We start from the raw sequence: 47,334 nt of genomic DNA on the forward strand, positions 1-47,334 counted from the left end.
CGCCCTCCTCCGCCTTGCAGCTCGACGCGCCAGACCCCGCTCACCAGTACAGAAATGCGCGGGCGGACCGGGCTGCGACCTGATCCGCCGGACAGGCCCTAGCCCCGCACGCGCAGCAGCAGCACCGTCCGCGCCCCCACCGTCACCGTGCCGCCCGCCGGGTGCCGCACGCCCGGTGCCGCCTCCTGGGACTCCTGGCCGGTGTCGACGACGACCTCGTAGGCACGGGCCCACGGTTCGCCGGGCAGCACGAAGCTCTCCGCGCGGTCGCCCGCGTGCAGCACCGCGAGGAAGCTGTCGTCCTCGACCGGTTCACCGCGCGCGTCCCGGCCCGGGATGTCCCGGCCGGAGAGATACATGCCGAGCGTCGGCGCCGGCGCGTACCAGTCCCGCTCCGTCATCTCCGTGCCGCGAGAGGTGAACCAGGCCAGGTCGCGCAGCCCGTCCGCCGAGTGCGCGCGCCCCGAGAAGAACGCCCGGCGGCGCAGCACCGGGTGCGCGTGGCGCAGCGCGATCAGCCGGGACGCCAGGTCGAACAGCGCGCGCCAGCCCGGCTCCGCGAGCAGCTCCCAGTCCACCCAGCTGATCTCGTTGTCCTGGCAGTAGGCGTTGTTGTTGCCGCGCTGCGTGCGCCCGAACTCGTCGCCCGCGACCAGCATCGGCACCCCCGTCGACAGCAGCAGCGTCGTCAGCAGGTTCCGCAGCTGGCGCCTGCGCAGGGCCGCCACCGACGGCTCGGCCGACTCGCCCTCGACGCCGCAGTTCCACGACCGGTTGTCGTTCGTCCCGTCCCGGTTGCCCTCGCCGTTCGCCTCGTTGTGCTTGTGCTCGTAGCTCACCAGGTCGCGCAGGGTGAACCCGTCGTGCGCGGTGATGAAGTTGACCGACGCGTACGGCCTGCGCCCGCCCCACGCGTACAGGTCGCTCGACCCCGACAGGCGGTAGCCCAGATCCCGTACGTCGGGCAGCGCGCCGCGCCAGAAGTCCCGTACGGCATTGCGGTAGCGGTCGTTCCACTCCGTCCACAGGGGCGGGAAGGCGCCCACCTGATAGCCGCCCGAGCCCACGTCCCACGGCTCGGCTATCAGCTTCACGCGCCGCAGCACGGGATCCTGCGCGATGACGGCGAGGAACGGGGAGAGCATGTCGACGTCGTGCATGGAGCGGGCGAGGGCCGCCGCCAGGTCGAAGCGGAAGCCGTCGACTCCCATCTCCGTCACCCAGTAGCGCAGCGAGTCGGTGATCAGGCGCAGCACGTGCGGCTGGACGACGTGCAGGGTGTTGCCGCAGCCGGTGTAGTCGGCGTAGCGGCGGGTGTCGCCCTGGAGGCGGTAGTAGCCGCGGTTGTCGATGCCCTTGAGGGACAGCGTCGGCCCCAGCTCACCGGCCTCCGCCGTGTGGTTGTAGACGACGTCGAGGATGACCTCGATCCCGGCGTCGTGCAGCGCCCGCACCATCCGCTTGAACTCGCCGACCTGCTGCCCGGCGGTGCCGGAGGCCGCGTACGCCGCGTGCGGGGCGAAGTAGCCGATCGAGTTGTAGCCCCAGTAGTTCTTCAGGCCCCGGCGCAGCAGATGGTCCTCGTGCGCGAACTGGTGCACCGGCAGCAGCTCGACCGCCGTCACTCCCAGCTTCACCAGGTGCTCGATCGCCGCCGGATGCGCGAGACCCGCGTACGTGCCCCGCAACTCCTCCGGAATCCCTGGGTGTTGCCGGGTGAAGCCGCGCACGTGCAGCTCATAGATGACCGAGTCCGCCCACGGGGTCTTCGGGCGCCGGTCGTCCGCCCACTCGTCGTCCGGCGCGTCGTCGTGCACCACGACACCCTTGGGGACGTACGGCGCCGAGTCCCGGTCGTCGCGCACGGTGTCCGCCACCTGCTGCTCCGGCCAGTCCCGTACGTGGCCGTAGACCTCCGGCGGCAGACTGAACTCGCCGTCCACGGCGCGCGCGTACGGGTCGAGGAGCAGCTTCGCCGGGTTCCAGCGGGCGCCCGTCCACGGGTCCCAGCGGCCGTGCACCCGGAAGCCGTAGCGCTGCCCCGGACGCACCCCGGGCACGAACCCGTGCCAGATCTCGTGCGTCAACTCGGTCAGCGGCGAACGGCTTTCGCGGCCCTCCTCGTCGAACAGACACAGCTCCACCCGCTCCGCGCCGCCCGCCCACAGCGCGAAGTTGGTGCCCGCGACGCCGTCGGGGCCGACCCGGAAGCGGGCCCCGAGCGGCATCGGCGTCCCCGGCCACACCGGACCCACCGGGGGCGTGAACTCCCGCTCCCGGCCCCGCCCGATCAGCGCGGACGGCACCGGCCGCCCCTGACCCGCCACACCGTCCGGCACGGCTGTCCCCGTGCCGGACTGCACGGCCTCCTGCTCGGGTGCGCTCGACACCTGTCAGCCTCCCGCGGCTCCACGACTGGCGGGCCGGAGCGGGGCGCGCGCGGCGTCCCGGCCGCGCTCCCCTCAAGCCCTCCCCACTGTTCTGCCCAGAGCTTGCCTCGCACTCACGTTTCCCCAGCGGGGTGCCCGTCGTTGGCCTGGCGTGAAAACTGCTGTGAGGCGCGCGCGGCGCGCAGGGGCGACACTGGGCGCCGTACTGACAGGGGCAGGACTGGTCGGCGCACTCGCCGGCTGCGACTCGCACGAGGTGCTCGGCAAGCCGCGCGCGCCCGAGGACATGATCCGGGTGACCCCGGACGACGCGAGCAAGAACGTGAAGGGCGACGGCACACTCCGGGTCGAGGTCCCCGAGGGCAGGCTGCAGTCGGTCAAGGTCGTCCGGATCCAGGACGCGCAGGAGGAGACCGTGCCCGGCCGGCTCGACGAGGACGGTACGCGGTGGCGGCCGACCGGGCGGGACGCCGAGGGGCTCGCGCTCGCCGCGCAGTACACGGTCGACGCGGTGGCGGTCGACGAGGACGGGCGGCGGATGGCCCGGCACACCACCTTCACCACCGCCGTGCCCGACGAGCGCTTCATCGGCTACGTCACGCCGGAGAACCGGGCCACGGTCGGCACCGGCATGATCGTGAAGCTGGCCTTCAACCGGGAGATCGAGAACCGGGCCGCGGTCGAACGCGCCGTCCGCATCACCGCCGAGCCCGCCGTGCCCGTCGCCCCGCACTGGTTCGGCAAGGAACGGCTCGACTTCCGGCCGCAGAAGTACTGGAAGCCCGGCACCCGGGTCACCGTCGACCTGAACCTGCGCGACGTGGAGGGCGCCCCGGGCGTCTACGGCCTCCAGCGCAAGACGTTCACCTTCACCATCGGGCGCGGCCAGGTGTCCACCGTCGACGCGGCCGCGCACACCATGCGGGTCGTCCGGGACGGCGAGCTGCTCGACACCCTGCCGATCACGGCGGGGGCGCCCAGCTCGACCACGTACAACGGGAAGATGGTGGTGACCGAGATGCACGAGGTCACCCGCATGAACAGCCGCACCGTCGGGTTCGGCGGGGAGTACGACATCCCGGACGTGCCGCACGCGATCCGGCTCACCGACTCCGGCACCTTCCTGCACGGCAACTACTGGTCGGGCGGGGCCTTCGGCTCGGCCAACGTCAGCCACGGCTGCGTCGGGCTGCGCGACGTCAAGGGCGGCAGCTCCCTCACCCCCGCCGGCTGGTTCTTCGACCACACGCTGATCGGGGACGTCGTCGAGGTCCGCAACAGCGCCGACAAGAAAGTGGCTGCCGACAACGGGCTCGGCGGTTGGAACATGGACTGGAGGACGTGGAAGGCCGGGGGCGCCGCACATTCCTAGCCACTGACGCGCAGGGCCGGTGCCCCGGAAAGGGACGGACGACGGTCCGAAAGGGGGGTGGGGCACCGGCGGTTGGGACTAAACGGTGACATAGTTCGGGGCTCCGTTTTCCCAGGTCGTGTGGTTATCTTTCGCAGTGCGCGCGCGGACGCGCAGGGGTGCAGGCCCTGGACCCGGGCCTGGCGAGGGGAGAGACATCTTGAACGGGCGACGGCCGATATCGGCGGCTCTGCTGGGCTCGGCACTGCTGTTGGTCACCGCGTGCGGTGGCGGGGGCGGTTCGGACACGGGGAACGACGGCAAGGGGAAATCCGACAAGGCGGGTGAGGACACCAAGGCGTCGGCCGCCGTGGTGACCGTGGCACCCAAGGACGGCGCGGACGGCGTGGCGACCAGCGGGGCGCTCAAAGTCACGTCCGCCAAGGGCAGGTTGACCGCGGTCGAGGTCGCGGACAGCAAGGGCAACAAGGTCGACGGCAAGATCACGGGGACCGGCACCTCCTGGGCCCCCGACCACCACCTGGCCGCCTCCACCACGTACAAGGTGCACGCGGTGGCCAAGGACAAGGACGGCCGGGAGTCGGCCAAGGACACCAGCTTCACCACCCTCACGCCGAAGAACACCTTCATCGGTACCTTCACTCCGGAGGACGGCTCGAAGGTCGGCGTGGGCATGCCGTTCTCGGTCCGCTTCACGCGGGGCATCACGCACCCCGAGGACGTCGAGAAGGCCATCTCGATCACGACCGAACCCGCCGTCGACGTCGAGGGCCACTGGTTCGGCAACGACCGCCTGGACTTCCGTCCCGAGGAGTACTGGGCGGCCGGCACCAAGGTCACCGTCAAGCTCGACCTCGACGGGGTCGAGGGCCGCGACGGCGTCTACGGCAAGCAGGTCCGCACGGTGAAGTTCACCATCGGGCGCAGCCAGGTCTCCACGGTCGACGTGAAGACGAAGACGATGACCGTCAAGCGCGACGGCAAGACCATCAAGAAGATCCCGGTGACCACCGGCAAGCCCGGCTACGACACCTGGAACGGCCAGATGGTCATCAGCGAGCGCCTCAAGGTGACCCGCATGAACGGCGAGACGGTCGGCTACGGCGGCGAGTACGACATCAAGGACGTCCCGCACGCCCAGCGCCTGACCACCTCCGGCACCTTCATCCACGGCAACTACTGGGGCGGCGACGCCTTCGGCAACTACAACGCCAGCCACGGGTGCATCGGGCTGCGCGACGTGCGGGGCGGGTACGACGGCAAGGTCGCGGCCGCCTGGTTCTTCGACCAGTCGATCACCGGTGACGTGGTGGTCGTGAAGCACTCCAAGGACAAGACGGTCTCCCCGGACAACGGCCTGAACGGCTGGAACATGTCCTGGGCGGACTGGAAGAAGTAGACAGGGGCCCGCGCCCCGCAAGGGGCGCGGGGAACTGCGCGAGAAGCCCCGCCGGCGGGACGGCCACGTGACGAACCGCACCACCCCCCACGGGGTGAACGCCCGCTAACCTGCGGAGCATGACCGCAACCCTCGAAATCGCCGACGGCGTAGGCACCGTCACCCTGACCCGCCCCCCGATGAACGCCCTGGACATCGCCACCCAGGACCGCATCAAGGAACTCGCGGAAGAAGCCACGGCCCGGGACGACATCCGGGCCGTGGTCGTGCGCGGCAGCGACAAGGTGTTCGCGGCCGGCGCCGACATCAAGGAGATGCAGGCCATGGACCACGCGGCCATGGTCGTACGGTCCCGGGCCCTCCAGGACTCGTTCACCGCGGTGGCCCGCATCCCCAAGCCCGTGGTCGCCGCGATCACCGGCTACGCCCTGGGCGGCGGCTGCGAACTGGCCCTGTGCGCCGACTACCGGATCGCGGGCGAGAACGCCAAGCTGGGCCAGCCCGAGATCCTGCTCGGCCTGATCCCGGGCGCGGGCGGCACCCAGCGCCTGGCCCGCCTGATCGGCCCGTCGAAGGCCAAGGACCTGATCTTCACGGGCCGCCATGTGCGGGCCGACGAGGCGCTGCGGATCGGCCTGGTCGACCAGGTCGTCCCGGCGGACGAGGTGTTCACCGCCGCCCACGCCTGGGCCGCGAAGCTGGCACAGGGCCCGGCGATCGCGCTGCGCGCCGCGAAGGAGTCCATCGACGCGGGCCTCGAGACGGACCTGGAGACCGGCCTCGCGCTCGAACGGAACTGGTTCGCGGGCCTGTTCGCCACCGCCGACCGGGAGACCGGAATGCGCAGCTTCGTGGAGGAAGGTCCGGGCAAGGCGAAGTTCGCCTGACGGCCTCGCGGACGGTGCGTCAAATCCCTTGCGGGCAAGCAGAGTTGATCATGTCCCCCGTTGGAGCGCATTATCCCCGCCTTAAGAGAACCTTAAGCGATTCGGGTCAGTGACGATCATCGACCGTTCTCGTGTGGTTAATCATCGCAGGTCAGGAGGGCTGTAGCGACCCTCTATCTGCCGCTGGCATATGCCAAAAGAGCCCTCCGGAATGAGGCGTTCCGGGGGGCTTATTCAGCCGGAACGGTCCCACGGGCCCCTCTGTGCAGCCATCATGGTGGGCATGGCGGGGCTTGAGGGTGTCGAACAGCCGCGGAGGCACGGCGGTGCGACCGCGGCGCGCTGGTCTCCCGCGGTGGAGGACGAACACGCGCTGCGGGCGCTGGAGATGTTCGGCAATCCGACCGAGGCGGAGGTGCGGCTGCCGTCGCGCCCCGAATCGGCGGCGACCGCGCGGCGGCTCGCCCAGGTCGTCATCCTGCGGCACTGGGGCCTCTCCCCGAAGATGACCGAGGACGCGGTCCTGCTCGTCTCCGAACTCGTCGGCAACGCGGTGCGGCACACCGGCGCCCGCGTCTTCGGCCTGCGCATGCTGCGCCGCCGCGGCTGGATCCGGGTCGAGGTCCGCGATCCGTCCCGCGGCCTGCCCTGCCTCATGCCGGTCCACGACCTCGACGTCTCCGGGCGCGGCCTCTTCCTCGTCGACAAGATCTCCGACCGCTGGGGCGTGGACCTGCTGCCGCGCGGCAAGACGACCTGGTTCGAGATGCGCGTCGCCGACCGCTGACCCCGCCCGCCCCCGAGACGCACGAAAGCCCCCGTTCTCGCCGTTGTACGGCGCCGCGGGGGCTTTCGTGTGGTGCGCCGCGGACATGGGGGGTGAGTTCCGCGACGGCTGTGGACGACCTGGCCCGGGTCAATGGAGGTCGTGGCACCGATCATGGCAGATGGGACCGCAAAGGGCCAAATGAATCATTGGTGACAAGGGTCATCAGCCTCGCAAATGAAGGAAATGTACAAGCAGTGTTCAGCAATCATTAAGGCCCCCGGGTCGGTAGGAGGCTTTCGCCCCGGATCACCCTTAAATAAGGCGGGTGACTCAGGCAGAACCGATCCGACGCCGCTCGGCCCTGCGCGCGGGAGCCGGACTCACCGCCGCTCTCGCCGCCGGCTGTGCCCCCGCCGAGCAGACCGACCCCGCCACCAGCGCGCCCGCCCCGAAGGCGCACCGCACGGCCCTCACGACCCGCGCCGCCCCCGGCCCCCGCCGCTTCCCCGGGCAGCCGGCCCAGATCGCCCACGGCCCCCGCTCCGGCGACCAGGTGGCCCTCACCTTCCACGGACAGGGCGACCCGGACGTCGCCCACGCGCTCCTGAAGCAGGTGGAGCGGGCCCGCGCCCACATCACCGTCCTCGCCGTCGGCACCTGGCTCGACAAACACCCCGACCTGGCCCGGCGCGTCGTCGACGGCGGCCACGACCTCGGCAACCACACCATGCGCCACATCGGCATCAGCGAGCTGCCCGAGGCCGAGGCCCGCGCCGAGATCACCGACTGCGCCGACCGTATCCGCCGGCTGACCGGCTCCATCGGCACCTGGTTCCGGCCCTCGCGTACCCGGACCGCCACCCCGCTCGTCGCCCGCCTCGCCCGCGGCGCCGGGTACCCGCACGTCCTCTCCTACGACGTCGACTCGCTCGACTACACCTCGCCGGGCCAGGAGGCCGTCGTCCAGAACGTCGTCTCGGCCGTGCGCCCCGGCTCGATCATCAGCCTGCACTTCGGCTACGCGGACACGGTCAAGGCCCTGCCGTCGCTCCTCGACCACCTCGACCGCCGCGGCCTGTCCGCGGTGACCTGTACGGAGCTGCTCTCGTGAACCTCACCCGCCGTACCGGCCTCCTGCTGACCGCGGCCGTCCTCACCGCGCTGACCGGCTGCGGCACCGAGACCGCCGGCACCGGGCACACCACCCAGGGCGCGATCAAGCCGGTCAAGCCGGCCGCGCCGCAGCGGCAGGCGGTGTACGGGCTGCCCGGGATGCCGCCCGTCCTCGACACCAAGGACGTCTACGCCGCCGACCGCCCGAACAAGCTCTCGCCGGTGGTCAAGGACTTCCCGTCCCGGATCTACGTCCCCAACACCGAGTCCGACACCGTCAGCGTCATCGACCCCGCGACCTTCAAGGTGACCGAGACGATCCGGGTCGGCCGCCAGCCCCAGCACGTCGTCCCCTCCTGGGACCTGAAGACGCTCTGGGTCAACAACGACAAGGGCAACACCCTCACCCCCATCGACCCGAGAACCGGGAAGGCGGGCACCCCGGTCGACGTCCACGACCCGTACAACCTCTACTTCACCCCCGACGGCAAGCACGCCGTCGTGATGGCCTCGCTCGACCGCGAACTGGTCTTCCGCGATCCGCACACCATGAAGATCCAGCACACCGAGCCGGTCTCCTGCTACGGCGTCAACCACGCCGACTTCTCCCTCGACGGCCGCTACTTCATCGTGAGCTGCGAGTTCAGCGGCGAGCTGCTGAAGGTCGACACCGCGAGGATGAAGGTGGTCGCCCACCAGAAGCTGCCGTTCGACGGGGCGATGCCGCAGGACGTCAAGATCTCCCCGGACGGCAAGCGGTTCTACATCGCCGACATGATGGCCAACGGCATGTGGGTGCTCGACGGCGACACCTTCACCACCCCCAGGCTGCTGCCCACCGGCAAGGGCACCCACGGCCTCTACGTCAGCCGCGACTCCAGGGAGATGTACGTCTCCAACCGCGGCGAGGGCACGGTCTCCGTCTTCGACTTCCCGCAGAACAAGCTGACGAAGAAGTGGAAGCTCCCGCAGGGCGGCAGCCCCGACATGGGCGGCGTCTCCGCGGACGGCAACACGCTCTGGCTGTCCGGCCGCTACGACTCCGAGGTCTACGCGATCGACACCCGCACCGGCGTCCAGGTGGCCCGCATCCCGGTCGGCAACGGCCCGCACGGCCTCGCGGTGTACCCGCAACCGGGCCGCTACTCACTGGGTCACACCGGCATCTTCCGGTAGGAAACGCCTCTCCCCGGCGCTGTGTGCGCGCCGCACTTGAGTCTCCAGCCGCTGGAGGGCCCAGACTCCCCGGCATGACCGACGACAGCCCGGAACTGCTCACCATCGGAGAGCTGGCCCGCCGCACCGGCCTCACGGTGCGCACCATCCGCTACTGGTCCGACGAGGGTGTGCTGCACCCCGTGACCCGCAGCGACGGCGGATACCGGCTCTACGACGCCGAGTCCGTGGCCCGCCTGGAGCTGATCCGCACCCTGCGCGAGCTGGGCCTCGGCCTGGACGACGTCCGCACCGTCCTGGCCGGGGAGCGGGACGTCGCCTCGGTGGCCGCCGCCCACGTGGTGGCCCTCGACGCGCAGATCCGGGTGCTGCGGCTGAGCCGCGCGGTGCTGTCGACGGTCGCCCAGCGGAGATCGAGCGCCGAGGAGATGGCCCTGATGAACAGACTGGCACGGCAGTCCACCGCCGAACGCAAGCGCATCATGGACGAGTTCGCCGAGGAGATGCTGCACGGCCTGGACACCGTCGACCCGGCGATCCGGGAGCGGGTGCGCGGCATGAGCGAGGGTCTGCCGGACGACCCGACCCCCGAACAGGTCGATGCCTGGGTGGAGCTGGTTGAGCTGTACCAGGACCCGGACTTCAAGGCCCGGATGCGACGGGCCTACGCGTACAACGCCGCCGACCGCTCCCGCGAGGACGTCGCGGGAGCCTCCATGGAGTTCCTGCGCAGACTGATCGGCGTGGCCGGTGCCGCCGTGCGCGACGGCGTCCCGCCGGACGGCCCCGAGGCGGACGCGGTCCTGCGCGAACTGCTCGGCGAGGAAGCCCACCGCCCGACGGTCCTGGACCGGCTGACGGCCACGATGGACGACAAGGTCAACCGGTCCCGCGAGCTGCTCCGCGTCCTCAAGGGCGGTCGGGCACCGTCCGCGTACCGGCCGGAGTTCGCGTGGGTGGTCGCCGCACTGCGCGCTCACCCGGCCGGTTAATCTGACCTCCGTCAGTACGGCAACACGAGCAGTACGTAAACGAGGGGTGGTCCCGGTGGCGAGCATCGAGGAAGCACGCAAGGCGTTCGACCGGTTCGACGCGGACGGCGACGGCTTCATCACGGCGGCCGAGTACAAGAGCGCCATGGCGCAGATGGGCGACTTCAACGTCACCGAGTCGGTGGCCGAGGTCCTCATCGCCGGGCAGGACACCAACGGCGACAAGGTGCTGTCCTTCGACGAGTTCTGGGCCAACCTGAACAAGGCCTGAGCGCGGGACGGGGCCGTTGCGAGGACCGGCTCAACCCGTTCGCACGGCGGCCCGGTTCACCGCGGACAGCACCGCCCCCACGGAGGCGGCGAGCACCGAGGTGTCCCGGGCCGCGCCCCAGGCACGCGAGCGCCCCACGCGGCAGCGCGCGTAGGCGACGGCCTCGCCGCCCGAGCCCCCGCTGAGCCCGTGCTGGGCGAAGGACTCGATGTCGACGTCCACCCCCGCGGCGCGCAGCGCGTCACCGAAGGCGGCCAGCGGGCCGTTGCCCTTGCCCTCCAGCCGCAGGCGCTCACCGTCCACGTCCACGGTGCACGTGAAGCGATGCGCCTCGGTCCCCTCCTGCCGGGTCGCCCAGTCGACCAGGCGGACCGGCCCGCGGGCATCCAGATAGACGTCCCGGAACAGCGCGTACAGCTCGTCCGGACTCGCCTCGCGCCCGCTCGCGTCGGTCGCCTCCTGGACCGTGCGCGCGTACTCGGGCCGCAGGTCCCGCGGCAGGTCGATGCCGTGGTGCTCCCTCAGCAGATACGCCATTCCGCCCTTGCCCGACTGCGAGTTGACGCGGATGACGGCCTCGTACGACCGCCCGAGATCGGCCGGGTCGATCGGCAGGTACGGCACCTCCCACGGACCGTCCGGGTGCGCGGCACGGTGCGCGAACCCCTTGCTGATCGCGTCCTGGTGGGTGCCGGAGAAGGCCGTGTGGACGAGATCGCCCGCGTACGGGTGGCGCGGGTGCACGGGCAGTTGGTTGCAGTGCTCGACCGTCTCGCGCACCGCGTCGATGTCGGAGAGGTCCAGCTTCGGGTCGACGCCCTGCGTGTACAGGTTCAGGGCCAGGGTGACCAGGTCGACGTTGCCGGTGCGCTCGCCGTTGCCGAACAGGCAGCCCTCGACCCGCTGCGCTCCGGCGAGGAGGGCCAGTTCGGCGCAGGCGACCCCGGTGCCGCGGTCGTTGTGCGGGTGCACGGAGAGGATCACTGAGTCGCGCCGGGCCAGGTGCCGGTGCATGTACTCGATCTGATCCGCGTAGACGTCCGGGGTCGCGGTCTCGACCGTCGTCGGCAGATTGAGCGTGACCGGCCGGTCGGGGCTCGCGTCCCACAGCCCGGTCAGCTCGTCGCAGAGCTCCAGGGCGAAGTCCGGCTCGGTCAGGTTGAAGGTCTCCGGCGCGAACTGGAAACGGATGTGCGCGTCGCCGCGGGCGTCCGCCAGCCGGGCCATGTGCGTGCCGGCCTCCCGCACCATGGCCAGGATCTCGGCGCGGGTCCTGCCCAGCACCACGTCCCGCCAGACCGGCGACGTCGCGATGTACAGATGGACGACCGCGCGCGGCAGGCCCTCGACGGCGGCGAGGGTGCGCTCGATCAGGTCCGGCCTGGCGGGCGTGAAGACGACCGGGGTCACGTCGTCCGGGACGCCGCCGCTCGTGACGAGACGGCGCACGAAGTCGAAGTCCGTCCGGCTGGCGGACGGATAGCCGACCTCGATCTCCTTGAAGCCGGTCCGCACCAGCAGCTCGAAGAAGCGCTGCTTGCGCGCGCCGTCCATCGGCTCGGCCAGCGCCTGGTTGCCGTCGCGCAGATCGACCGGCACCCAGAGCGGGGCCTCGGTGATCCGCCGCCCCGGCCAGCTCCGCTCCCGCACCGGAGCGGCGTCGACGCGCTCGTGGTGGGGGCGGTAGCGGTGGAACGGCATGGGGGAGGGGGTCTGGGGATTCCAGCGGTACATCGGTCGGGTCCTTCGCGGTCGACGGGGACGACCGGCAGCACGGCACCCCGCGGCGGGGTGCCGGTCGCGTCAGGCCCCGCCGCGGCTGCCGAGAAGAAGGAGTCCGCGCATCGTGAACACAGTCGGTACACTAGCCACACCTCAGCTCCTCAGACAAGTACTCCTCAGACAAGTTGGTGCCATCCGTGTCGTCCGTGGGCCCGCTCCGCCCCAGCCCCCTCGTCGAACAGGCCGCCGAGCGGCTGCGCGCCCGGATCGCCGACGGCACCTGGCCCGTCGGCACCCGGCTGCCCGGCGAGACCACCCTCGCCAAGGACCTCGGAGTCGGCCGCTCCACGGTCCGCGAGGCGCTGCGCGCGCTCGCCGGGGCCGGGATGGTGCGGCCCCGGCAGGGTGCCGGCGTCTTCGTGACGGCCACCCGCCCGGCGGAGGACTTCCCGGCCCGGCTGCGCAGGGCGGCCGTCGCCGACGTGTACGAGGTGCGCACGCTCCTGGAGGTCCAGGCGGCGCGGCTCGCGGCCGGGCGGCGCACCGACGACGACGTCGCCGCGATGCGCGCGGCCCTCGACGCGCGGCGGGCGGCCGCCGGCGGCCCCGGCGACGCCTTCGTGGACGCCGACATCGCGCTGCACGCCACGGTCGTCGCCGCCGCCCACAACCCCGTACTGACCGATCTGTTCGCGGAGTTCGCACCGGCCCTGCGCGAGGCCCTGATCGACCTGCTCGCCCTCGTCGACGTCCCCCGCGCCGAGCGCGACCACGGCGACGCGGCGCACGCGGACCTGGTGTCGGCGGTCGCGGCGGGCGACGCCGAGGCCGCCGGGCGGGTGGTACAGGCCGAACTGGCGGCCGTTCAGGCGAAGCTGGGCGCCTGAGGAATAGCCTGTCCGCCCGCCGGGTTCACACTCGATGCACATGCATGAATCTCCGGAAGGGCGAGACATGAAGATCGGCATCATCGGCGCGGGCAACATCGGCGGCAACCTGACCCGGCGCCTCACCGCTGTCGGGCACGACGTCCACGTGGCGAACTCGCGCGGCCCGCACACCCTCACCGGCCTCGCCGAGGAGACCGGCGCGACCCCCGCGACCATCGAGGACGCGGTGCGCGACGCGCAGGTCGTCGTGGTCACCATCCCGCTGAAGGCGGTCCCGAACCTGCCGAAGGGGCTGCTGGACACGGCGGCGCCCGACGTCACCGTCATCGACACCGGCAACTACTACCCGCAGCAGCGCGACGGGAAGATCGCCGGGATCGAGGACGAGGGACTGACCGAGAGCCGCTGGACGGAGCGCCAGATCGGCCACGAGGTCGTGAAGGCGTTCAACGGCACGTACGCGGCCGACATCGTCGACAAGGCCCGCCCCGCCGGCGACCCGGCCCGCGTCGCCCTGCCGATCGCCGGTGACGACGCGGCGGCGAAGCGCGCGGCCACGGCCCTCCTCGACGAGATCGGCTTCGACACCGTCGACGCGGGCGGCCAGGACGAGTCCTGGCGCCAGCAGCCCGGTACCCCGGTCTACGGCCTCGCCGCCGACACCGCGGCCGTCCGCAAGGCACTGGACGCGGCCTCCCCGGAGCGCACCGCGGAGTGGCGCGCCTGAGGAGACGCGCCCGTACCTCCCGTCAGGGCGTGGCCCAGTCGCGCAGCGTGTTCTCGCTCGTGAACACGGCCACGTCCTTGTCGTGCGGTGACGACGTGTACTGATGGATCGTCCACTTCGCCTTGATGCGGGGCTTCCCGGCCGTCACGTAGTCGGCGATCCACAGGCCGTCACCCGCGTACGACGTGGTGTCGTGGTTCAGCCAGAAATCGCGGTTGCAGTAGAGCAGGACTCTGTTGTTCGGCCGCAGGCGCTTCACCTCGCGGATGAAGTGGTCCTTGTCGGCGTTGCTCGCCCGGGTGCCGTCGCCTGTCGTCTCCCAGTCGACCGCGAGCAGGTCGCCGGCCTTCTCGGGGGCCTTGCTCACGAAGTACGCGGCCTGGGCGGCGACGTTCCCCGGCCACAGGAAGTGGTAGAAGCCGACGACGCACTCGCCGTCCCGGGCCAGCTTCGTCTGGTGGGTCAGGCGCGGATTGACGTAACTGCGCCCCTCTGTGGCCTTGATGAAGACGAACGACTGGCCGTCCGTGTCGAACGTGGACTGGTACGAGCTGACGTCGATGCCGTGGAGCATGCGGGACCTCCTGGTCGGTGGGGGCGACGGCGACGAGGTTGAACTGTCATGGTCCCCGCATGCTTACCGGTCCGAACCTTGCCGCGGACGGCTTTGCGGGGAAGGCTCCGGTGGTGCGGGTGCGCGGTGTAGGTGCCCGCAATCTTGGAACACGCTTTACGTGGCCACATGCAACTGAGCCCACCCGAACAGGGGTCTGACAGAAGGCCGGGCCCCGTATCGGGAGGGCACGGACCGAGGAGAGTGGGACAGGACGTGGGACGGCGCAAGGGCGGCGGAATAGGGATCGCACTCGTGACGGTCGCGGTGCTCGTGGGGACGAGCGCCTGCGGCGGAGGCGGCGGCAATGACCAGGCGGACGGGAAGAACGGCAAACCGGGGAAGCCCAGCGCGACCGCGAAGCCGTCCCCGACGAAGCCCAAGGGCCCGCCGATGCTGCTGGAGACGATCATGCCCCAGACCGGCGCCACGGTCGGCGTGGCGATGCCCGTCTCGGTGGTGTTCACCGACCCGGTCGCCGCGAAGGCCCGCGCCTCGGTCGAGAAGCACATGAAGGTCAGCGCCTCGCAGCCGGTGGAGGGCGCCTGGCACTGGTTCGGCGACAAGCGCGCCGACTGGCGCCCGAAGGAGTACTGGCCCTCGGGGACGAAGGTGAAGGTCGTCGCCGACATGGAGGGCGTCAGCAACGGCAACGGGCGCTACGGCACGCACAGCTACACCCACACCTTCAAGGTCGGCGACGACGTCCGCGCGGACGTCTCCGTCAGCGGCCACACCATGAAGGTCAGGAAGAACGGGTCGACGCTGCGCACCCTGTCCATCAACGCGGGCAGCGCCGAATACCCGACCTGGAACGGGACGATGGCCGTCATCGACAAGCAGAAGGAGGTCCACATGACCTCCTGCAGCGTCGGCATCAGCTGCGACAAGGGCAACCCGAACTACTACGACCTGACGCTGCCCTGGGACGTCCACCTCACCCAGTCCGGTACGTACGTGCACTACTCGACCGGTGACCCGAACCCGGGCAGCGGCAGCGCCCGCGGCTCGCACGGCTGCGTCCACCTGTCGATGTCGGACGCCAAGTGGTTCTACGGCCAGGTCAAGCAGGGCGACCCGGTGACGATCACCGGCTCGCCGCGCGCCAAGGCCCCGGCCGACAACGGCTACGCGGCCTTCAACCTGAGCTGGGACCAGTGGCTCCAGGGCAGCGGGTCCGGCGAGGGGACGACGGCCACCCTGTGACCGCCGTCCCGCACCCGCCGCTCAGCACTCGATGATGTTGACGGCGAGGCCGCCCCTCGCCGTCTCCTTGTACTTCACCGACATGTCCGCACCGGTGTCCCGCATGGTCTTGATGACCTTGTCCAGGGACACCTTGTGCGAGCCGTCGCCGCGCATCGCCATCTTGGCCGCGGTGACCGCTTTCACGGCCGCCATGCCGTTGCGCTCGATGCACGGGATCTGGACCAGGCCGCCGACCGGGTCGCAGGTCAGGCCGAGGTTGTGCTCCATGCCGATCTCCGCCGCGTTCTCCACCTGCTCCGGGGAGCCGCCGAGCACCTCGGCGAGCGCGCCCGCCGCCATCGAGCAGGCCGAGCCGACCTCGCCCTGGCAGCCGACCTCGGCGCCGGAGATCGAGGCGTTCTCCTTGAAGAGCATGCCGATGGCACCCGCCGAGAGGAGGAAGCGGACCACGCCCTCCTCGTCGGCGCCGGGCACGAAGTTGACGTAGTAGTGCAGGACCGCGGGGATGATGCCCGCCGCGCCATTGGTCGGAGCGGTCACCACGCGCCCGCCCGCCGCGTTCTCCTCGTTCACCGCCATCGCGTACAGGGTGATCCACTCCATGGCGTGGGCCAGCGGATCGCCCTCGGCGCGCAGCTTGCGGGCCGAACTCGCGGCCCGGCGGCGGACCTTGAGGCCGCCCGGCAGGATGCCCTCGCGGGCCATGCCGCGCGAGGTGCACGCCTGCATGACCCGCCAGATCTCCAGCAGGCCCGCCCGGATCTCGTCCTCGGTGCGCCAGGCCTTCTCGTTCTCCAGCATCAGCGCCGGGATGGACAGGCCGGTCTCGTGGGTGAGGCGGAGCAGTTCGTCGCCGGTGCGGAAGGGGTACTTCAGGACCGTGTCGTCCGGGACGATCGGGTTCTCGCCGGCGACAGCGTCTTCATCGACGACGAAGCCACCGCCCACCGAGTAGTACGTCTTGGTGAGCAGCTCCGCGCCGTCGGCGTCGAAGGCCCACAGGCTCATGCCGTTCGCGTGGTACGGCAGGGCCTTGCGGCGGTGCAGGATCAGGTCCTCGTCGAAGTCGAAGCCGATCTCGTGCGCGCCGAGCAGCTGGAGACGCCCGGACTCCTTGATCGCCTCGACGCGCTGGTCGGCGTGCTCGACGTCGACGGTGCGCGGGGAGTCGCCCTCCAGGCCGAGCAGCACCGCCTTCGGGGTGCCGTGCCCGTGGCCGGTCGCGCCCAGGGAGCCGTACAGCTCGGCGCGTATCGAGGCGGTGTGGGCCAGCAGGCCCTCGTTCTTCAGGCGGCGCGCGAACATCCGGGCCGCGCGCATCGGGCCGACCGTGTGGGAGCTGGACGGGCCGATGCCGATCGAGAACAGGTCGAAGACCGAGATGGCCACGGTGGGACTCCAATGGTGGTGGCGGACGACGCTGTCCGCCGGTGTTCGGGACTGACGGTGAGGACGTGACACGGGGCACCCTGCTCACTGTCCAGTGTGCGGGGTGCCCCGAGATTTCGTACGCCGCAAAGCGTACGGAACGGCTACAGGCCGGGGTACAGCGGGTGCTTCTCCGCGAGAGCGGTCACCCGCGCCTTCAGCGCCTCGGCGTCGTAGGACGGCTTGAGGGTCTCGGCGATGATGTCGGCGACCTCGCGGAAGTCGTCGGCGCCGAAGCCGCGGGTGGCCAGGGCCGGCGTGCCGATGCGCAGGCCGGAGGTGACCATCGGCGGGCGCGGGTCGTTCGGGACCGCGTTGCGGTTGACCGTGATGCCGACCTCGTGGAGCCGGTCCTCGGCCTGCTGACCGTCCAGCTCGGAGTCGCGCAGGTCGACCAGGACCAGGTGCACGTCGGTGCCGCCGGAGGCCACGTTCACGCCGTGGGCGCGGGAGTCCTCCGAGGTCAGCCGCTCGGCGAGGATCTGGGCGCCCTCGATCGTGCGCTGCTGGCGCTCCTTGAAGTCCTCGCTCGCCGCGACCTTGAAGGAGACGGCCTTGGCCGCGATCACGTGCTCCAGGGGGCCGCCCTGGAAGCCCGGGAAGACCGCGGAGTTCAGCTTCTTCGCGAAGTCCTTGTTGCGGGCGAGGATGATGCCGCCGCGCGGGCCGCCGAGCGTCTTGTGCGTCGTGGAGGTGACGACGTCCGCGTACGGCACCGGGTTGGGGTGCAGCCCCGCGGCGACCAGGCCGGCGAAGTGCGCCATGTCGACCCAGAGGTACGCCTCGACCTCGTCGGCGATGCGGCGGAACTCGGCGAAGTCCAGCTGGCGCGGGTACGCCGACCAGCCCGCGATGATGACCTTCGGGCGGTGCTCCTTGGCGAGGCGCTCGACCTCGGCCATGTCGACCAGGCCGGCGTCGTCCACGTGGTACGCGACCACGTTGAACTGCTTGCCGGAGAAGTTCAGGCGCATGCCGTGCGTGAGGTGGCCGCCGTGCGCCAGGTCCAGGCCGAGGATCGTGTCGCCGGGCTGGGCGATGGCGAACAGGGCGGCCTGGTTGGCGGAGGCGCCCGAGTGCGGCTGCACGTTGGCGTACTCGGCGCCGAAGAGCGCCTTGACCCGGTCGATCGCGATCTGCTCGGTGACGTCGACGTGCTCGCAGCCGCCGTAGTAGCGGCGGCCGGGGTAGCCCTCGGCGTACTTGTTGGTGAGGACCGAGCCCTGGGCCTCCATGACGGCGACCGGGGCGAAGTTCTCCGACGCGATCATCTCGAGCGTCGACTGCTGGCGCTTCAGCTCGGCGTCGACCGCGACCGCGACCTCGGGGTCGAGCTCGTGCAGGGATTCGTTCAGTACGGACTTCTTCTCAGTCATGAGGGGGGTCAGCTCCCGGAGAACTCGGTGTACTCGTCGGCGGTGAGCAGGTCGGCCGGCTCCTCGGAGAGGCGGACCTTGAACAGCCAGCCGCCCTCGAAGGGGGCCGAGTTCACGAGCGCCGGGTCGTCCACGACGTCCTGGTTGATCTCGGTCACCTCGCCCGTCACCGGGGAGTACAGGTCGGAAACGGACTTGGTCGACTCCAGTTCGCCGCAGGTCTCGCCCGCGGTGGCGGTGTCGCCGACCTCGGGGAGCTGGACGAACACGATGTCACCGAGCGCGTTGGCCGCGTGCTCCGTGATGCCGACCGTGGCGACGCCGTCCTCGGTGGCCGACAGCCACTCGTGTTCCTTGCTGTAGCGCAGCTGCTGGGGGTTGCTCATGAGGCGAATTCTCCTGTACGGGGGAGGGTGCCGGTGACGGCGGGGCTGGTGAGGGTCACTTCTGGCGCTTGTAGAACGGCAGCGCCACGACCTCGTAGGGCTCGTGCGTGCCGCGGATGTCGACGCCGACGCCGGACGTGCCCGGCGCGGCGTGGGACGCGTCGACGTAGGCGATGGCGATCGGCTTGCCGAGCGTCGGCGACGGGGCGCCGGAGGTGATCTCGCCGATCACCTCGCCGTCGGCGACCACGGACATCCCGGCGCGCGGGACGCGGCGGCCCTCGGCGATCAGGCCGACCAGCTTGCGGGGCGGGGCGGTCTCGGCGCGCTCGGCGGCTGCCCTGAGCGCGTCGTGACCGACGAAGTCCTCCCCGTGGGACGTCTTCTCGAACTTCACGACGCGGCCGAGCCCGGCGTCGAACGGGGTCAGCTCCGTGGTCAGCTCGTGCCCGTACAGCGGCATGCCCGCCTCCAGGCGCAGCGTGTCCCGGCAGGACAGGCCGCAGGGGACCAGGCCGTACTCGGCGCCGGCCTCGGTCAGCGCCTGCCACAGCTTCTCGGCGTCGGCCGGGGCGACGAACAGCTCGAAGCCGTCCTCGCCGGTGTAGCCGGTGCGGGCGATGAGCGCCTCGACGCCCGCGACGGTGCCGGGCAGTCCCGCGTAGTACTTCAGGCCGTCCAGGTCGGCGTCCGTGACGGACTTCACGATGGCGGGGGAGTGCGGGCCCTGCACGGCGATCAGCGCGTACGCGTCCCGGTCGTCGCGGACCTCGGCGTCGAAGCCCGCGGCGCGCTCGGTCAGCGCGTCAAGGACGACCTGGGCGTTGCCCGCGTTGGCGACCACCAGATATTCGGGGGCCTCGGTCTCGCCGAGCCGGTAGACGATCAGGTCGTCGAGGATGCCGCCGTCCGCGCGGCAGATCATCGTGTAGCGGGCGCGGCCGACGCCGACGGAGCCGATGTTGCCGACGAGCGCGTGGTTGAGCAGGTCCACGGCCCCGGGGCCGGTGACGGTGATCTCGCCCATGTGGGAGAGGTCGAAGAGGCCGGCCTTCGTGCGCACGGCGGTGTGCTCGTCACGCTCGCTGCCGTAGCGCAGCGGCATGTCCCAGCCGGCGAAATCGGTCATCGTGGCGCCGAGCGCACGGTGCAGGGCATCGAGTGCGGTCAGGCGGGAAGGCGTAGGGGTCATTGCTGGTGCTCCAGGGCATGACGGCGAGGGCGAAGTGTCCTCCCCATCTGTCATCGGAACCTGAGAGGTTCGCCCCGAGGGGCTTGCACCTTGGGTGGGGCCGCCGTACGAGACGGTCGGCCCGCTTTTCAGATGTGCCTCGCCCGCGCGGTTCGGGGCCTGAGAGATTCAAGGGAGGGACTTGCTCCTTCGGCGCCCAGGCCCTCACGTGCCTGGAACTCTCCCGCGCGGATTCAAGCGGCCTGTATGCAGTTGGCGCGCACATCATTGCATGCCCGGGGAACGGGAAAACAGATCGGAGGGCATTACCTACTCTTTACACTTGGTGGGGAGAAGTGGCGTGACCGGAACGGGGAGGACGATCACGGTGCACAAGGAGTTGGCGGGGGCGTACGCGACCACGGCGGGGGCGGTGGCGGGGGTGCGCATCCCCCGCCAGCGCTCGGTGCGGGACCTGCGCGGGCGCGGCGGCCGCACCCCGCGCCGGATCGGGTTCGCGGCGGGTGACCTGGTCGTGCTGTCGGGGCTGCCGGGCAGCGGGAAGTCCACGCTGATGCGGCGCGTGGTCACGGTGGTGCGGATCGACTCCCAGGACACCCGGGACCGCTGGGCGGCCCGGATGCCGCGCTGGGTGCCGTACGCGCTCTACCGGCCGCTGGTCCGCGTCGCGCACTACGCGGGCCTGCGCCGCGCCATGCGCTCCGGCGCCAGCCTCGTGGTGCACGACTGCGGCACCCAGGCCTGGGTGCGCCGCTGGGTGACGCGGTCGGCGGGGCGGCGCGGCGCGGCCGTCCACCTGATCCTGCTCGACGTGCCGCCGGACCTGGCGCTCGAGGGCCAGCGCGACCGCGGCCGCGGCGTCTCGCGCTATGCCTTCGCCCGGCACCGCAGGGCGGTCACCGCGCTCGTCACGTCGACGGAGTCCGGGGACCTCCCGGCCGGCATCGAGTCGGCGGTGCTCCTGGACCGCGCGGCGTCGGACGCACTCGGCGGAATCACGTTCCTGGAGCGCTGAGCGCGTGGGGGAGTCCCTCCGGCGGTACCGCCGAACGGGTTATCGTCGGCGCGGACCGTATGGCAGGGCCGGAGCAGAGGTTGAAGGCAGCTATGGAGACGCCGGGCATCCCGGAACAGGGGCACGAGCACTACGCGCAGGGTGAGGGTGGTGCGCACGCCCACCCGCAGCCGCAGCACACCTGGCCGGCGAACGAGCTGGAGGAGGTCCTCTCCGCGGCGCTCGGCCGTCCCGAGGGCGGCGGCCGCATCGTCGAGGTGCTGGGCCGCAGCCACCTGTGGATCCCGCTGCCCAAGGGCGGCGGCCCGGCCAGCCGCGACCTCGACCTGCCCACCCTGGAGCTGGAGGGCCAGGCCTACGTCCCCGTCTTCAGCTCCGAGCACGAGTTCATGCGGGTCACCGGCGGCCGGATGGACTGCACGGTGGCCCCGGCGGTGGAGTTCGCCCGCGGTCTGCCGCCGCAGGTCGGCCTCGCCGTGAACCCGGACGGCACCATCGGCGTCCCGCTCCCGCCCCCGGCCGTCGCCGAGCTGGCCCGCGGCGGCCGCACCCCGCTGGACGGTCCCGCGACCGGCGGCCGGGTCGTGCTCTCCGAGCCGGACTGGCAGGACGACCCGGTCGACTTCCTGACCGCGGTGCGCGAGGAGTTCGACGCGGCCGGCACCGTCCGCACGGCCCGCCGCTGTCTGGCGGTGGTCGAGGACGGCGACCCGTCGCTGTTCATCGGCGTGGAGCTGACCGCGTGGGAGGGCCCGGCGCGGGACGTCCCGCTGGACGCGCTAGGCCGTGCGCTGGGCCGGACGCCGGTCGCCTGGCCGGTGAATCTCGTCTTTCTCGACGTCACTCAGGACCCGGTCGCCGACTGGCTGCGGACCCATGTTCGTCCGTTCTACGCACGAGAGGTGTGACACCGTCCGTCAAGTCGGTGTCAGTAACGCCGCTTAAGCTGGTTTCATGACCTGACCGGGCGGTGTCACACCGCCCGGCGCGGGGCGATCGGGCGATCCGCAGACGGGCAGAAGTACACGAAGGGGCGGTTACGGGTGAGTGCGTCGGGCACGGCCGCGGCCGGACAGGTCGAGCAGATGCTGCGCCAGGTGACTCCCGGGCGCTACGACGCGTACGAGGCGCTGCTCCAGGCACTCGCCGATCCCGCGGCGGGCCAGGTGTGGATGCTGCTCTGGCACGGCCAGGCCGGCTCCCCCGACGCCCAGTACGGGAACATGGAGGTCGACGGCTTCGGCTACGCCCCCTGCGTCACCTCCGCCCAGGAGCTCTCCGCGTCCGGCTGGTCGCGCGCGTACGAGGTGGTCGGCGGTGTCGACGCGGCCCGCACGCTCTACCCCGACCACTACGGCCTCTGGCTCAACCCGCACGCGCCGGGCGGCGGCGTCGGCATCCCCTGGCTCGACCTGCGCCGGATCGCGGGCGGCCTCGACCGGCAGCCGGCCGGTCCGCTGCGGCTGTCCGAGCCCACGATCGACCTCCCGCAGTTCTACGCGGTCCTGGCGCAGAACGCGCACCGTACGACCGCCGTACGGGCGCTGCGCCGCGCCTGGGTGCAGCCCGCGCTCGGCGCCCCGTACCTCGCCATCGGCCTCGATGTGTACGACACGTCGCCCGCGTCGGTGGACTCGGTGCGCGCGATGATGCAGCAGTCCGTCACGGCGGTGCCGGACGGTCTGCCGGTGTCCACGGTCGCGATGTCCGACGAGTACGACCCGGTGGCGATGTGGCTGCGGGCGAACGCCCGGCCGTTCTACGACCGCGAGGCGCATGCCGCTCCTGCCGGTCAGGCCGGTGGTGGCTACGGGTATCCCCCGCCGTACGGTGCGTCGTACTGACCGCTTTTGTCCTCAAACGCCGGACGGGCCGGGATTACCACCTGAACCTCAAGTCCTCCTCAACTCCGCGTGTGCAGCGGTCATTTCGGGAAGAGGCTGGTTGGGGGAGAGAAACTCCCTCGTGGGCCCAATGTCCGACTCGTCGCCCCTTCAGCCCCAACTGCCCAGTGTTCGCACGCCGTTGACCGTCGTCCGGATAACGGAACCCCCCAGACAGCATCACGTTTAGGCATCCTTTCCCCGTCAAGTCTGGCAACAGATCGCACACAGGTTGAAGACTCCCGCTCCAAGGGGTTCGACCTCGTGTACGAGCCCCCCGAGAACGACGGACTGAACCACGCCGCCACCAGCGGCAAGTGCGGGCCGGTCACCGCCGGTTGAGAGGGGTCCCTGCCACGATGACGGCACCATTGCACGACACGACTGCGGAGGCGGAGCCGGTCGCGTCGGCCGACGCTGCCGCGAGCCAGTCAGGCGGCAAGGTCGAAGGGCGGTCGCTCAAGCAGATCGCCTGGAACCGCCTCAAGCGGGACAAGGTCGCCCTGGCCGGTGGCATCGTTGTCGTCCTCCTGATCCTGGTCGCGGTCTTCGCCCCGCTCATCGTCGGTCTGCTGGGCCACCCGCCCAACGACTTCCACCAGGACAAGCTCGACCCGCTGACGAACCTGCCCACCGGTTCGCTGGGCGGCGTCAGCAGCGACTACCTGTTCGGCGTCGAGCCCAACAAGGGCCGCGACGTCTTCAGCCGGGTCGTCTACGGCGCCCGGATCTCGCTGCTCGTCGCGTTCCTCGCGGCGATCGTCGCCGTCGTGCTCGGCACGGTCTTCGGCGTCGTCGCGGGCTACTTCGGCGGCTGGATCGACTCGGTCATCAGCCGGGTCATGGACGTGCTGCTCGCCTTCCCGCAGCTGCTCTTCATCATCTCGCTGGTCTCCGTGCTCCCCGACGACATGCTCGGGCTGACCGGAACGGGCGTCCGCGTCGCCATCCTCGTCCTGGTCATCGGCTTCTTCGGCTGGCCCTACGTCGGCCGGATCGTCCGGGGCCAGACCCTGTCGCTGCGCGAGCGCGAGTACGTGGAGGCGGCCCGCTCGCTGGGCGGCGGCAGCCGCCACATCCTGCTGCGCGAGCTGCTGCCCAACCTGGTGGCCCCGATCGTCGTCTACATGACGCTGATGATCCCCACCAACATCCTCACCGAGGCCGCCCTCAGCTTCCTCGGCGCGGGTGTGCGCCCGCCGACCGCGTCCTGGGGCGGCATGCTCCGGGACGCGCTCGCGACGTACGAGCACGACCCGATGTTCATGGTCTTCCCCGGTGTCACGATCTTCATCACCGTCCTCGCGTTCAACCTCTTCGGGGACGGGCTGCGCGACGCACTCGACCCCAAGGGCACCCGCTAGGCCCTCAACAGCCCTCTTTCCACAGGCCCCTGTCGCATCGTCAGGCGGCGCACCCGACTGGTTCATCGGCGACTTGCCCGGACCGCGATCTCGGAGGATACGAGAAAATGCCCACAGGTATTCCCAAGCGACGGCTCGCTGCGTGCGCTGCCCTCGTCGTCGGGGCGCTGGCGGCCACTACGGCGTGCGGCGGCGGTGACGGCGACAGCAAGGACGGAGCCAAGGCGCCCGGCTTCAACGCCGCGCTGAACAAGGTCGTCAACGCGTCCACCAAGAAGGGCGGGACGCTGAAGTTCGTCGGCAAGCAGGACTTCGACTCCCTGGACCCGCAGCGGACGTACTACGGCATGACCTGGGACTTCATGCGGTACTACACCCGCACCCTGGTCACCTACGACACCAAGCCGGGCAACGGCTCCAACAAGCTGGTCGGCGACCTGGCCACCGCGCCCGCCACCGTCTCGGACGACGGCAAGACCTACACGTACAAGCTGCGTGACGGCCTGACCTGGGAGGACGGCTCCAAGCTGACCTCCAAGGACATCAAGTACGGCATCGAGCGCATCTGGGCCACCGACGTCATCACCGGCGGCCCCGGCTACCTGCGCTCCACCCTCGACCCCAAGGGCGCGTACAAGGGCCCGTACAAGGACAAGTCGAAGGACAAGCTGGGCCTGAAGGCGATCGAGACGCCCGACGACCAGACCATCGTCTTCCACCTGCCCAAGGCCAACGGCGACTTCGAGCAGATGCTCGCCATGCCGACCGGCGCCCCGGTGCCGCAGGCCAAGGACACGGCCGCGAAGTACACCCAGAAGCCGGTCTCGTCCGGCCCGTACAAGATCCAGAGCTACAACGCGGGCAAGAGCCTGACGCTGGTGCGCAACACGGCCTGGAAGAAGTCGTCCGACCCGATCCGCCCGGCCCTGCCGGAGAGGATCACGGTCACCATCTCCTCGAACCTGGAGGAGAACGACAAGCGCCTGATGGCCGGCGACTACGACGTCGACGTCAACGGCACCGGCATGACCCAGAACGGCCGCGTCTCGGCCGTCGAGAAGTACCGGGGCAACGTCGACAACGTCCAGACGTCCTTCGTGCGCTACGTGGCCCTGATCACCGCCACCAAGCCGCTGGACAACGTCGAGTGCCGCAAGGCCGTCTTCTACGGTACCGACTTCGCCAGCATCCAGCAGTCGCGCGGCGGCAAGGTGGCCGGTGGCGAGATCGCCAACTCCACCTTCCCGAAGTCCATCCCGGGCTACAGCGACTACGACCCGTACGGCATCGTCGCCCGCAAGGGCAAGCCGGACGTGGCCAAGGCCAAGGACGCGCTGAAGCAGTGCGGCAAGCCGAACGGCTTCTCCACCAAGATCTCCGCCCGCAGCAACAACCCGGGTGAGGTCGACGCGGCCGAGGCGCTCCAGGCGTCGCTCGGCAAGGTCGGCATCAAGCTGACGATCGACTCGATCGACGGCGCCCAGTCGTCCTCGATCACCGGCTCGCCGAAGGTCGTCAAGTCCCGTGGCTACGGCATGACGATGAGCGGCTGGGGCCCCGACTTCAACTCCGGCCAGGGCTACGCGCAGCCGCTGTTCGACAGCCGCTTCATCTTCCCGACCGGTAACTACAACGAGTCGCAGATCAAGGACAAGAAGGTCGACAAGCTCTTCGACGACGCGATCGGCACCACCGACCTGAACAAGGCCAAGCAGCTCTACACCGACCTGGACCACGAGATCCTGGACCAGGCGTACTGGATGCCGTTCATCTACGAGAAGAACATCTCGTGGCGCAGCAGCCGTCTGACCAACGTGTACTCGTCCGCGGCCTACAGCGGTCGCTACGACTACGTGATGCTCGGCGTCGGCAACAAGTAGTCGTAGTCCTTCCGGTCGTTGAGCTGATCCCGCTCATGCCGTCGAAACCCGCCAGTCCGAAGGGCAGGTGATGGCCTCGGCGGCGGGGACCCCGAACGGGTCCCCGCCGCCGGGCCGCGCACAGTGCTTGCTTATCTCATCCGGCGCCTGTTCGCCGTCGTCATCATGGTGCTGATCGTGTTGTTCGCGACCTTCACCATCTTCTTCATGCTGCCCAAATGGGCGGGCCAGGACGTCGCCGTCCTCTTCGCCGGCAAGGCCACCAGCCCCGAGGCGCTGGACGGCATCCGCATCAAGCTGGGCCTCAACGACCCGCTGCTCGTGCAGTTCTGGGACTTCGTGAAGGGCATCCCGCTCGGCCGCGACTACACCAACGGCGCCGACATCACCCACTGCCCCGCCCCCTGCTTCGGGTACTCCTTCCGCACGGAAGTGCCCGTATGGACCACCCTCAAGCAGGACGCGCCCATCACCGGCGCCCTGGCGCTCGGCGCGTGCGTCCTGTGGCTCCTCGGCGGTGTCGCCACCGGCGTCACCTCCGCCCTCAAGCGCGGCACCTTCTGGGACCGCGCCGCGATGACCACCGCCCTCGGCGGCGTCTCGCTCCCCGTCTTCTTCACCGGCATGGTCGCGATGGGCATCTTCGTCCACAGCCTGGGCTGGGTGCACATCGCCGACTCGCTGTCCACGGACGACTCGATCGGTACGTGGCTGCAGACGCTGATCCTGCCGTGGATCGTGCTCGCCTTCCTCAACGCCGCGATGTACGCGAGACTCACCCGCGCCACCATGCTGGAGATTCTCGGCGAGGACTACATCCGCACCGCGCGCGCCAAGGGACTCGGCGAGTCCGCCGTCATCACCCGGCACGCGCTGCGCTCGGCGATGACCCCGATCCTCACCGTCTTCGGACTCGACCTCGGTGTGCTGCTCGGCGGCGCCGTGCTCACCGAGTCCACGTTCAACCTGCCGGGTCTCGGTCTCGAAGCGGTCCAGGCCATCAGCAACAAGGACCTGCCCGTGATCCTCGGCGTGACGCTGTTCGCGGCTCTCGCGATCGCCGTCGCCAACCTCGTCGTGGACCTTCTGTACGCCGTCATCGACCCGCGAGTGAGGCTGGGATGACCGACCTGCACAAGACCGGAGCGGCGGTCGGCGAACCCGTCACCGCCTCCGGTGCCCCCAGCGCCTTCCTGGAGGTCCGCGACCTCAAGGTGCACTTCCCGACCGACGACGGCCTGGTCAAGTCCGTCGACGGCCTCTCCTTCACCCTGGAGAAGGGCCGCACCCTCGGCATCGTCGGCGAGTCCGGATCGGGCAAGTCCGTCACGTCGCTCGGCATCATGGGCCTGCACACCGCGGGCCAGTACGGCCGGCGCAAGGCGCAGATCAGCGGCGAGATCTGGCTGGACGGCACCGAGCTGCTCTCCGGCGACCAGGACGCCGTCCGCCGGCTGCGCGGCCGCGACATGGCGATGATCTTCCAGGACCCGCTCTCGGCGCTCCACCCGTACTACACGATCGGCAAGCAGATCGTGGAGGCGTACCGGGTCCACCACAAGGTGGACAAGAAGACCGCGCGCAAGCGGGCGATCGAGATGCTCGACCGGGTCGGCATCCCGCAGCCCGACAAGCGGGTCGACGCCTACCCGCACGAGTTCTCCGGCGGTATGCGCCAGCGCGCGATGATCGCGATGGCGCTGGTGAACAACCCCGAGCTGCTGATCGCCGACGAGCCGACCACGGCCCTCGACGTGACCGTGCAGGCGCAGATCCTGGACCTGATCCGCGATCTGCAGAAGGAGTTCGGCTCCGCCGTCATCATGATCACGCACGACCTCGGGGTCGTCGCGGAGATGGCCGACGAGCTGCTCGTCATGTACGGCGGCCGGTGCGTGGAGCGCGGCAGCGCCACCGAGGTCTTCACCGAACCCCGGCACCCCTACACCTGGGGCCTGCTGGGCTCGATGCCGCGCATCGACCGGGAGCAGACCGAGCGCCTCATCCCGGTCAAGGGCTCCCCGCCCAGCCTGATCAACCTGCCGAGCGGCTGCGCCTTCAACCCGCGCTGCCCGTACGCGGACGTCCCCAAGGACAACATCACCCGTACCGAGCGCCCCGAACTGCGCGAGGTCGGCTCCGGTCACTTCTCCGCCTGCCACATGTCGGGCGAGGAGCGGGAGCGGATCTGGACCGAAGAGATTGCGCCGAAGCTGTGACGGACGCCAAAGGACCCGAGACCGAGATGACGATCCCCCAGCAGGCGGCCGACTCTCCCCAGACCTCCGCCGACGCGGCGCCGGGCGAGCCGCTGCTCAAGGTCGAGAACCTGGTCAAGCACTTCCCGATCAAGAAGGGCCTGCTCAAGCGGCAGGTCGCCGCCGTGCAGGCGGTCGACGGGCTGACCTTCGACGTCCGCGCGGGGGAGACCCTGGGCGTCGTCGGCGAGTCCGGCTGCGGCAAGTCGACGATGGGCCGGCTCATCACGCGGCTGCTCGAACCGACCGCGGGCCGCGTCGAGTTCGAGGGCCGGGACATCACGCACCTGGGCACGGGCGGCATGCGTCCGCTGCGCCGCGACGTGCAGATGATCTTCCAGGACCCGTACTCCTCGCTGAACCCGCGCCACAACATCGGCACGATCGTCGGCGCCCCGTTCAAGCTCCAGGGCGTCAAGCCCGAGGGCGGCGTGAAGAAGGCGGTACAGGATCTCCTGGAGCGGGTCGGGCTCAACCCCGAGCACTACAACCGCTACCCGCACGAGTTCTCCGGCGGCCAGCGCCAGCGCATCGGCATCGCCCGGGCGCTCGCCCTGCGGCCGAAGCTGGTCGTGGCGGACGAGCCGGTCTCGGCGCTCGACGTGTCGATCCAGGCCCAGGTCGTGAACCTCCTGGAGGACCTCCAGGACGAGTTCGGCCTGACGTACGTGATCATCGCGCACGACCTCTCGGTCATCCGGCACGTCTCGGACCGGATCGCGGTGATGTACCTCGGCAAGATCGTGGAGCTGGCGGACCGCGACGACCTCTACTCCACGCCGATGCACCCGTACACCAAGGCGCTGCTGTCCGCGGTGCCGGTGCCGGACCCCAAGCGGCGCGGCGTCAAGAGCGAGCGGATCCTGCTGCGCGGCGACGTCCCGTCGCCGATCGACCCGCCCAAGGGCTGCCGTTTCCACACCCGCTGCTGGAAGGCGACGGAGCTGTGCGCGACGAAGGAGCCCCCGCTGCTCCAGCTCGCCTCCGGCCACCAGGTCGCCTGCCACCACCCGGAGAACGCCCCCGACCAGGCCCCCGAGGACACCAAGCTCCTCTCGGCCGCCAAGGAGGCGATCGACGTGGTGACGGTCCCGGCACCGGCCGACGCCGTGGCCGCCGATGCCCCGTCGCCGGAGGCTTCGGAGGACAAGTAGGGGGACGGTTCGCTCGCGACCGGCTGCGGCTCTCGTCGTGGCCGGTCGCGCAGTTCCCCGCGCCCCTGACGGGGCGCATATGACCCAGAGAGGTCATGTACACGCCCACCCTTGAGCGGCAGAGTTCCCGTGTCCGGCACACAGGATCACGCTCGAAGGGACGCCACATGCTCTCCCGTTCGGCAAGACTGGCCGCGCTCACCGTCGCGGCGGCCTCCTTCACCCTGATCGCCGCAGCCCCCGCCCCCACCCCCGGCTCCGCCGGCATCGGCGACCCGTACTTCCCGGAACTCGGCAACGGCGGCTTCGACGCCCGCCACTACGGCCTGGACATCGCCTACGACCCCGGCACCGACCGCCTCGACGGCCGGACGACGCTCACCGCGCGGGCCACCCGGAACCTCTCGTCCTTCGACCTCGACCTGCAGAAGCTCACGGTCACCCGGATAGAAGTGAACGGCAGACGCGCCGACTTCACCCGCACCGGCGACGAGATCGTCATCACCCCGCGCACCCCGCTCCGCAGGAACAGCACCTTCACCACCACGGTCACCTACAACGGCGTCCCCGAGCCCCTCAACGGCCCCATCGTCTTCGGCTCCGACTACGGCTGGATGAAGACCGCCGACGGCGTCTTCGTCGCGTGCGAGCCGAACGCCGCCTCCACCTGGTTCCCCTCCAGCGACCACCCCTCCGACAAGGCCACCTACGACATCCGCATCAAGGCCCCCAAGGGCCTCACCGGAGTCTCGAACGGACGGCTCGTCGGCACGTACGACACCGACAAGGGCACGCGGACCGTCCACCACTGGCACGAGTCGAAGCCGATGGCGACCTACCTCGCGACCGCCAGCATCGGGAAGTTCGACGTGAAGACCGGCCGCACCCCCGCCGGCACCCCCATCTACGTGGCCATCGACCCGGTCCTCGCGAACAGCAACAGCGTCGACGTGTACGCGGTGACCGCCGAGGCCACCGACTACTGGTCGCAGGTCTTCGGCCCGTACCCCTTCGAGGAGACCGGCGCCGTCGTCGACGACATGCCCGAGGCCGGGTTCTCCCTGGAGACCCAGTCCAAGCCCAGCTACTCCGCCGTCCGCAGCGAGTCGACGATCGTCCACGAGCTGGCCCACCAGTGGTTCGGCGACTCCGTCTCCGTCGAGCAGTGGAAGAACATCTGGCTCAACGAGGGCTTCGCCACGTACGCCCAATGGCTCTGGTCCGAGCACAAGGGCATCCGCTCCGCCCACGACTCGTTCCTCGCGGGCTACGGCTCCCGCCCGGCCGACTCCGCGTTCTGGCAGACGAAGGTGGGCGATCCGCAGCGCGACACGATGTTCGCCTCCGCCGTGTACCAGCGCGGCGCGATGACCCTCCAGATGCTGCGCGAGCGCATCGGCGACAAGGCGTTCTTCAGGCTGCTGCCGCTGTGGACCAAGCAGCACCGGTACGAGAACGCCTCGACGTCCGACTTCATCGCCCTGGCCGAACGGGTCTCGGGGCGGCAGTTGGACGATCTGTTCGACACGTGGCTGTTCACGACGGGCAAGCCGACGCTGTAGGCGCGGACCCGGCAGGTAAAAATATCGGGTGATCCAGGAACTGTTCACCCCCTCCGTCCAGCACTGGCTCGATCTCGTCGGCATCTTCGTGTTCGCCATCTCCGGCGCTCTGATGGCCGTACGCAAGAACTGGGACGTCTTCGGCATCGGCGCCCTGGCCGAGGCCACCGCGCTGGGCGGAGGGCTGTTCCGCGACCTGGTCATCGGGGCCGTGCCGCCGGCCGCCTTCACCGACCTCGGCTACTTCATCACCCCGCTGTTCGCCGCCGCCCTCGTCTTCTTCCTGCACCCCGAGGTCGAACGCACCCAGGTCGCGGTGAACGTCTTCGACGCGGCCGGCCTCGGCCTGTTCTGCGTCACCGGCACCACCAAGGCGTACGACTACGGGCTCGGCCTCACCTCGTCCGCCGTGCTCGGCCTCGCCACGGCCGTCGGCGGCGGTGTGCTGCGCGACATCATCGCCAACGAGGTGCCTTCGCTCGTGCGCTGGGACCGCGACCTGTACGCCGTCCCCGCGATCGTCGGCGCCGTCATCGTCGTGCTCTGCATCCGCTTCGACGCCCTCAACGGCTTCACCAGCGGTGTCGCCGTACTGACCGCCTTCATCCTGCGGCTGCTCGCGATGCGCTACCACTGGCGGGCACCGCGCGCGTGGAACCGCAGGTCCGCGGCGGTGGAGGTGCCGGAGGAGGTGTAGTGCGGGCGGCCGTGAGGCGGGTCTCTAAAGCTACCGCTTAGTAATGAGCTGTCGTACCCTGCCTGCATGGCAGACGCAGCATCCCCGCAGGCACGTACCGGCACGGCCACGATCGGCGACAGCGAGTTCGACCGCGACACCGCCGTCACCCGGCGCGATCCCGCCGTCCCCGGGGTCTACGACATCGACCTCTCCGCCGGCTGGACGATCATCAACGCCGTCAACGGCGGCTATCTGCTCGCCGTGCTGGGTCGCGCGCTCGCCGACACCCTGCCGCACGCCGACCCGTTCACGATCTCGGCGCACTACCTGACGGCGTCCGCGCCCGGACCCGCGGTGATCCGCACGGACGTGGTCCGCACCGGCCGGACCCTCTCCACCGGCCAGGCGTCCCTCTTCCAGTACGCGGAGGACGGGACCGAGGTCGAGCGGATCCGTGTCCTCGCCTCGTACGGCGACCTGGACGCGCTCCCCGACGACGTCCGCACCAGCGCCAAGCCGCCCGCCATACCGCCGGTCGAGCAGTGCTTCGGCGCCGCCGACGCGCCCGCGGACGGTCCGCGCATCCCGGGCAGCTCGGCCATCACCGACCGCCTCGACGTCAAGCTCGACCCGGCCACCCTCGGCTGGGCGCTCGGAGCGCCGTCGGGCAAGGGCGAGATGCGGGCCTGGTTCGGCCTGGCCGACGATCGTGACGCCGACCCGCTCTCGCTGCTCCTCACCGTGGACGCGCTGCCGCCGACCGCTTTCGAGATGGGCCTGAAGGGCTGGGTCCCGACGGTGGAACTCACCGTCCACATCCGCTGCCGTCCGGCCTCCGGCCCCCTCCGCGTCTCGATCACGACCCGCAACCTCGCCGGTGGCTTCCTGGAGGAGGACGCCGAGGTCTGGGACTCCCAGGACCGCCTGGTAGCCCAGTCCCGCCAACTGGCCCGCGTCCGCCTGGCGTAGCGGCGCCGTTCGTCCGCGGCTTTCGTCGTGGCTGGCCGCGCAGTTCCCCGCGCCCCTGAGATGCGCACTGCGTGCGCCATCTCATCAGGGGAGGCGGCGCGCAGCGCCTGCCTCAGGGGCGCGGGGAACTGCGCGACCAGCCACGACGCCGCCGCACCCGACAGCGAACCCGTTCTGCGGCACCCTGAACCCCGTGAAGTCCGACCGCCTGCTCTCCATCCTCCTGCTCCTGCAGACCCACGGCCGCACCCCGGCCCCCACCCTGGCAGCCCGCCTGGAAGTCTCGGTCCGCACGATCTACCGCGACGTCGAGGCCCTCTCCGCCGCGGGCGTCCCGGTCTACACGGAGCGAGGCCGCCACGGCGGCATCGCCCTCCTCCCCGGCTACCGCACGGACGTCACCGGCCTGACCGCCGACGAATCCCGCGCCCTGTTCATCCTGGCGTCGCAGGGCGCCCACGCGGCCCTGGGACTCGACGAGGCCCTCACCGCGGCGCTGCGCAAGGTCATGGCCGCGCTCCCCGAACCCCACCGCCCCGCGGCCGAGTTGACCAGCCGCCGTATCCTGGTCGAGTCCTCGCGCTGGATGGGCCCACCGCCGCGCGAGGTCGACGTCGGCGCCCTGCAGGACGCCGTGTTCGCCGACCGCCGGCTGCGGATCCGCTACCGCCACAGCGGCACCGACGAGCCCCGCACGTACACGGTCGACCCCTACGGCCTCGTCGCCAAGGCGGGTGTCTGGTACCTGGTGGCCGACCGCCGGGCGGTGCCCCGGCTCTTCCGTGCCGACCGCACCCACGAGGTGACCGTCACGGACGCACCCGTCAGGCGCCGCTCCGGCGTCGAACTCGCCGACGTCTGGGCGGTGCTGAAGCGCCAGGTCGAACAGCGCCCCGGCGGCATCGAGGTGACCGCCCGCGTCCACCGCAGCCGCTACGACCTGTTCCTGCGGCTGCAGGGCGCCTCCCTGATCGAGCACCCGGAACCCGAGGACGCCGACGAGTGGATCACGGTCCGGCTCGGCTACGGCGTGCTGGGTGCGACCCGCACCCTCCTGCCCTTCGCCGAGCACCTGGAAGTACTCGAACCGCAGGAGGTGCGCGAGGAGTTGGCCCGCTGCGCGGCCGCGGTCACCCGTCTCTACGCGGAGCACGCAGAAACTCCAGCAGCGCGGCCGTGAGTTCGGCCGGAGCGTCCTCCTGCACGAGATGCCCGGCTCCCTCGATGATCCGCAGCGCGGCACCGGGGATCACCGCGGCCAGCTCCCGCCCGCGGCCGACCGGGATCCAGGTGTCCTCGGCGCCCCAGCACACCAGGACGGGCAGCTCCAGCTCCCCGTAACGCCCCTGGATGTCGTCGGTGAACCGCTGGTCGTTCTGTTCGATCTGCCGGTAGAAGGCGTCCCGGCCGGCCTCGGTCAGCCAGGGTGCGACCAGCCGCGCGTGGGTGTCGGGGCGCAGGCCGGGATGGCTGCACGAGCTGATGTAGCGGTGGATGAGCGCCTCGTGCAGCTCCGCGGGCAACTGCCGGAAGACATCGCTGTGTTCCGCGAACAGGCGGTACGTGGGTGAGCCCCAGGGTGCCAGTGCCACCGGATCCACGAGCGCGAGCCGGGAGTAGGCGGCGCCGTGCAGCAGATGTGCGCGCAGCGCGACGGCGCCGCCGAAGTCGTGGGCGACGACGGCGGGCGCCGGGCCTTCGGGGCCCAGACCCCAGTGGTCCAGCAGCTCGGTGAGGACGCGGCTCTGGGAGTCGAGGTCGACACGCTGCCCGGGGCGCATCTCCGAGGCGCCGTAGCCGGGCAGGTCCCAGACGTGCACGCGGAACCGGGAGGCGAGGGCCCGAGCGGGGGCGCGCCAGACGTAGGACGAGAACGGCGTGCCGTGGACGAGGACGACGGGCGGGGCGTCCGGGGCGCCGAGCACGCCCCATCGGACCTCGCCGGACGAGCTGAGAAAGCCGCGGTCGAGTATCCAGTCGGCTGCTGTCATGACCGTAAGCCTAGTTGCTCATGACGCGTCCAGCCAGTGCCTGCGTCCGAGGCTCACCAGCCGCAACTGCCGCTCCGCGAGGGTCGCCGCGCCGGGGAAGTCCGCCGGGGGAGTGGTGAGGAAGGCGGCGGCCGCCATCATCATGTGGTCCACGTACAGCCCGGCCAGCATCAGCAGGTCCTCCTCGCTCCACCCCGCCGACTCGGGATCCCGGCGCAGGGCCTCCCGCACCTCCTCGGCGAACTGCCCGAACTGGGCGGCGATCGCCTCGCGCACCCGCTGCACCCCGCCGTGCCGCTCGCGCGCGATGAAGCGCACGTGGGCCGGGTGGGCCCGCACGTGCGCGGCGATCAACCCGACGGTCCGCGCGATGCGTTCGTCGCTGTCCCAGGTCGCCGTCAGCAGCTCCGAGACGACCGCGTGCAGACTGCCGACCGCCTCCTCGACCAGCGCGGTCCCGAGATCGGCGATCGAGTCGAAGTGCCGGTAGAACGCGGTCGGTGCCACGCCCACGGCCCGGGTCACCTCGCGCAGCCCCAGGCTGCTGAGGCTCTGCTCCTCCAGCAGCTCCAGCGCCGCGTCGAGCAGCGCCTGCCGGGTCTTCTGTTTCTGCGCCTGCCGGCTGCCGAGGGTGGTGTGACTCATGTCATCCAGTTAACAACTGTTCTCCGTAATTGAACACCCGCGTGCGCGGTTAGACTCAATAGTCAGTGAACAGTTGTAACCCAACTCTGAGAGGTTTCCCGTGCTGTTCCTCGTAGCGGCCCTGCTGCTCCTGGGCTTCGCCCTCGGCGCCGTGGCCCACGCACCGCTGTCCTTCACGCTCGTGGCCGCCGCCGTCATCGGCGTCTGGCTGGCCGTCTTCGCCGTGCGCGAGCGCGGCCGCCGCCGCCACCAGCACTGAGCACGCGTCAGCCGATCGCATCAGTCGATTCAGGGGGTACCACCATGCAACTCACCGCACAGGCACCGGCCCGGCCGCGGCCCGTCGGACGCCGTGACACCGACGGCATGGCCGTCGCCTCGTTCGTCCTCGGCCTCGTCGGCCTGCTCGTCATGAACGTCTTCCTCGGTCCCGTCGCGATCGTCCTCGCGGGCCTCGCTCTGTGGCGCGGCACCACGCGCCGCGGCCGGGCCCTGCTGGGGCTCGGCCTCGGAGTCGCCGACCTCGTCGTGCTCGCCGCCCTCGTCGCCGCCGACGGCACGTTCTCCTGGAGCATCGCGGGCTGAGGCCCCCGGCGGGCCGCGCGTGGGAACGGGACCCCATGCGGCGGCCGACGAGCTCCGGCGGACTCGTAGAATCGTGCCCACCATGGCTTACCTCGACCACGCCGCGACCACCCCGATGCTTCCGGAGGCGGTCGAGGTGCTGACCGCCCAGCTCGCCGTCACCGGCAACGCCTCGTCCCTGCATGCCGCCGGACGCCGCGCCCGCCGCACGGTCGAGGAGTCCCGCGAGACCCTCGCCGAGTCGCTCGGCGCCCGCCCCAGCGAGGTCGTCTTCACCTCGGGGGGCACCGAGGCCGACAATCTCGCCGTCAAGGGCCTGTACTGGGCCCGCCGCGCCGCCGACCCGGCCCGCACCCGCGTCCTGTCCAGCCCCGTCGAGCACCACGCCGTCCTCGACGCCGTGCACTGGCTCGCCGAGCACGAGGGCGCCACCGTCGAGTACCTCCCGGTCGACGCGCACGGCCGCGTCCACCCCGAGGCGCTCCGGGACGCCATCGAGCGCAACCCCGCCGATGTCGCCCTGGCCACCGTCATGTGGGCCAACAACGAGATCGGCACCATTCAGCCGGTCCGCGAACTCGCCGACGTGGCCCAGGAGTTCGAGATCCCGCTGCACGCCGACGCGGTCCAGGCCTACGGCCAGATCCCGGTCGACTTCGCGGCCTCCGGCCTCGCGGCGATGACCGTGTCCGGCCACAAGATCGGCGGCCCGTACGGCATCGGCGCGCTGCTGCTCGGCCGCGAGTACACCCCCGTCCCCGTCCTGCACGGCGGCGGACAGGAGCGGCACGTCCGCTCCGGCACCCTGGACGTCCCCGCCATCGCCTCCTTCGCGACGGCCGGCCGCCTGGCGCACGAGCACCGCGAGACGTTCGCCCGCGAGATCGGAGCCCTGCGGGACGACCTGGTCACGGCGGTGCGCACCGCCGTCCCCGAGGCGATCCTCGGCGGCGACCCGGCCCCCGGCGGCCGCCTCCCCGCCAACGCCCACTTCACCTTCCCCGGCTGCGAGGGCGACTCCCTGCTCCTCCTCCTGGACGCGCAGGGCATCGAGTGCTCCACGGGCTCGGCCTGCACGGCGGGCATCGCCCAGCCCAGCCATGTCCTCCTCGCCACCGGCACCGCACCCGACCTGGCCCGCGGCACCCTCCGCTTCTCCCTCGGCCACACGTCGACGAGGGCCGACGTGGAGGCGGTCGCGAAGGCGATCGGTCCGGCGGCGGAGCGAGCCCGCACAGCCGGTCTGAGCTGAGCTGAGCTGAGCCGACCGCCCGAGCCGACTGCCTGAGCCGTCCGTCAGGCCTTGGCCGATCCCGGCCGCTTGGTCGTCCTGTACGCCGCCCGTACGAGCTTCATGTACCGGTCCCAGTCCCAGTGCGGCCCGGGATCGGTGTGGTCGGTGCCCGGCACCTCCACGTGCCCGATGATGTGCTTGCGGTCCACGGGTATCCCGTACCGTCTGCAGATCCCGGCGGTCAGTCTCGCCGAGGCCGCGTACATCGCGTCGGTGAAGTCCTCGGGCCGGTCCACGAAGCCCTCGTGCTCGATGCCGATGCTGCGCTGGTTGTAGTCCCTGTTCCCCGCGTGGAACGCGACGTCCAGCTCCCGGATCATCTGCGCGATGTGCCCGTCCTTGCGCACGACGTAGTGCGCGGACGCCCCGTGCCACGGATCCTTGAACACCTGGAGCGTGCCGCTGTAACTGCCCTGCGTGACATGGACGACGACCATGTCGATCGGGTAGTCCGCCGGCCGGTCTGCCCGCCGCCAGTTCGCCGCGGCCGCCGCCACCCACTCCGCGCCCTTGAAATCCACCGCGCCCGCGGTGCGCGGCTTGTCCACGCCGGGCATCTGCCACCACATCCGGGCGAGGTCGCCGCGCGCGAGCAAGCCCACACCGACGGCCGAGGCCACCCCACCGACGATCAAGGTCCGCCGGCTGACGCCCCGGTCGCGGTCCTTGCCACCCGACCCCTGCTTCCCCACGCGACGCCCCCGTCCCACCTTTCGCGTACATGTTCCATAACGGATATCGGAGCGATTCGGTTCCCGGCTCCCCGTACTCTGTTAGTGCTATGACTTCCCAGACTCCGCATGCCGCGCAGCGCCCCGCCCAGGACCGTCCCCTCCGTGTTCTCGCCGCCATGTCCGGCGGTGTCGACTCCGCCGTCGCGGCGGCCCGCGCCGCGGAAGCCGGTCACGACGTGACAGGCGTCCACCTGGCCCTGTCGGCGAACCCGCAGTCGTTCCGCACCGGTGCCCGCGGCTGTTGCACCATCGAGGACTCCCGCGACGCGCGCCGCGCGGCGGACGTCATCGGCATCCCGTTCTACGTCTGGGACCTCGCCGACCGCTTCCGCGAGGACGTCGTCGAGGACTTCGTCGCCGAGTACGAGGCCGGGCGCACCCCGAACCCCTGCCTGCGCTGCAACGAGAAGATCAAGTTCGCCGCGCTGCTCGACAAGGCGCTGGCCCTCGGCTTCGACGCGGTCTGCACCGGCCACTACGCGCAGGTCGTCGTGGGTGACAACGGCGTTCGCGAGCTGCACCGCGCGACGGACATGGCCAAGGACCAGAGCTATGTGCTGGGCGTCCTGGACGACCGCCAGCTCGCCCACGCCATGTTCCCGCTCGGCGACACCGAGACCACCAAGGACGAGATCCGCGCGGAGGCCGAGCGCCGCGGCCTCGCCGTCGCCAAGAAGCCCGACTCCCACGACATCTGCTTCATCGCCGACGGCGACACCCAGGGCTTCCTGGCCTCCCGCCTCGGCAAGGCGGAGGGCGACATCGTCGACGAGTCGGGCGCCAAGCTGGGCACCCACGAGGGCGCGTACGGCTACACCATCGGCCAGCGCAAGGGCCTGCGCATCGGCACCCCGGCCCCCGACGGCAAGCCCCGCTACGTCCTGGACATCTCCCCGGTGGACAACACGGTGACGGTGGGCCCGGCGGCGGCCCTCGACGTGTCCGCCCTCACCGCGATCAAGCCCCGCTGGTGCGGCGCGGCCCCCACGGGCCCGGGCACCTACACGGCCCAGCTCCGCGCCCACGGCGGCGAGACCGAGGTGACGGCGGAGCTGGTCGACGACGAGCTGCGGGTGTCGTTCGACGCCCCGGTGCGCGGCGTCGCACCCGGCCAGGCGATCGTGCTGTACGACGGCACGCGCGTCGTCGGCTCGGCCACCATCGCGACCACCGACCGGGCGACGGCGGTCGCCTAACCCTTGACCCGGCCCGCCAGATAGTGGTGGAGCACCCCGGCGAGATCGGTGCTCCACTGCGTCGCCAGTGAGCGGCGCCGGGCCCGGACCCGGCACTCGTAGACCGGGCCGTCCGTCATCACCGCGGTGACGTACAGGCCGTCCGGCACGGGCTGGAACCGCACGGTGCGCACGTACGCCCACGGGAGGTCGATTCCGTGCGGCCCCTGCTCGAAGTGGACGCCGTCGGCGTCGACCACCAGTCCGTTGTGCTCGTCGGCGGCGATGAATTCGGGGCCCGTCGGTCCCGGCCCGGGGCCCACCGCCGGGGGCACGGACGGCGGCGGGGGGAACGCCGGCGGATGCGCGGGCGGCGGCGGGACGGACGGCGGCGGACCGAAGCCGCCCTGGGAGACACCCTGCTGCCCGTCGCCGTACGTCATGACGGTCCCGCCCTTCACCTCGCGCAGTGTCTCTGCGTGTCCCCGTATTCGACCACGGCCCCGGCAGCCGCGGCCGCTAGACGGCGTCGACCTGGGTCTCGTAGAAGCACAGGTGGCCCTTGATGGCGGCCACCCCGGGCTTCGGCTCCTCGTACGCCCAGACCAGGTCCTGGGCGCCGGGCAGCGACCAGTAGGAGGCGTGGCCCTTGAAGGGGCAGTACGTCGTGGTGTCCGACGGGGTCAACAGCTCGGTCCGCACATCCTCCGGAGGGATGTAGTGCCGCTCCGGACAGCCGGTCTCCCTCAGCAGCAGCGCCCGCGTGCTGTCGGCCAGCACCTCCCCGTCCCGGACGACGCGCACGCGCCGTGCATCCTGCTCGATCGTGATCGTGTGTCCTTCAGCCATGACTGTGTCAGCGCTCACAGCGGGCGGGTTCTTCCCGGTGCGGCCGCCCGATCGCGGACCCGTACCGTGAACACCATGAACATCTGCGTCTTCCTCTCCGCCGCCGACCTCGACGACCGCTACACCGGCCCCGCCCGCGAATTCGCCGAACTGCTCGGCAGGGGCGGGCACACCCTGGTGTGGGGCGGCAGCGAGAGCGGGCTGATGAAGGTCGTCGCCGACGCGGTGCACGAGAGCGGCGGGGGACTGGTCGGGGTGTCCGTGGAGTTCCTCGCCGCCAAGGCCCGGGCCGTGACCGCGCCCGACGAGATGGTCGTCGCCGCCGATCTCGCCGAGCGCAAGCGGCTGCTCATGGAGAAGGCCGACGCCGTCGTGGTCATGGTGGGCGGCACGGGAACGCTCGACGAGGCCACCGAGATCCTGGAGCTGAAGAAGCACGGAAAGACCGACAAGCCCATCGTGCTGCTGAACTCGGCGGGGTTCTACGACGGCCTGAAGGAGCAGTTCCGGCGCATGGAGGACGAGGGATTCCTGCCGATCCCCCTCGCCGACCTGGTGTTCTTCGCCGAGGAGCCGGTCGGTGCCCTCGCCTACCTCGAAGAGTCGTTCGGGCAGCAGTAGTGCGAGCATGGCGCCCATGACCAGCACAGCCACTCATGTGATCACCGGCGCCGGTTCCGGCATCGGCGCCGCCGTCGCCCGCCGACTCCACGCGCGCGGGGACGCTCTCGTCCTCCACGCGCGCGACGCGGGCCGCGCCAAGGAACTCGCCGCCGAGTTCCCCGGCGCCCGCACCCTCGTCGGCGACCTGGCCGACCCGGACAAGCTGTCCTGGGCGTTCTCCCACCAGTCGCTGCCCGACCGGGTCGACTCGCTGCTGCACATCGCCGGCGTCGTCGACCTGGGGCCGGTGGGCGAACTGACCCCGAAGACCTGGCGCCACCAGCTCAACGTCAATCTCATCGCCCCGGCCGAGCTGACCCGGCACTTCCTGCCCCAACTCCGGCTCGCCCAGGGCCACGTGGTGTTCGTGAACTCCGGCGCGGGCCTGCGGGCGAGCCCCGACTGGTCCGCGTACGCCGCCTCCAAGCACGGCCTGAAGGCACTCGCCGACTCGCTGCGCCAGGAGGAGCACGACAACGGCGTACGGGTCACGTCCGTCTACCCCGGCCGCACCGCCAGCCCCATGCAGGCCAAGGTGCACCAGCAGGAGGGCAAGGAGTACGACGCGGCCCGCTGGATCGACCCCGAGTCGATGGCCACCACCATCGTCATGGCCCTCGACCTCCCGCGCGACGCCGAGGTCAACGACCTGACGGTCCGCCCGGGACGCTGACGACCGGGCTCCCGGCCCCGTTACGTACCCTTCGTGGGTGAGCGAAAAGAGCGACTTCAAGTGGGGACCGGCGACCGGCGTCGGGTCGATGCCCGGCGGTGACGCCCGGGAGGCCGCCAAGACCGTCACCGGCAGCTTCGAGGACTTCCCGTTCCTCGCCGAGCTGCCCGCGCGCGGGCCGGGCGCCGACATGATCGGCAGGACCGCGGGGCTGCTCGTCGACCTGTACGCGCGCGTGGAGCCCAGCGGCTGGCGGATCGGCGACCGGCCCGGGCGCGACACCAGGCGCGCCCGGTCGTGGCTGGGCGAGGACCTCGACGCGCTGGAGGAGTTCACCCAGGGCTACGAGGGCCCGCTCAAGGTGCAGGCCGTCGGGCCGTGGACGCTCGCCGCCGCGCTGGAACTGCGCAACGGCGAGGCCGCGCTCTCCGACCCCGGCGCCTGCCGCGACCTCGCGGGCTCCCTCGCCGAGGGCCTGCGCACCCACCTCGCCGACCTGCGCCGCCGTGTCCCCGGTGCCCAGCTCGTGCTCCAGCTCGACGAGCCCTCCCTCATCGCCGTCCTGCGCGGACACGTCAAGACCGCGAGCGAGTACCGCACCCACCGCGCCGTCGACCGCCAGGTCGTGGAGAGCGCCCTGCGCGACGTCCTCGGCGTCCACACCGACGGACCCGCCGTCGTCCACTCCTGCGCCCCCGACGTCCCGTTCGCACTGCTGCGCCGGGCCGGCGCCGACGCGATCTCCTTCGACTTCTCCCTCCTCACCGAGCGTGACGACGAGGCGATCGGTGAGGCCGTCGAATCCGGCACCCGGCTCTTCGCCGGTGTCGTGCCCGGCGTGGACGCTCCATTGTCGGACCCTGCCGGTAGCGTCATGGGTGTCAGGACGCTGTGGCGCAGGCTGGGGCTGAATCCGGGGTCGCTCGCGGAGTCGGTCGTGGTCACGCCGTCGTGCGGACTCGCGGGCGCGTCGCCCGCGTACGCCCGTGCGGCGCTCGCCCACTGCGCCCGGGCGGCGAGATCACTCGCGGACAACCCTGAGTGACCGGGGACGAAGGTAAACGGGAGGACGAGAAGGTGGCTGCCGCAAGCGCTGGAAAGAAGGCGGAGACCGAGAGCTCCGTGCCCGCGTCGGCGCGGGACGAGCACGCCCGGCTGGCCGAGCAGATCGAAGAGCACCGCTTCCGGTACTACGTGAAGGACGCGCCGGTCGTCTCCGACGCCGACTTCGACAAGCTGCTGCGTTCCCTCGAAGCCCTCGAGGAGCAGTACACCGAGCTGCGCACCCCCGACTCGCCGACCCAGAAGGTGGCCGGTCACTACGCGACGGAATTCACGTCGGTCGAGCACCGCGAGCGCATGCTCTCGCTCGACAACGCCTTCGACGACCTGGAGTTGGCGGCCTGGGCCGAGCGGGTCCACAAGGACGTCGGCGCGCCCGGCTACCACTTCCTGTGCGAGCTGAAGATCGACGGCCTCGCGGTCAACCTGACGTACGAGCAGGGGCGGCTGACCCGCGCGGCCACCCGTGGCGACGGCCGCGTCGGCGAGGACATCACGCCCAATGTCCGCACGATCGCCGAGATCCCGCACCGCCTGGAGGGCGACCGCGTCCCGGAGCTCGTCGAGATCCGCGGCGAGGTCTTCTTCCCGATGGACAAGTTCGAGGAGCTGAACGCCCGGCTGGTCGAGGCCGGCGACAAGCCCTTCGCCAACCCGCGCAACGCGGCGGCGGGTTCACTCCGCCAGAAGGACCCCCGGGTCACCGCGAGCCGCCCGCTGCACATGGTCGTGCACGGCATCGGCGCCCGCGAGGGCTTCGACATCGACCGCCTGTCGCAGGCGTACGACCTGCTGCGCGAGTGGGGCCTGCCCACCGCGAAGCACAACAGAGTGGTCGACGACCTCGACGGCGTACGGAAGTTCATCGCGTACTACGGGGAGAACCGGCACTCCGTCGAGCACGAGATCGACGGCGCCGTCATCAAGCTCGACGAGATCCCGCTCCAGGGCCGGCTCGGCTCCACCGCGCGCGCCCCGCGCTGGGCCATCGCCTGGAAGTTCCCGCCCGAAGAGGTCAACACCAAGCTGGTCAACATCCGGGTCGGCGTGGGCCGCACCGGCCGGGTCACCCCGTACGCGCAGGTCGAGCCGGTGACGGTGGCGGGCTCCGAGGTCGAGTTCGCGACGCTGCACAACCAGGAGATCGTCAAGAAGAAGGGCGTGCTCATCGGGGACACCGTCGTCATCCGCAAGGCCGGTGACGTCATCCCCGAGATCCTCGGCCCGGTCGTCGACCTGCGCGACGGCAGCGAGTACGAGTTCGTGATGCCCGCCGACTGTCCCGAGTGCGGCACACCGCTGCGGGCCATGAAGGAGGGCGACATCGACCTGCGGTGTCCCAACGCCCGCACCTGCCCCGCCCAGTTGCGCGAGCGGCTGTTCTATCTGGGCGGCCGCCAGTGCCTGGACATCGAGAACTTCGGGGCGGTCGCCGCCGCCGCGCTCACCGCCCCGCTGGAGCCCGCCGAGCCGCCGCTGACCGATGAGGGCGACCTGTTCGACCTCACCATCGAGCAGCTGCTGCCGATCAAGGCCTATGTCCTCGACCCCGACAGCGGTCTGCCCAAGCGGGACCCGAAGACCGGCGAGGACAAGGTCGTCACGGTCTTCGCCAACCAGAAGGGCGAGCCCCGGAAGAACGCGGTGTCGATGCTGGAGAACATCGCCGCCGCCAAGGACCGCCCGCTCGCCCGCATCATCAACGGCCTCTCCATCCGGCACGTGGGCCCCGTCGCCGCCGAGGCGCTGGCCCGCGAGTTCCGGTCCATCGACCGCATCGATCAGGCCACCGAGGAGGAGCTGGCCGCCACCGACGGTGTCGGCGGGATCATCGCCACCTCCGTGAAGCAGTGGTTCGCCGAGGACTGGCATCGGGAGATCCTGCGGAAATGGCGTGAGGCCGGTGTGCGTACCGAGGAGGAAGGGACCGGCGAGGACGAGGGGCCGCGTCCGCTCGAAGGCCTCACCGTCGTCGTCACCGGCACGTTGCAGAACTTCACCCGGGACGGAGCCAAGGACGCCCTGCAGACCAGAGGTGCGAAGGTGACAGGTTCCGTTTCCAAGAAGACGTCCTTTGTCGTCGTCGGGGACAACCCGGGATCCAAATACGACAAGGCCATGCAGGTGAAGGTTCCGGTTCTGGACGAGGACGGCTTCGCCGTGCTGCTCGAACAAGGCCCCGACGCCGCCGCCGAACTGGCGCTTCCCGCCGAACAACCGACTGGGGAGTAGCGGTTGAAGGCCACCCGTTCAGCGCATATCAGATGCATACGGGTGGCCGGGTCGCATTCGGGTATCCACGGCCGGGCGCATCCGTCTGGTGCCCGTGGAAGCCTTCTGCGGCCTACTGTTGAGGGTGTGCGCCTGCCGTGTCCTGCTGCGGATGGGGCAACCTCCGCTCCGCAGAAGCCAGGGGAGCGGGCTGCGGACATGGGCACCGCCGGCTGTGAGAGGGACGGGAATGGAACCGACCGAGAGCGCCGCCCCGGACTCACGACTGCGTCCGCGCCGGCGGCTGCGGCGCGGCACGGCCCGACGCCCCGACGAGGGCGGCGGGGACAGCGACAGCGGTCACGGGGAGAGCGAACGCGGTGGTGTGGTGAACTGGCGCAATTGGTGGCGTGAGAGCGGGCTGGGCCTCGCCCGGCTCGGTGCGGACCGGACCCGGGGCGGCCGGGCGGCCTACGGCATCCAGAGCCCGCCGGGTGTGGAGCCGCAGGGCACCGGCCCCCGGACCGAGGGCACGACCGTCCTCCCCGCCGAGCGGCCCCCCGCCGCGCTGACCGCGGGCGGCCACGTCGGCGTCGCCACCCCCGCCCAGAACCACCACGGCGGACCGGCCGACAGCGCACGGGCGACGGCGCTCCCGCTGCTGCCCGGCGCGGTCGTCGCGCTCGCCGCCGTGGTCCTCGCCGCCGGGTTCTACCGGGCGTTCACCGGGAACCACGCGCTCTTCCCGTCCGGCGTCGTCGGCTGGTCCCTCGCGATCCTCACGGGCATCATCGTCGGCCACCTCGTCGCCCTCGGCCGCGACCGCTGGTGGGGCGGCACCGGCTCCGGCGGGGCGCTCACCCTCGCCGTCCTGCTGCTGTACGGCTGGGTGCCCGCCGGGATGGTCAGCCTCACGGTCGTCGTGCTCGTCGGCGCCGCCCGCAGACACCGCTGGCGCCAGGGCGTCCTGCACGGCGCGATCGACATCCTCGGCATCGGGGCGGGCGCCCTCGTGCTGGCCGCGTTCGGCCGCGTACCGTCCGTCGAGACCCCGTGGAAGCCGGAGACCTGGGACTTCTACACGGCCCCCGAGATCGCCCTGGTGACGGCCTCGTACCTGCTGGTCACCCGGCTCCTGCTCTACTACGTGCACGCCCCGCGCAGTTCCGGCCTGCCGAAGGTGGACCGCACCGCGCTCGTCCGGCAGGGCCTGGTCGGGGTCGCGCTGCTCGGCATCGCGCCGCTGGTGTGCGTCGTCGCCGTCGCGCTGCCCGTGCTGCTGCCGCTGTTCTCGATCCCGCTGATCGCGCTCGACTCCACGCTCTGGATCGCCCGCGCCCGCGCCGAGGAGCAGCTGCGCGACCCGCTCACCGGACTGCCCAACCGCCAGTGGCTGCTGGAGCGCACCTGGACCGCGCTCGACGACGCCGAGCGGATCGGTGCCCGCAGCGCGCTCATGCTGATCGACCTCGACCGGTTCCGGTCGGTGAACGACACGCTCGGTCACCTCGCCGGCGACCGGCTCCTGCTGCAGATCGCGGACCGGTTGAGAGCCGCACTGCCGCGCGGAGCGGAGGCCGCCCGGCTCGGCGGGGACGAGTTCGCCGTGCTGCTGCCGGTCGCCGACTCGACGACGTCCGCGTCCCGGGTCGCCCGCGGTCTGGTCGCCGCCCTCGGCTCGCCGCTCGACCTCGACGGACTCACGCTGGTCCTCGAAGCGAGCGCGGGCCTCGCCGTCTTCCCCGACCACGCCCTCGACGCCGAGGGGCTGCTGCGCCGGGCCGACGTCGCGATGTACCAGGCCAAGCGGGACCGTACGGGCGTCGAGGTCTACGAGTCGAAGCGGGACTCCAACACCCCCGACCGGCTCGGTCTGCTGGGCGATCTGCGGCGCGCGCTCGACGCGGGCGACGTGGAGCTGCACTACCAGCCGAAGGTCCGCTTCGACGGACAGGTGGCCGGTCTCGAGGCGCTGGTGCGGTGGGTGCATCCCGAGCGCGGGAAGGTTCCGCCTGACGAGTTCATCGCCATCGCCGAGTCCTCCGGTCTGATGCCGCACCTGACCGAGTACGTGCTGGAGACCGCGCTGGCCCAGGTCGCGCGCTGGCGTGCCCAGGGGCTGTTCGTGCCCGTCGCGGTCAATGTGTCCCCGCGCGACGTGCACACCCCCGGATTCGCGGGCGCGGTCGCCGCGCGGCTCGCCCGGCACGGGGTCCCGGCCGGGTCCCTCCAGCTGGAGATAACGGAACACGTGCTGCTCGAGGACCCGCAGCGGGCCGCCGACACCCTGGCCGGGCTGACCGGGCACGGGGTGAAGATGTCGCTGGACGACTTCGGCACCGGGTACTCGTCGCTGGTGCATCTGCGGCGGCTGCCGGTCAGCGAGCTGAAGATCGACCGGTCCTTCGTGGCCCGGCTCGCGGTGGACACCGAGGACGCGGAGATCGTGCGCTGCACCGTCGATCTGGCGCACTCGCTGGGCCTGCTCGTCGTCGCCGAAGGGGTGGAGGACGACGAGACGTGGGAGCGGCTGAGGGATCTGGGCTGCGACGCGGTGCAGGGGTGGCTCGTCGCCGCCGCCATGCCGCCCGACGAGACCACGGCGTGGCTCCGGGCCCGGGGTGACCGGGGCTGGCAGCGGGCCGCCACCGTGGCGCTGCCCGGCGCCGACGACGTCTGATCCGCCGTCGTCCGGGTGCCGCTCTCGTCGTGGCTTCTCGCGCAGTTCCCCGCGCCCCTGAGGGCGAGCTCCGCTCGCTTCAGGGGCGCGGGGAAC

The 47,334-nt window shown here is 71.0% G+C and carries 44 protein-coding genes and 2 riboswitches; of the genes, 32 read left to right on the top strand and 12 right to left on the bottom strand.

Annotated features, from left to right (window positions below; genetic code table 11):
* Positions 1 to 98: 98 nt before the first annotated feature.
* Positions 99 to 2,390 (bottom strand): glycogen debranching protein GlgX, encoded by a 2,292-nt coding sequence (gene glgX, locus ABT127_RS36440; protein ID WP_502971837.1) that lies wholly within the window; start codon positions 2,388 to 2,390, stop codon positions 99 to 101.
* Between the two features lie 163 nt (positions 2,391 to 2,553).
* On the opposite strand from glgX, the gene ABT127_RS36445 reads away from it, so the two are divergent.
* The 8 genes from ABT127_RS36445 to ABT127_RS36480 all read left to right on the top strand — a co-directional run bounded on the left by ABT127_RS36445 (position 2,554) and on the right by ABT127_RS36480 (position 10,369).
* Complete coding sequence (locus ABT127_RS36445; protein WP_351459937.1) at positions 2,554 to 3,762, top strand: L,D-transpeptidase; 1,209 nt, start codon at positions 2,554 to 2,556, stop codon at positions 3,760 to 3,762.
* A gap of 199 nt (positions 3,763 to 3,961) precedes the next feature.
* Positions 3,962 to 5,161, top strand: coding sequence for a L,D-transpeptidase (locus ABT127_RS36450; protein WP_351459940.1), 1,200 nt, complete (start codon positions 3,962 to 3,964; stop codon positions 5,159 to 5,161).
* 119 nt (positions 5,162 to 5,280) lie between these two features.
* The gene (locus ABT127_RS36455; RefSeq protein ID WP_351459943.1) at positions 5,281 to 6,048 is read left to right on the top strand and encodes an enoyl-CoA hydratase/isomerase family protein; all 768 of its coding nucleotides are present in this window, start codon (positions 5,281 to 5,283) and stop codon (positions 6,046 to 6,048) included.
* A 283-nt stretch (positions 6,049 to 6,331) separates the two neighbouring features.
* Positions 6,332 to 6,835 carry an ATP-binding protein gene (locus ABT127_RS36460; RefSeq protein ID WP_351459945.1) on the top strand — a complete coding sequence of 168 codons (504 nt, stop codon included), beginning with the start codon at positions 6,332 to 6,334 and terminating at the stop codon, positions 6,833 to 6,835.
* A 298-nt stretch (positions 6,836 to 7,133) separates the two neighbouring features.
* On the top strand, positions 7,134 to 7,928 hold the full coding sequence (locus ABT127_RS36465; protein WP_351460051.1) for a polysaccharide deacetylase family protein: 795 nt from the start codon (positions 7,134 to 7,136) through the stop codon (positions 7,926 to 7,928).
* Positions 7,925 to 9,106 (top strand): YncE family protein, encoded by a 1,182-nt coding sequence (locus tag ABT127_RS36470; RefSeq protein WP_351459948.1) that lies wholly within the window; start codon positions 7,925 to 7,927, stop codon positions 9,104 to 9,106. Before ABT127_RS36465 ends, ABT127_RS36470 begins: the two co-directional genes overlap by 4 nt.
* Before the next feature lie 74 nt (positions 9,107 to 9,180).
* Positions 9,181 to 10,098 (top strand): MerR family transcriptional regulator, encoded by a 918-nt coding sequence (locus ABT127_RS36475; RefSeq protein WP_351459950.1) that lies wholly within the window; start codon positions 9,181 to 9,183, stop codon positions 10,096 to 10,098.
* Between the two features lie 55 nt (positions 10,099 to 10,153).
* Positions 10,154 to 10,369, top strand: a complete 216-nt coding sequence (locus ABT127_RS36480; protein ID WP_351459953.1) for an EF-hand domain-containing protein — start codon at positions 10,154 to 10,156, stop codon at positions 10,367 to 10,369.
* 30 nt (positions 10,370 to 10,399) lie between these two features.
* Here the strand turns inward: ABT127_RS36480 and leuA are convergent, their stop codons facing one another.
* Positions 10,400 to 12,103, bottom strand: a complete 1,704-nt coding sequence (leuA, locus tag ABT127_RS36485) for a 2-isopropylmalate synthase (RefSeq protein ID WP_351459956.1) — start codon at positions 12,101 to 12,103, stop codon at positions 10,400 to 10,402.
* Positions 12,104 to 12,288: 185 nt separating this feature from the next.
* Here leuA and ABT127_RS36490 point away from each other — a divergent pair, with 185 nt between their 5' ends.
* Together ABT127_RS36490 and ABT127_RS36495 are read left to right on the top strand one after the other, a co-directional pair.
* Positions 12,289 to 12,978 carry a FadR/GntR family transcriptional regulator gene (locus tag ABT127_RS36490; protein WP_351459959.1) on the top strand — a complete coding sequence of 230 codons (690 nt, stop codon included), beginning with the start codon at positions 12,289 to 12,291 and terminating at the stop codon, positions 12,976 to 12,978.
* 40 nt (positions 12,979 to 13,018) lie between these two features.
* On the top strand, positions 13,019 to 13,708 hold the full coding sequence (locus tag ABT127_RS36495) for an NADPH-dependent F420 reductase (protein ID WP_351459962.1): 690 nt from the start codon (positions 13,019 to 13,021) through the stop codon (positions 13,706 to 13,708).
* Between the two features lie 22 nt (positions 13,709 to 13,730).
* Here the strand turns inward: ABT127_RS36495 and ABT127_RS36500 are convergent, their stop codons facing one another.
* The gene (locus ABT127_RS36500; RefSeq protein WP_351459965.1) at positions 13,731 to 14,282 is read right to left on the bottom strand and encodes a glycoside hydrolase family 25 protein; all 552 of its coding nucleotides are present in this window, start codon (positions 14,280 to 14,282) and stop codon (positions 13,731 to 13,733) included.
* Between the two features lie 243 nt (positions 14,283 to 14,525).
* Here ABT127_RS36500 and ABT127_RS36505 point away from each other — a divergent pair, with 243 nt between their 5' ends.
* Entirely contained in the window at positions 14,526 to 15,527 is a 1,002-nt protein-coding gene (locus ABT127_RS36505; RefSeq protein ID WP_351459968.1) for a L,D-transpeptidase, read from the top strand.
* Between the two features lie 21 nt (positions 15,528 to 15,548).
* Here ABT127_RS36505 and ABT127_RS36510 read toward each other — a convergent pair whose 3' ends face one another.
* The 4 genes from ABT127_RS36510 to gcvT form a co-directional block, all read right to left on the bottom strand.
* The gene (locus tag ABT127_RS36510; RefSeq protein ID WP_351459971.1) at positions 15,549 to 16,919 is read right to left on the bottom strand and encodes an L-serine ammonia-lyase; all 1,371 of its coding nucleotides are present in this window, start codon (positions 16,917 to 16,919) and stop codon (positions 15,549 to 15,551) included.
* 143 nt (positions 16,920 to 17,062) lie between these two features.
* Entirely contained in the window at positions 17,063 to 18,334 is a 1,272-nt protein-coding gene (gene glyA / locus ABT127_RS36515) for a serine hydroxymethyltransferase (RefSeq protein ID WP_351459974.1), read from the bottom strand.
* Positions 18,335 to 18,342: 8 nt separating this feature from the next.
* Positions 18,343 to 18,720 (bottom strand): glycine cleavage system protein GcvH, encoded by a 378-nt coding sequence (gcvH, locus tag ABT127_RS36520; RefSeq protein ID WP_351459976.1) that lies wholly within the window; start codon positions 18,718 to 18,720, stop codon positions 18,343 to 18,345.
* Positions 18,721 to 18,775: 55 nt separating this feature from the next.
* Positions 18,776 to 19,912, bottom strand: coding sequence for a glycine cleavage system aminomethyltransferase GcvT (gene gcvT / locus ABT127_RS36525; RefSeq protein ID WP_351459979.1), 1,137 nt, complete (start codon positions 19,910 to 19,912; stop codon positions 18,776 to 18,778).
* Positions 19,913 to 19,949: 37 nt separating this feature from the next.
* Positions 19,950 to 20,050, bottom strand: a riboswitch (glycine riboswitch).
* Positions 20,051 to 20,148, bottom strand: a riboswitch (glycine riboswitch).
* A gap of 131 nt (positions 20,149 to 20,279) precedes the next feature.
* Here gcvT and ABT127_RS36530 point away from each other — a divergent pair.
* The 12 genes from ABT127_RS36530 (at position 20,280) to ABT127_RS36585 (ending at position 33,856) form a co-directional block, all read left to right on the top strand.
* A complete protein-coding gene (locus tag ABT127_RS36530; protein WP_502971838.1) occupies positions 20,280 to 20,927 on the top strand; it encodes an AAA family ATPase in 648 nt (215 codons plus the stop codon).
* Positions 20,928 to 21,019: 92 nt separating this feature from the next.
* Positions 21,020 to 21,835, top strand: coding sequence for an enhanced serine sensitivity protein SseB (locus ABT127_RS36535; RefSeq protein ID WP_351459983.1), 816 nt, complete (start codon positions 21,020 to 21,022; stop codon positions 21,833 to 21,835).
* Between the two features lie 135 nt (positions 21,836 to 21,970).
* Positions 21,971 to 22,771: an enhanced serine sensitivity protein SseB C-terminal domain-containing protein gene (locus ABT127_RS36540; protein WP_351459986.1), complete on the top strand. Its 801-nt coding sequence runs from the start codon at positions 21,971 to 21,973 to the stop codon at positions 22,769 to 22,771.
* A gap of 398 nt (positions 22,772 to 23,169) precedes the next feature.
* The gene (locus tag ABT127_RS36545) at positions 23,170 to 24,174 is read left to right on the top strand and encodes an ABC transporter permease (RefSeq protein WP_351459989.1); all 1,005 of its coding nucleotides are present in this window, start codon (positions 23,170 to 23,172) and stop codon (positions 24,172 to 24,174) included.
* Between the two features lie 107 nt (positions 24,175 to 24,281).
* Positions 24,282 to 26,054, top strand: coding sequence for an ABC transporter substrate-binding protein (locus ABT127_RS36550; RefSeq protein ID WP_351459991.1), 1,773 nt, complete (start codon positions 24,282 to 24,284; stop codon positions 26,052 to 26,054).
* A gap of 123 nt (positions 26,055 to 26,177) precedes the next feature.
* The gene (locus ABT127_RS36555; RefSeq protein ID WP_351459994.1) at positions 26,178 to 27,179 is read left to right on the top strand and encodes an ABC transporter permease; all 1,002 of its coding nucleotides are present in this window, start codon (positions 26,178 to 26,180) and stop codon (positions 27,177 to 27,179) included.
* Positions 27,176 to 28,273 (top strand): ABC transporter ATP-binding protein, encoded by a 1,098-nt coding sequence (locus tag ABT127_RS36560; protein WP_351459997.1) that lies wholly within the window; start codon positions 27,176 to 27,178, stop codon positions 28,271 to 28,273. The genes ABT127_RS36555 and ABT127_RS36560 overlap by 4 nt, the downstream gene beginning before the upstream one ends.
* 26 nt (positions 28,274 to 28,299) lie before the next feature.
* Positions 28,300 to 29,466 (top strand): ABC transporter ATP-binding protein, encoded by a 1,167-nt coding sequence (locus ABT127_RS36565; protein ID WP_351460000.1) that lies wholly within the window; start codon positions 28,300 to 28,302, stop codon positions 29,464 to 29,466.
* 167 nt (positions 29,467 to 29,633) lie between these two features.
* Positions 29,634 to 31,028 (top strand): M1 family metallopeptidase, encoded by a 1,395-nt coding sequence (locus tag ABT127_RS36570; RefSeq protein WP_351460002.1) that lies wholly within the window; start codon positions 29,634 to 29,636, stop codon positions 31,026 to 31,028.
* 28 nt (positions 31,029 to 31,056) lie between these two features.
* The gene (locus ABT127_RS36575) at positions 31,057 to 31,725 is read left to right on the top strand and encodes a trimeric intracellular cation channel family protein (RefSeq protein WP_351460005.1); all 669 of its coding nucleotides are present in this window, start codon (positions 31,057 to 31,059) and stop codon (positions 31,723 to 31,725) included.
* Between the two features lie 66 nt (positions 31,726 to 31,791).
* The gene (locus ABT127_RS36580; protein WP_351460008.1) at positions 31,792 to 32,676 is read left to right on the top strand and encodes a thioesterase family protein; all 885 of its coding nucleotides are present in this window, start codon (positions 31,792 to 31,794) and stop codon (positions 32,674 to 32,676) included.
* 193 nt (positions 32,677 to 32,869) lie between these two features.
* Positions 32,870 to 33,856, top strand: a complete 987-nt coding sequence (locus ABT127_RS36585; RefSeq protein WP_351460010.1) for a helix-turn-helix transcriptional regulator — start codon at positions 32,870 to 32,872, stop codon at positions 33,854 to 33,856.
* Here ABT127_RS36585 and ABT127_RS36590 read toward each other — a convergent pair.
* Entirely contained in the window at positions 33,807 to 34,667 is an 861-nt protein-coding gene (locus ABT127_RS36590; protein WP_351460013.1) for an alpha/beta fold hydrolase, read from the bottom strand. The genes ABT127_RS36585 and ABT127_RS36590 overlap by 50 nt on opposite strands.
* Before the next feature lie 18 nt (positions 34,668 to 34,685).
* Entirely contained in the window at positions 34,686 to 35,312 is a 627-nt protein-coding gene (locus ABT127_RS36595; protein ID WP_351460015.1) for a TetR family transcriptional regulator, read from the bottom strand.
* Between the two features lie 100 nt (positions 35,313 to 35,412).
* Between ABT127_RS36595 and ABT127_RS36600 the strand changes: the two genes are divergently transcribed.
* From ABT127_RS36600 to ABT127_RS36610, 3 genes are all read left to right on the top strand, one after another.
* Complete coding sequence (locus ABT127_RS36600; RefSeq protein ID WP_351460018.1) at positions 35,413 to 35,571, top strand: hypothetical protein; 159 nt, start codon at positions 35,413 to 35,415, stop codon at positions 35,569 to 35,571.
* Between the two features lie 44 nt (positions 35,572 to 35,615).
* The gene (locus ABT127_RS36605) at positions 35,616 to 35,897 is read left to right on the top strand and encodes a DUF4190 domain-containing protein (protein WP_351460021.1); all 282 of its coding nucleotides are present in this window, start codon (positions 35,616 to 35,618) and stop codon (positions 35,895 to 35,897) included.
* Positions 35,898 to 35,979: 82 nt separating this feature from the next.
* Positions 35,980 to 37,149 (top strand): cysteine desulfurase family protein, encoded by a 1,170-nt coding sequence (locus tag ABT127_RS36610; RefSeq protein ID WP_351460024.1) that lies wholly within the window; start codon positions 35,980 to 35,982, stop codon positions 37,147 to 37,149.
* 44 nt (positions 37,150 to 37,193) lie between these two features.
* On the opposite strand, the gene ABT127_RS36615 is transcribed toward ABT127_RS36610, so the two are convergent.
* Positions 37,194 to 37,883, bottom strand: coding sequence for an N-acetylmuramoyl-L-alanine amidase (locus ABT127_RS36615; RefSeq protein WP_351460026.1), 690 nt, complete (start codon positions 37,881 to 37,883; stop codon positions 37,194 to 37,196).
* Positions 37,884 to 37,972: 89 nt separating this feature from the next.
* On the opposite strand from ABT127_RS36615, the gene mnmA reads away from it, so the two are divergent.
* The gene (mnmA, locus tag ABT127_RS36620; protein ID WP_351460029.1) at positions 37,973 to 39,121 is read left to right on the top strand and encodes a tRNA 2-thiouridine(34) synthase MnmA; all 1,149 of its coding nucleotides are present in this window, start codon (positions 37,973 to 37,975) and stop codon (positions 39,119 to 39,121) included.
* Here the strand turns inward: mnmA and ABT127_RS36625 are convergent.
* Positions 39,118 to 39,561, bottom strand: a complete 444-nt coding sequence (locus ABT127_RS36625) for a hypothetical protein (RefSeq protein ID WP_351460032.1) — start codon at positions 39,559 to 39,561, stop codon at positions 39,118 to 39,120. The genes mnmA and ABT127_RS36625 overlap by 4 nt on opposite strands.
* 58 nt (positions 39,562 to 39,619) lie before the next feature.
* The gene (locus tag ABT127_RS36630) at positions 39,620 to 39,949 is read right to left on the bottom strand and encodes a DUF427 domain-containing protein (RefSeq protein ID WP_351460034.1); all 330 of its coding nucleotides are present in this window, start codon (positions 39,947 to 39,949) and stop codon (positions 39,620 to 39,622) included.
* Between the two features lie 75 nt (positions 39,950 to 40,024).
* Between ABT127_RS36630 and ABT127_RS36635 the strand changes: the two genes are divergently transcribed.
* From ABT127_RS36635 to ABT127_RS36655, 5 genes are all read left to right on the top strand, one after another.
* Positions 40,025 to 40,570, top strand: a complete 546-nt coding sequence (locus ABT127_RS36635; RefSeq protein ID WP_351460036.1) for an LOG family protein — start codon at positions 40,025 to 40,027, stop codon at positions 40,568 to 40,570.
* A 16-nt stretch (positions 40,571 to 40,586) separates the two neighbouring features.
* Positions 40,587 to 41,285, top strand: a complete 699-nt coding sequence (locus ABT127_RS36640; RefSeq protein ID WP_351460038.1) for an SDR family oxidoreductase — start codon at positions 40,587 to 40,589, stop codon at positions 41,283 to 41,285.
* A gap of 37 nt (positions 41,286 to 41,322) precedes the next feature.
* Positions 41,323 to 42,330, top strand: coding sequence for a methionine synthase (locus ABT127_RS36645; RefSeq protein ID WP_351460039.1), 1,008 nt, complete (start codon positions 41,323 to 41,325; stop codon positions 42,328 to 42,330).
* Positions 42,331 to 42,362: 32 nt separating this feature from the next.
* Positions 42,363 to 44,579 (top strand): NAD-dependent DNA ligase LigA, encoded by a 2,217-nt coding sequence (gene ligA, locus ABT127_RS36650; RefSeq protein WP_351460042.1) that lies wholly within the window; start codon positions 42,363 to 42,365, stop codon positions 44,577 to 44,579.
* A 229-nt stretch (positions 44,580 to 44,808) separates the two neighbouring features.
* Positions 44,809 to 47,238, top strand: a complete 2,430-nt coding sequence (locus ABT127_RS36655) for a putative bifunctional diguanylate cyclase/phosphodiesterase (protein ID WP_351460045.1) — start codon at positions 44,809 to 44,811, stop codon at positions 47,236 to 47,238.
* Positions 47,239 to 47,334 lie beyond the last annotated feature (96 nt).

The sequence above is a fragment of the Streptomyces sp. NPDC001904 genome (genome assembly GCF_040297005.1).
Lineage (GTDB): Bacteria > Actinomycetota > Actinomycetes > Streptomycetales > Streptomycetaceae > Streptomyces.

Coding starts and splice junctions, on each gene's coding strand:
- ABT127_RS36500 (WP_351459965.1), bottom strand. CDS start 14,282: ATGCTCCACGGCATCGACGTCAGCTCGTACCAGTCCACGTTCGACACG.
- mnmA (WP_351460029.1), top strand. CDS start 37,973: ATGACTTCCCAGACTCCGCATGCCGCGCAGCGCCCCGCCCAGGACCGT.
- glyA (WP_351459974.1), bottom strand. CDS start 18,334: ATGACTGAGAAGAAGTCCGTACTGAACGAATCCCTGCACGAGCTCGAC.
- ABT127_RS36605 (WP_351460021.1), top strand. CDS start 35,616: ATGCAACTCACCGCACAGGCACCGGCCCGGCCGCGGCCCGTCGGACGC.
- ABT127_RS36595 (WP_351460015.1), bottom strand. CDS start 35,312: ATGAGTCACACCACCCTCGGCAGCCGGCAGGCGCAGAAACAGAAGACC.
- ABT127_RS36630 (WP_351460034.1), bottom strand. CDS start 39,949: ATGGCTGAAGGACACACGATCACGATCGAGCAGGATGCACGGCGCGTG.
- ABT127_RS36640 (WP_351460038.1), top strand. CDS start 40,587: ATGACCAGCACAGCCACTCATGTGATCACCGGCGCCGGTTCCGGCATC.
- ABT127_RS36560 (WP_351459997.1), top strand. CDS start 27,176: ATGACCGACCTGCACAAGACCGGAGCGGCGGTCGGCGAACCCGTCACC.
- ABT127_RS36565 (WP_351460000.1), top strand. CDS start 28,300: ATGACGATCCCCCAGCAGGCGGCCGACTCTCCCCAGACCTCCGCCGAC.
- leuA (WP_351459956.1), bottom strand. CDS start 12,103: ATGTACCGCTGGAATCCCCAGACCCCCTCCCCCATGCCGTTCCACCGC.
- ABT127_RS36610 (WP_351460024.1), top strand. CDS start 35,980: ATGGCTTACCTCGACCACGCCGCGACCACCCCGATGCTTCCGGAGGCG.
- ABT127_RS36590 (WP_351460013.1), bottom strand. CDS start 34,667: ATGACAGCAGCCGACTGGATACTCGACCGCGGCTTTCTCAGCTCGTCC.
- ABT127_RS36545 (WP_351459989.1), top strand. CDS start 23,170: ATGACGGCACCATTGCACGACACGACTGCGGAGGCGGAGCCGGTCGCG.
- ABT127_RS36570 (WP_351460002.1), top strand. CDS start 29,634: ATGCTCTCCCGTTCGGCAAGACTGGCCGCGCTCACCGTCGCGGCGGCC.
- ABT127_RS36455 (WP_351459943.1), top strand. CDS start 5,281: ATGACCGCAACCCTCGAAATCGCCGACGGCGTAGGCACCGTCACCCTG.
- ABT127_RS36635 (WP_351460036.1), top strand. CDS start 40,025: ATGAACATCTGCGTCTTCCTCTCCGCCGCCGACCTCGACGACCGCTAC.
- gcvT (WP_351459979.1), bottom strand. CDS start 19,912: ATGACCCCTACGCCTTCCCGCCTGACCGCACTCGATGCCCTGCACCGT.
- ABT127_RS36550 (WP_351459991.1), top strand. CDS start 24,282: ATGCCCACAGGTATTCCCAAGCGACGGCTCGCTGCGTGCGCTGCCCTC.
- gcvH (WP_351459976.1), bottom strand. CDS start 18,720: ATGAGCAACCCCCAGCAGCTGCGCTACAGCAAGGAACACGAGTGGCTG.
- ABT127_RS36495 (WP_351459962.1), top strand. CDS start 13,019: ATGCATGAATCTCCGGAAGGGCGAGACATGAAGATCGGCATCATCGGC.
- ABT127_RS36535 (WP_351459983.1), top strand. CDS start 21,020: ATGGAGACGCCGGGCATCCCGGAACAGGGGCACGAGCACTACGCGCAG.
- ABT127_RS36460 (WP_351459945.1), top strand. CDS start 6,332: ATGGCGGGGCTTGAGGGTGTCGAACAGCCGCGGAGGCACGGCGGTGCG.
- ABT127_RS36475 (WP_351459950.1), top strand. CDS start 9,181: ATGACCGACGACAGCCCGGAACTGCTCACCATCGGAGAGCTGGCCCGC.
- ABT127_RS36655 (WP_351460045.1), top strand. CDS start 44,809: ATGGAACCGACCGAGAGCGCCGCCCCGGACTCACGACTGCGTCCGCGC.
- ABT127_RS36580 (WP_351460008.1), top strand. CDS start 31,792: ATGGCAGACGCAGCATCCCCGCAGGCACGTACCGGCACGGCCACGATC.